The sequence below is a fragment of the Flavobacterium mesophilum genome (assembly GCF_039581405.1).
Lineage (GTDB): Bacteria > Bacteroidota > Bacteroidia > Flavobacteriales > Flavobacteriaceae > Flavobacterium.
The window spans coordinates 1-57,671 of the sequence record NZ_JBCPXZ010000009.1; the positions used below are offsets into that span (position 1 = coordinate 1).

The following is a 57,671-nucleotide window of genomic DNA, read 5'->3' on the forward strand; positions in this document are numbered from 1 at the left end:
GAGCGGTCGAATGCGGCAGTCTTGAAAACTGTTGACTGTAACAGGTCCGGGGGTTCGAATCCCTCTTTCTCCGCTGACTTTAAAACCCTTAACTTTGTTAAGGGTTTTTCTTTTTTACATCGTAAATTTTATTTGTAAATAGTTTCAAAAAAATTTTCACAATCAAAAAAACATTTTAACTTTGCACCCGCAATCAGATAACGAGAGCGACATACTGGAGAAATGGCAGAGCGGTCGAATGCGGCAGTCTTGAAAACTGTTGACTGTAACAGGTCCGGGGGTTCGAATCCCTCTTTCTCCGCTGAGAGCTAAAGATGAGACTTTTCACAGTTTTCAAAAAAGCCTAAACAAGCGCAAAATCCTGCAAATCTAATGATTCGCAGGATTTTTTCTTTTATGCATATTTTCAAAAATATCCAGAAATTTTGTGGCAGAATCATGGCATAGTACATAATAGCCTTGATCCCGTAATTACCATAAAAAAATTAAGGCGAATTTGAAACTCTTTTTTTTTTACACTTTTCACTTGTTTATTATCATTAAGCGCATTGCGAATCTAAATTATTGAATGCCATTCAACCAATACCAGAAATTGGCTTGTTTCTTTTTCTTGGTTTCACAAAAATCTAAACATTTCATAATTTTTCTTTTCTAAAATAGTCTATTTTTGCGACACTTTTAAAAGTTCCAATAAGCAGATATGTATTTGTTTAATACCTTTTTTTATTCTTGTCGCAAAACATTCCTGCCTATTCTGGCATTAATATCCTTTGTGGGTTATGCGCAACAGGATACTTTACAAGACCTTGCTCAGACAAAAGGACCAGAAAAGCTTACCAAGCTTGAAATTTGGTGCAATCAACAATTATATTTCCGCAAGCCCTCTCGAAAGATTGAATTACTCGACAAACTTGAGCAGATAGCGCTTAAAAAAAATGATGAAGTTATCCTTGCCTCTATAACTTTCTATCGTGGTCTCTATGTAATCGCTATGGACGGCCAAGAACACAAAAAAGGCGTTGTTTTAATGCAAAAGGCAATTTCAATGGCGGAGAAAAAAGGACAATCACTTCAAACTGCCTATTTTAGACACTCATTAGGCTATTATTATTTTAACCATGCTAAAGATCCTGTTGAAGCTTTGCAGAATATGCTTCAGGCTCATTATATTTTTGAAGAAGCGGGCTATCAGAATATTTACGACCAGTCAGCCAAGCTTGATCATTTGGCCTATGTTTATTATCATCTCAATAATTTTAACGAATCAATAAAATACCTCAAGATAAGTCTTAAAAACCCTATTGAAAATTCTAGGCGACATATCAGCATCCTCAATACCATTGGTCAAAATTACCGTGAACTAGTCGAGCCTGATAATGCAAGAAAATACTTCGAGCTTTCAAGACAACAAGCAATTATCGCTAAGGATACTGCATGGATAGGTATAACAGCGGGAAACATAGGACATCTCTATCTTAATGAAAAATTATATTCCCAAGCCAAACCATATATGCAGGAATACTACAAATGCGGCTTGGTTGTAAAAGATACTGCATTAGTTATAGAAGCTCTTACCGGTTTGGGAGACATTGCACTTCATTCAGACAAGGCTGATTTGGCATTGCAACAGCTCCAGCAAGCCGAAACCTTATTCAACCAAGCTTTTAAATCACCTGATATGCAGGCGCAAAATTACGTACGCAAGCAATATCTTCTCAATGTATTGGCCAAGGTCTGGGATGCCCGTGGAAATGATTCACGCGCACTGGATTATCTTAAAGAATCGTATAGCATAAAAGACAGTATTGAACGTCGTGTAAAACTATCTAAGAATACGTCCATCATGCAAATGTTTGAAGCAGAACAGAACAATAATCGCTTGCGACTTCTTAATGAGGAAAAACAAACCGCAGAGATGAAACAGAAACTGTATATCTCCTTAGGAATACTGCTCGCAATTATCATTATACTCCTGTATAGCAGACAAGTTCGCGAAAGAAAAATCCAAAGCCAAAAAGAAACTCTTCTAAAACTGGAAAAAGAAAAGACTGAAAACGAATTGAAATCGTCACGAGAGCAACTTAAGGAATATATACATCATTTACAACAGAAGGCTGAACTTATAGAAAAAATGCAATCTGAGATGCATCTTATGACGAAACAGTACGATATTTCAGCAAATGATGAACAGGCAGTTTCAGTATTAAATAAACTCAGTTTTGCTACTATTTTAACTGAAGACGACTGGACGCGATTTAAGGTATTGTTTGAAAAAGTACATTCTGGATTCTTTTTTAAGCTAAAGACAGCTTATCCCGGCCTTACTCCAGCCGAAACTCGTTTATGCACTTTGATCAAACTCGAATTCAGTTCGCACCAGATGGCTGCAATGATGGGGATCAGCACTATGAGCATCAAGAAAAACAGACAAAGACTTCGCAAGAAAATCAATCTTCCTAAAGAACAAAAACTAGAAAATCTATTTCTGGATTTCTAAACTGACCTACAATCTAAAACTTCTTTAGCCCCTCTTCCTCATATCATTTACAAGATTGAAAACCAAATAATTAACAAATTGTACCCCCTTTTGTCTCCCCCTGTTTTTTAGTAAGAATTGGTTGTAATGATACCTTTGGCATGTAAAATTCTTAACATGCATCTATGAAACAAAACTACTTTCTTCTACTTCTTTGCATATTTAGCTCTGGCTGGCTTTCAGCACAGGAATCAGCAGTCACTTCAGGCGGATCAGGCTCAGGGGCTGGTGGTAGCAACACTTATTCTATTGGACAGATAACTTATAGCAAAATTGACGGTCCCGGTGGTTCATCAATTCAAGGTGTACAGCAACCTTACGAGATTTTTTTGCTTGACGTGAAAGATCATCCTACCATCAAACTCGAAGCAATGGTTTATCCTAACCCTACACCAAAGGATATTATTCTGAAAATAACAACTGCTCTAGAACAAAACTTCCATTACAAACTTTTTGACCTCAACGGAAAGCTTCTTCACAATGAAAATATCAAGGAAGTTGAAACCTCCATTTCGATGGAAACCTATGCCGGAGCTATTTATTTATTAAAAGTGTACTCTGACCAATTCGAATTAAAAACCTTCAAAATCATAAAAAAGATTAAATGAAAAGAATAATTACTTTACTAATCGTTTTATTCTCAGCCACTGTTTTTGCTCAAGCTCCAGGAAAAATGAGCTATCAATCGGTGGTGCGCGATTCAAAGGGAGAACTTCTTAAAGATACACCAATTGGTGTACGCATAAGCATTCTTCAAGGCTCTTCGACAGGAACTGTCACTTATGAAGAAACTCACAACAGTGAAACCAATATTAATGGCTTACTAAGCCTTCAAATCGGTACTGGAACAGCAATAATTGGTACATTTAGCGGAATCGATTGGGCTACAGGACCATATTATATCAAATCTGAAATAGACCCAAAAGGAGGAACAAACTATACCATTACAGGAACAAGTGAATTGATGAGCGTTCCTTACGCCCTTTATGCCGCAAATGCAACTGTAGGACCACAGGGGCCTGCAGGTGCAAATGGACTTGATGGTATTGACGGTATTGATGGAGCAATCGGACCGATAGGACCAACAGGACTTACTGGAGCAACGGGACCACAAGGCCCTGCGGGACCAGTAGGACTTACAGGCGCAACGGGAGCTACAGGACCAATAGGACTTACGGGAGTGACGGGAGCACAAGGACCTGCAGGACCTATGGGCGCTATGGGAGCTACTGGAGCAACGGGACCACAAGGACCAATAGGACTTACTGGAGCAATCGGACCGCAAGGCCCCGCGGGACCAGTAGGACTTACAGGCGCAACGGGAGCGCAAGGACCTGCAGGACCTACGGGAGCTACAGGTGCAGCGGGAGCACAAGGACCAATAGGACTTACTGGAGCTACAGGACCACAAGGGCCTGCGGGACCAGCAGGACTTACAGGAGCAACTGGAACACAAGGATCGATAGGACTTACTGGAGCTACAGGTGCAACTGGACCACAAGGACCTGATGGACCAATAGGACTGACAGGCGCAACTGGACCACAAGGACCTGCGGGACCAGCAGGACTTACAGGAGCAACTGGAGCACAAGGACCTGCGGGACCAGTAGGACTTACTGGAGCAACTGGAGCAACAGGAGCAACAGGAGCGCAAGGACCTGCGGGACCTACAGGACTTACTGGAGCTACAGGTGCAACGGGAGCAACAGGAGCACAAGGACCAATTGGGCTTACGGGAGCAACAGGACCACAAGGACCTGCGGGAGCTACAGGAGCAACGGGAGCACAAGGACCAATAGGACTTACTGGAAATACCGGAGCTACGGGAGCACAAGGACCAATTGGGCTTACAGGAGCAACAGGACCACAAGGACCTGCGGGAGCTACAGGAGCAACGGGAGCACAAGGATCAATAGGACTTACTGGAGATACCGGAGCTACGGGACCTCAAGGACCTGAGGGACCATTAGTATCAGGAACTACTGGTAGTATTTTATATCATAATGGAACCTCATGGGTTGCGTTGTCTCCAGGAACAGCCGGTCAAATGCTGCAAAGCAATGGAAATACTGCACCATCTTGGAAGTCACCTATAACCTACTACGCGGATCGTGACGGTGATGGCAACGGGGATAAATATTCTAGGTTTACCTCGTTTGAGACTTCTCCACCTACAGGTTTTGTAACAACAGGAACCGACTGCGATGACACTAATGCTAGCAACGCTTCACCTGTACCTACTGCTTTTGGGGAAACTAACAGGGTTGCTGCCTCTTTTACAGCAAACTGGTCAAGCGTACCAGGCGCTACCTCTTATTTTATAGATGTTGCAACATCAAACAATTTTTCTGGCATGCTTCCGGGATACAATAACTTCAATGCCGGGACTTCGACCTCGTTGAACATTACCGGACTTGATGGTTGCACAAATTATTATTACCGTGTGCGCGCCGTAACAGTTTGTGGTACCAGCGCTAATTCATTGGTAACAAATGTAGGAACCTTTAAATGTTCATTATTTAATTATACCGGCAATGATCAAACTTTTACTGTTCCGGCTGGAGTTACAAGCCTGAATGTACAATTATGGGGCGCCAGAGGCGGAAATTCATTCAGCCTATCAGGTGGTGGTGGCGGTTATGTAGCCGGCACACTTAATGTAACACCGGGTACTACTCTTACTATTATCAGTGGTGGCTCAGGTGGAGATGACAGCAATTGCTTTACTAGCGGCGGCGGCGGTTATGGCGGCGGCGGCGGCTCATGTGACTCTCTAGGCATAGGCGGTCTAGGAGGAGGTGGAGGCCGTTCTGCAATCCAAATCAACAGTGTTGACGTAGTTGTTGCTGGTGGCGGTGGTGGTGCCAGTTGCAATGAATACCAGAATGGTGGCGCTGGTGGTGCTGAAGGTACCGGAACTGGCGGACAAGGAGCACGCCTTGGCTCGTGTGGCTGGAGCGTTGGTGCAGGTGGAACATCGTACACTACCAATGCAGTATTTTCTGTCACAACAAGTACGATAGGTGCCAACAACGGAAACGGAAAAATCCAAATCAGCTGGTAACTATGCTAAATCTAAAAACAAAACTGCTTACCGTTATGACTACAATACTAACGGTAAGCCTTATATCTGCACAAAATAACACTCAGGAAGACGAAAAACGTCGACAGGAGAAGTGGGAAAAAATTGCAAAAATAAAACGCCAAGAAGAAAAAGAAGAGGCCCAAAAGCTGCGTCAAGAGAGCAAATTGAAACCTAAACCGGTGACTCACGAAACTAAGCCGGACAGTCTTGCTTATTGGAACCAACTGGACATACTTTCTTTTAGCAAGTCGGAAAAAGGTTTGCGTGAATGGCTCTCAACTCCTCATCCTGAATACAACATGGCTTCATGGTGCTTTTATGGCAATATCACAACTGATGATGGAGAAGTCGTAGCTATCAGCAGTATGATTCAGCAACAATTAAATATGGGCGGAATGCCTTACTTGGCAGAATTTTCATATTGCGACCGCAACGGTTACAAAGTAGTTCCATTTGAAGTAGAAGCCAATGATGTACAGTTCAAAGCTCCCTTTTCTGTAAAGGTAACATACAAATATATTTGTGACATGTACCTGGAAATTACACTTTTGTCTGGAGAAATGGGACAAGCAGGTGCAAAATACAGGTTAGCAGGCAACGTTATTGATTTAAAGGGTAACAACTTGAAGTATGATCTTATCCTTACAGATACTTACGGTGCAATTCAGATTGGGTATGGCACTACGTCATTTTTGCCACAATGGCTTACACCTTCTCAGCATCAAAACGTGATGGCCAATTACAAAGGTAGCGTCCCAAATTATCTGAACGCACGTAAAGACACAATGTTGGGACAGGGTTCTTATTACTATTCAATGCCTTTACTTAAAGTCGAATCGTTCTTATTGTACCGCAAAGTAGACAATGAATGGAAACAATATGCAAATGGCAAAAAAGGAAATATTTGGGTAGATTATGTCGTTCAAGGTTTTAACTCACAGGAAAAGACGTTATTGAAAAATGCACAATGGCAATTTTTGGCGATTCAGTTTCCTGAAAAAAATGCCAGCTTAATGGTCTCAATTGTAGATGTCCCTCCAATTGAAAACATTTCTTCTAAAGTACTTCCAATGGCTCGTTTATATTATGGTGATAAAAAGGCCACTAACGGAAGCAAGCAGGCTTATTACGAATGGGCAATTGACCAAATAGAATATAAACCCACAAAATATTGGGTTGATCCTAAAACTGGCTTAAAATATCCTATTGAATTTGATTTGAACCTACGTTCTCCTGACGATTCCTACCTAAAACTAAAAGGAAAATCTGTGCGAGATAATCAAGTCGTTGGATATGGCGTAAACAAATATGAAGGTGTTTTTTCAGTAGAAGCTGACATACAAGTTAAAGATCTTAATGCCACAAATCTACAAGGCTTTTCATGGGCAGAAATACACTAGCGAAATTGGAGTTCACACCATAATTTGGACTCAGAACAAAAGATCTTTGGTTTAAAAAAACAAAAAAAATGCAAAATCAAAGACAATGCTACACTGGAGAAAAACAATGAAAACTCACACGGTTTAATCTTGAAACAGAGTATAAAAGCGGAATATGATGATTTGGCTAGAATTCCTCTTTCTTTGCTGAAGGCTTAAAATAAAGAATAGCACAGCCTAAAACAAGCTCAAAACCCTGCAAATCGAATGATTCGCAGGGTTTTTTCTTTTATGACATTTTTAATATTTTCAAAAATACGAAGAAATTTAATTCACATTCATGACACATTTTAAATGGAATTTTCTTCGATTTTGCCGTAAAAAGCTGAGGGTAATGATGGGTAAAGTTTGCTTTTGGTTCAAGACCTGACAGCCTCCATGAGCATCCACTGTAGAAGAGTCAGTGAATTGCCGGAGGAGATCAGCATCAGTTCTGACAGCCACAACATTGGAAGAAACTCCAAATACAGAAGATTTACCTTAAAGCTAACATCCACAGATTTAGACAAAAACGAGGCAGTGAAAATTTGAAAGCAGTATTTCTATTGTTAATTTAACAATTAATTGTGACACGTAAAGCAAGGTCTTTTTTTAATATTGTAGTATTTTTATTTACTTTCGAATTATATTCATATTTAACTATTACACTAACAATCACCAATTAAAATTATTAAAATTCACACCACTAACATTCAAAACCTCACAAAAAAATTATGAATTCCACAAAATCAAATCATCACACTTCAGCAAGTCTCTATCAAAAAGTGCTATTTCAACTTCTATTTTAGCATCTACAAATCTTACTTACTCAAAAAAAACAAATCACATAACAAATGCATTTATTTCTATTTCTCATAAAATGGAATAGAACTATCATGTCTATTTTTTAAAAAACCATAACCAATTAATGAGACAAACAATTCTAGTTTTATGTTGCTTTCTTTTTTTATCAAATATTTTACAAGCACAAACATCAGGCACAATTAAAGGACATGTAACAGATACCATAAATAATTTTACTTTAGCGAAAGCATCAATTTCTTTGTTAAGAGCACAAGATTCCATTTTAATAAAATCTACCCGAGCCCAAGAAAATGGTTATTTTGAGTTGAATAATATTAAAGCCGGTAAATTTATTTTACTGGTCTCTTATCCCAAATATGCTGATTTTGTAGATCAATTTTCTGTTGATTCCACAAAGTTGATCAAAGATTATGGTAAAATTAATTTGGCCGATAAAGGACGAATATTATCTGAAATAATTATAAAAGGCAATAGAGCCGCCATGAAAATCAAAGGAGATACATTAGAATTTGATCCTAAAGCATTTAAAATAGAGCCTAATGCAAAAGTGGAAGATCTGATTAAACAATTCCCAGGAATACAAATTGATAAAGATGGAAAAATTACCGCTCAAGGCGAAACTGTCACCAAAGTTTTGGTTGATGGTGAAGAATTTTTTGGTGATGATCCTACTTTAGTTACAAAAAATCTACGTGCCGACATGGTTGATAAAGTACAATTGTACGACAAAAAAAGTGATCAAGCCGCTTTTACAGGAATTGATGATGGCCAGAAAACCAAAACTCTAAATGTCAAGCTCAAAGAAGACAAAAAAAATGGTCATTTCGGAAAAGTAGAACTCGGTGGAGGAACTGATAACTTTTACAAAGGCCAAGCCATGTTTAACAAATTTTGGGATAAGAAAAAATTAGCAGTTTATGGCATTTTAGGCAACACCGGACAAGTAGGATTAGGATGGGGAGATAAAGATAAATATGGCGTAAGCAGTTATCAAGTAAGTGATGACGGAGGTATTAATTTTTCAAACAGTGGAAATGATGAATTTGAAAGTTGGGATGGGCAATTTAATGGTGAAGGAATTCCAGTCGCTCAAACTGGCGGAATACATTTTGACAATAAATGGAACAACGATAAAGAATCTATCAATGTAAATTATAAAATTGGTGATATCAAACTTTCAGGAAATCGTAATGATATTAACCAGCAAAATTTAAATTCTAGCAGCATTTATAATACTTCAGACAAGGTTTTTGAGAAAAACATGACTAAAAACAAACTTGATCTTTCTTATGAAATCAAAATTGACACTACTTTAACTTTTAAATTAAATGTCGATGGATTATTTAAAAAAAGTAATTCAAGTGAAGCAGAAATGCGAAAAGGTACAGACGAACAAGGTAACCAATTGAATAATTTGAAACAGACAACTACAAATGATGTCGATGATAAAACATTCAATATAAACACTTTACTAACCAAGAGACTTAAAAAAAAGGGGCGAACATTATCTCTTAATTTAAACCAATCAAGTACAGATAGCAAAAGTGATGGTTATTTAAATTCTAGAGCTGAATTTTTTACAACATCCGTCATCACTCCAGATAGCACCAAAGTAGTCGATCAAAATAAAGTCAATAATATTAGCAATACAGCTTTTAAATCAAATTTAATCTATACCGAACCGTTATCCAAAAGTCTATCTGTAATTCTTAATTATGGATTCAACATGAGTAACGGAAAATCTAATCGCAAATCTTTTAATCAAGCTCCTAATGGCGATTATACTGTTCTGGATTCCGTATTTAGTAATAATTATGAATTAGACCAAACGATAAACCAACTTGGAGCGATTTTTAATTACAAAAAAAATAAAACCGTTTTAACTTTTGGCTCTAAATTTAGCGGCGTAAACTTTAAACAATATGATGTTTATACAGACAGTTATTTTAAGCAAAAATTTGTCAACTACATGCCTCAGATAACCTATCAATATAATTTTAAACAAAGAGAATCACTACGTTTTTCGTACAACGGAAACACCGATCAGCCAACATTAGAACAAATACAACCGATACGAAATAATCAAAACCAATTAAATACGATTGTGGGTAATCCAAATTTAGATCCTTCTTTTAGAAATAATATTAGAGGAAGTTATTATTCGTATAAAGTACTTAGTAATCAATATTTTTCGGTCAATGGATCGTACAATTTTACATTAGATCCAATAATAAGTAATGTGATTACAAATGAGAGCGGACAAAGTATTTCTCAATTTGTAAACCTAAAAAACAAAGCTACAACAAGTTATTATTTGAATACTAATTTTGGACAAACCATCAAAGCCATAGACATGACAGCAGGAATTGGTTTAAGCGCAAACAAAAATTTAAACTATAACTACATCAATACAAAACTGAATCAAACTAAAAATTCAACTTATTCCATTAATTTAAACTTTTCAAAGAATAAAGAAAAAAAATATAATTTCAATGCTTACTTCGGGCCTACTTACAACGTTGCTAATGCAAGCATCAACGAAAATAGCAATAGTAATGGTTGGGGTTTTAATGGAAATTTCTGGAGCAGTGTACAATTACCTTTCAAACTAGAAGTTAGCACAGATGGTAATTATCAATATAATGGAAAAACGCAAGTGATTCAGGAATCTTTTGAACGTTTTATTTGGAATGCATCTATCACCAAAAAATTCTTAAAATCAGATAATTTAAGAGTTTCTATAACGGGCCGAGATCTTTTGAACCAAAATGTAGGATTTAATCGTTCTGCATTCAATGGAAATATCAATCAAAGCACCTATACCACGATCCAAAGATACTTTATGTTCTCTGTAAGCTGGGATTTCAGCAAAATGGGTGGAGGAGAAATTAAACAAAACTAAAAATATGAAAACAATAATAAATCGCATCTTAATTTTTATAACAGTATTGATAAGCTGCAATACTTTTGCACAAAATGAACACTTTGTAGAAAATGGCATAATCGAATTTGAAAAAAAATCGAATATGTACGCTTTAATTACAAAAAAATTAAAAGGAGAAACTGATAGTTATTATCAAGCTGCTTTTGAAAGCTATAAAAAAACAAATCCACAATTTAAAACTACTAAAAGCATTCTTGTTTTTTCAAAAAATAAGAGTTTATACAAATGGGATGAAACAAATCAATCAACAAGCAACAGTTGGATTGCTGACGATGCAATGGCTAATTTAAAAAATATTATCGCCACAGATCTCGATACGAAAACCAGTGTCACACAAAAAAATGTTTATGACGATTTATACTTAGTTAAAGACAGTTTACGCAAAATTGATTGGAAAATTACCGATGAAACTAGAGAAATTGCAGGTTATGAATGCCGCAGAGCAAATGCCATAGTTCTTGATTCTGTTTATGTTGTTGCTTATTACACTATTCAAATTCCATTTGCTGGTGGCCCAGAGTCTTTTACAGGATTACCCGGAACAATTTTAGGATTGGCCCTGCCACATGAAAACATGACTTGGTTCGCTACAAAAGTTACAGAAATTCCTGTTACTGATAAAGATTTAGCCCCACCAATTAAAGGTAAACCTACCGACAATAAAGGACTGAATAAAATACTTATGGATGCTTTGAAAGACTGGGGGAAATGGGCAAAAAAAACACTACTAGCCTACTCTTTATAACTAGCTATTAAAACTTATTCCTTACACAAAGATTAATGTAAATGGTTCCTGAGACTTCCAGAATATATCAATGGAACCTGTAATAGCATAAAAGTCACAAATTGCAAACCCTCAGCAAATGCTGAGGGTTTTTCTTTTTTAGTCATACTGACACGTATTTGCACCTTGATTTTCAAGGAAAGAATTATATCGTTTTTAACCTTGCTTAAAATCCTTAAATTATAAAATCATATTATTAACATTTAATTGTTCCACCATCCACTCTAATAGTAGCGCCACTGATATAGTCAGCATAAGAGCTACAAAGATAAGCGACGGCTCCTGCAATTTCTTCAGGTTCTCCAAACCTTCCTGTATCATTTGGAATTAGTTCCTGAACTGCCTTATATTTTATTCCCTCAAGATCAGTTCCCCAATTAAATTTTGGGGCAGCATTTACAAGCCAATCCTCAACCATTGGATTAATAATCGCTCCAGGAGATACCACATTTGAAGTGATTCCTGTTTCTTTTAGAGTTCTTGCTAACGAAATTGAAAGGTTGTGCCTCGCCGCCAGCGTCGCATTATAATGTGGTTGTTCTTTGATAGGCTGTATCGCAAGACCTCCTCCAATATTGATAACTCTACCCCAGCCTAATGTCTTCATTTGAGGCACTAGTCTTTGTATCATTCTTACATACGAAACGACATTATTATTATATATTTCTGACCAATCGTCTGCAGTTGCTTCGCCCCATGATTTATGTGATGTCGCACCTGCGTTATTAATTAAAATATCAATTTGACCGCTTTTAAGTGCGGCAGAAGCAACTTGATCAGCACCAAGGTCTGTGCTAAGATCTCCAATCGCCATTTCTGCAATTCCGCCATTGCTAATAATCTCTTGGCATACGGCTTTGGCACGATCTTCATTTCGCCCATGAATTATTACAGTTGCACCTTCGTCCGCCAGCATTTTTGCAATTGCTTCTCCAAGTCCGGAACTAGAACCCGATATAAATGCTCGCTTTCCTTTTAATTTTAAATCCATTTTATTTATTTTTATTAATTAGTATTTTTCTTGCGGGTGTGGTACCAAACTCTTTTTTATATGCATACGTAAAATGAGAAATATTAGCAAAACCTATCTCTAAATATATTTCGCTTGGCCGTTGCATGCTGTTTTCTAATAAATATTTTGCTTCAGAAAGACGCTGACGAGTAAGCCATCTGCTTGGTGTAATCCCAAACAACCTTGCAAAATCTCTTTTAAATCCAGACAAACTGCGTCCTGTGAGAAAAGCAAATTTTTCTAGCGGAACATTATACCTATAGTGACCATTCATAAATGCCTCTAAATCTAATTTTCCAGGATCACTAAATTCAAACAACATTTGTTTAATTTCAGGATCACTATGGGCAAGTATTAAAATCAGCTCTTTAATTTTAATTCGCAAAACTTCCGCATTTACACTTTTATTCAATGCAAATTCACTTAGTTCTTCCACAGATTTCTCCAGTAACAAATTAGTTTTAACCATCCTTACGCCTTCGCCATAAAACCTTTCCGATTTGAAATCGTGCTCATTTGCAATCTCCATAAGAGTTCGTTGGTCAAAATGCACAGCAATCGATTTAAATCCATCAGATTCAGGATGTTTAATTGATTTTGCTAATTGGTTTCTCCTAAAAAAACGATAATCGCCGGCAGTAAACGAATATTTTTTATGCCCCACCCAAACTTCATGACTGCCTTTAATGATATAACTGAAAATATGATCAGAAACAAAAGCTTCATTTTCAACATTATTTCCAAAATAAACATTTTGCAAAAGTTTCGGCTCTGAAAGAGTTTGATTTTTAATAAGTTGCATTTTCATCATTTTTAAGTAATGCAAATTTACTAACTGTTTTCGTTCAAAAGTTTGTTCAAACGTCCAATATTACTTCAATACTGTTTCCTTATAAAAAACACAAAAAAAAGCCTTCGAAACAACTTCAAAGACTTTAACTTTTTCTTACCAACCAAAAAACTTTTGATCAGCAGCACTTTCTAAACAACAATCTACATCATCGTATTAATACGTATACTCGCTTTTATAAGTGCCAATGCCGATATTTTTGAAATATGGATATCTTTCGGCTGATGATGCGAATTCTGACTTACTAATTTTACATATTCTTGCCCTTGTTCAGACTTCTGAACATATTTCACTGTAATATATTCCTCCCACTCATTCAGCTTAACACTCAGTAGATACATTTCGCCAAAAAAGATATTCTCAAATTCAGTTTCCTTATATAAAATAATATCCCCAGATTTCAATAAAGGATACATACTATCTCCAGTTACAGAAATTGCTCCGTCACATTTTGGGAGATTTGGAATTTTTATGGTGTCCAAGATTCTTTGAGGCTCTCCACTGCTGAAAAGCTCTCTTAAACCTGCAACAGCTTCTAAATCATACAAAGGTATTTCTTGACTCGCATGCAGCGAATCGACTGTTTTTCTATCATTATTCATAATCACTAGGCTTGTATTTTCTTCTTTAATCATTGGCCCATTTCCTGTCAAAAGCCACTCTGAATTTAGGTCTGGGTAATAATGTAATATTTTACACGCCTTATCTGTTCCCATATTACTACTATTGTCTAAAAACTTATTAGAAAATCCCATATCGTTACAGAACTTATACTTAGTAATCCCTTTATAATCAAGATATTCCCGCACTCTTTCCGTTGACCCCATAAAAAGATGTATTATTTTACGTTAAAAATTTGTTTTGATGTATTATTTTACATTATATTTGCAAAGTAAAGAAAAACAAAATTGAAAAACAAGCAACTAGGCCAGAAAATATTGGAACAGAAGCAATTTTATCAATTTCAAAACAAACGCAAAACACTGTATTACAACAAAATAAAAAAATAAAATTCAAAAAATAAAAATACTACCCTAAAAACCAAAAAGAATGTATAATACTACGAATCAAAATGCAATCATTCATAAAAACCTATTAACAACAAATAGTACCAAACCTTAAATGAAATCGAAATGAAAAAAAATCAAATCAAAGACAAAATTCAAGAATTAGAAAATTGGCTGATTGAAAACCCAAACAGCCCTGAAAGAAACTTAATAGAATCGGACATTAAAAAATTAAAAAATCAATTAGAGAAAAATCATGAGTAACACACAAATCGAAGAACGTATTGCAACATTATATCTGGCACTTCAATACTGTTCTGAAAAAAAGAAAACTTTTACTGCCGGAGAAAGAATCTGTATCAACCAAGAACGTTTCCAATGGATGCATATTTTGGATGATCAAACTGCCGCTCCCCGTCCTGTATCGGCAAATATTGAAAACAAATTAAAAGAAGTTTCAAGACTTGCACTTCAGAATAATTTCAAGCCATATTACGGAGACCCATTTAAAGAAGAAATTTTATTAAACGCCTAAAAAAACAATTATTATGAACACTTCAACAGCAAACAATTTCAAAACCATGGACTTATCTCAATTTTCTGCTCAACAATTAAAAGAAGCTTTAAATAAAATTGAAAGCAAAAAATTAGAAGAAAGAGACGCTTATAAAAAACTAGTAGCAGAAACAATTCCGAAAGCACTTTCCAGATTACATGAAACGTCTGAAATGATGAGAAATGCCAAAACAGAAACTTTCCAATTGTTTGAAACTATTTTAGATTTAAAAAATCAAGTTTATGGTTTTAAAGAAAAACAAATGTCGTATACTTTTTCTAATGACAAAGAAGAAATCACAATTGGGTACCGCATCAACGAAGGCTGGGATGATACTGTAACTATTGGTATTGAAAAAGTTCAGAATTACATTTCGTCACTTTCTACCAGTAGAGAAACGGCTTCGCTAGTTAAAATTGTTTTCAATCTTTTAAAAAAAGATGCTAAAGGAAATTTAAAAGGCTCTAGAGTTTTGGAACTTCAAAAGTTGACAAAAGAATTCAATAATGACGAATTTACAGATGGTGTAGAAATTATTGCTTCTTCTTTTAAGCCTGTACGCTCGAGCTGGTTTATTGAAGCAAGCAGAATTGACGAAAACGGCATCCGAACCAACATTCCGCTATCGATGTCTTCTGTTGATTTTTTACACGGTTATGCCTTTAATTTTTTTAATCAGCAAATTGATCATAATCATGCAGCTTGATTACAGTTAAGTTAATCACGACAATTTAAAGAACCCATTTCAGAAAATATAATTACAAAATGTTTTTTAACATTCCGAAATTCTGACAATTAACCCCAAAACATTAAAATTTTCTTCCAACCTCGTAATTTTATCACTTCTTAATACCACACCTAATGCCGATATCCACAAATAGAAGCCTCGGAATTCAAAAGAACAAATTGCTTCGCTACAAATTGATAAAAGAATTATACCAAAAACACAAAACAGATGATATTCCAACAACAGTAGTATGGAGAAAATACGTCTCACCTATTTATCCCATATCACGCACTACTTTGTATGAAATACTCTGCACTCCCATTACCTCAGAATTAAAAAGAATCGAAGAACTGATGGGCAATCAAGAGAAATCTTCCTAAATAGTTACTTAAGAAATAAATCCTAAACAATTAACTTTAATTGTATTTGGTACCGATGTCAATTACTTTTCAAAAAAAAGGGTAAGACATATATTATTGCGACACCGAGAGATCAAAAGTTATCATGACTTCTGTACCAACATCAATTATAGAATTTATTTCAAAATGCCCTTTCAACGAATTAGTTCGCTCTTTAATGTTAGACAGACCAATTCCCTTTTTGATTACATTCACATCAAAACCAACACCATTATCTTTGATTGATAATTTTAAAATCTTATTCTTAATTAATTGGATTTCGATATTCACTTTTGTTGCACTGGAATACTTATGAACATTCAGAAGAGATTCCTGAATTATACGATAAAAATTTACCTTGTAGACATTCTGGATTTTACTCCAATCAAATCCATCTTCAATTATATAATTGAATTCAGCACCATTTATATGACTTTGATTTTTGATCAAATCTGATAATAGAATATTAAAATCGCTACCTTCAAGAAATGAATCACGGCTAAGATCATGAGAGATAGTTCTAATTTCATTTTCAATGTTTTGCAATTCAAAAATATATTCTTTTCTTTTTTCAATTGTTTTCTCATCAGTCTTCGAATTAAAAAAGCCTAAATTCATTCTGACTGCATATACCTTATTCATTACTCCATCATGTAATTCCCTGGCTATTTTATTTTTCTCTTCCTCCTTTGCGCTGTTTATTTTCTCTTTTTGCTCGCTCAAAAGCTGAAATATTTCATCGTTATCGATTTGTTGTTGTTTTAAAAACCTTAACTCTTTGTTCTTATATTTCAAATAAATAATTACGAAAATCCCGGAGAGAATCAAAAAAAGAACAAATGAAAAAATCAATATATAAAAATTCTTTTTTGTCAAAATTTTATTCTCATCTTCCACACTAGCCGTTTCATACTCTATTCGCGCATATTTGTTGCTAGTTCTACTCTGAATACGATTTATGCTATCGCTAACATTTATATATTGATTTGCATAATATATCTTTCTGTTGCGATCAATTTTTGACAACAATTTCAAAATGCTTAAAACCTCATTTGTGTTTCTGATCTCAACAGCACCAGTATAAGCTTCTTTTAAAATTTTTATTGATTTTAAAGTGTCATTTTGAGTTAAATAAAATTCTCCCAAATGGATTTTCTTATATAAAACATCTGAATCATACCCAAGACTATCGACTATTTTTAAAGATTCCAAAAACATTGATTCAACATTGTCATATTCCTTATTTTTCATTTTAGAATAAGCCAAATTCGACAAAACGTTAGCATATATTCGAGGCCATTTATTTTTCAAATCATTTGTCAGGACAGTGTTTAATTCTTTAATAGATTTTGAATATTCACCTTTTAAATCATATAAATTACAAATGTTAATTACAGATGAAACGTTAAAATTATTGACTTGATCACGATCCAAATGATCTTTCTTCATCAACTTTAAATCTTCCAATCCTAATTGATGATATTTTAACGCTTGGTCATACATAAAAAGTTTTTCAAGACAGTTACCCATCAAAGTATTACACATATATTGAAGCTTGGTATTCCCAGTCTTTTTTACATACAATAATGCCTTAGTCACCTCGACTTCACATTCAACAAATCTGCCGTCAAAAAATAAGACATAAGCCTTATTAAAATACATACGCCCTAAATGATCATAATCATGAATCTTCGCATATATTTTTTGGGCCTGCAAATAATAATAGTAGGCACTGTCTTTGTGTGAATTCTCATAACAATCACCTAAATAATAAAGAGACTTAGCCATTCTCGAGCTATCATTTTTCTCTTTTGACAAATTGAATGCGATCAAACTAGACGAAAATGATTTCTTCAAATTATTCAAATAATAATACTCTGCTCCAGCTTTTAAATATAAATCTCGAACAATTGAATCATTTTCTTTGTTTTGTTGCAACAACATTACGATAGAATCAATGTACTTTTCTTTGTTCCGCCCCTCAATTTTATTGAAATACTCCTCATCAAAATCAACATTTTTTTTAGGACTTTCAAATTGCTGTTTTTTAAACAACATAAGGCAGATTAATCCAATTAAGAGAATAACCGCGATACAATATTTTAAGTTTAAGTTTAATTTCAAAACAATCACTTTTATATTCAGATCAAATATACACCAAATAAAAAAGACTATGATGCTCATTGAAAAGCAACCATAGTCTTTGGTAACAACAAATATTAATTCGCTATTTGTCCTTTGGTAGTGACGGATCTCCAGGTTCTGGTGTTTCAAAATCCAAGTCAACCTTCAAAGAATCACTTATCTTTAGATTAGCATTTTCATATGTATCACGTGGTGCAATTTTCATGTTTTTTTTATTTGTTGAATTAACGACTTGACTTTCAAAATCATCATTTGTACAAGAAGAATTTAGTACCAAAACCATCACAATCATCATCAAGGGCAACCTTTTTTTCATAGCATTTTTTTTATGTTTTTGCAAAAAAACATCGAAAAAAATGTTATTTTTTACGGTTTTCCCGTAACATTAATTACTTTTGCATAAATTTTGATGAAAATGCCACTGAATATCCTGATTGTTGATGATCATCCTATGACCGTAGATAGCTACATTAATTTACTGTCTGACGGTTGTTTTGGCGCAATTGAACCTGTTTTTTTAAAAAGCTACAATTGTGAAGATGCTTATAAAAAAATACTATTGTTTGAGAAACAAAATATAAAAATTGATTTTGCCATTCTTGACGTCAACCTTCCTCCTTTTAACGATTTCAACATCACAAGCGGCATTGATTTGGCTTCTATCATTAGAAAAACGCATCCTGAATGTAAAATTTTATTACTAACAATGCACACAGAAGCTTTTATCGTAAATAGAATCATAAAAGGCATTGTACCTGATGGATTCATTTCTAAAAGTGAAGTGAATTTTGAATCATTCCCTTTAATGTGCAAAAAAATCTTCTTAGGGGAAATTATTCACAGTAATGAGATAATTAAATCCCAAAAAACACTTGCCCAAAGAAATTTAGATTGGGATGAATACGATAGCCAAATTTTAATCTTATTATCTCAAGGTGTCAAAACGGTAAATATTCCAAATCATGTACCCCTATCAATTAGTTCGGTAGAGAAAAGAAAAGCCAATATTAAAAGCCACTTGTTACTAGGCAAAGGAGGAGATACAGAATTAATAAATAAAGCCAGACAGCTAGGCCTTCTCTAGCAATTGAAATGTGTCTGAAAATAAAATTATTTCAATTCAAAACTTTTTCAAACAAACCGCACAACAAACGTTCTTTTGCTTCATTTCATCATATAAAGCAAAAAACAGCGCTTTATAATGCTTCATATTCAATACCCAAACTCCTATTTAATTCAATCAATTAAAAAGTTTGATTTTTTAAATTGAGGAGTCTCCTCCATCAAATACCTCTCTAGAATTCTTCTCGCAAAAAAACACTTTGTTTATTCTCTTTACACTTTTGTATAGCTTTAAAACATAATTGTACGAGAGATTTGCACCTATTTTTTCCAGAATAACTTTATACCAATCTTTGTATCCACAAAAGGAAAACAACTGTTGAAATGAAGTTAAGAATCTGAAATTGCAATGTAGATCACAACAGTTGTTCCAATCGACTATAAAAATACTTAATCATACTAAACATTGAATGGAACAATTTATCTACCCAACTCTTACCGCCTTTTTTGCCGCTTTTATTACATGGTTATTCTCTATGAGAAAATCATTAGCGCAAGACAGGGCTGCCGAACTTGATAACGCAGTAAATGCAGTCAAATATTATCGTGATTTACTTGATGACATCACCGCAAGATTAACAGCCGCCACCGAAACTATTAAGACCATGGAAATACAACATCGAGAATTAATGGTTGTTAACCAACAATTAGTAGATGAGCTCCAAAAGTTCAAACAATTAAACGGAAAACAACTATGACACTAGCACAAAAAACGCTCGAAATCGCTATTGCACAAATTGGAGTTGAGGAAATTCCTAAATACAGCAATTCCGGCCCTGAAGTAGAAATTTATCTGAAAAGTGTTGGTCTCACAAAAGGATATTCCTGGTGTATGGCTTTTATTTATTGGTGCACTCAAAATGCCAGTGCGCAAACCAATTTAAAAAACCCTCTAAAAAAAACTGGTGGCGTACTTGATCAATACAATTCAAGTCGTTTTCTGGTACAAAAGTCCCCTATGGTAGGCGATATTTTTATTCTTGATTTAGGAAAAGGACTAGGCCATACTGGCATTATTGAAAAAATAGCAGGAAATATTATTCATACCATAGAAGGAAACACTAATGACAGTGGAAGTCGTGAAGGATACAAAGTTTGCAGAAGAAAAAGAGAAATAAAATCCATGAAAGCCTTTTTGAGATTATAGATCGTGACAGGCATCTGAAAATTCAACTGCGTATGAATAAAAAAATAGAACGAATTGTTTTTTTGTTTTTTTCAGTCTTAGTTCTGGTTTCGTGCAATAGCCCGAAACCGGTTCTAAGCGAACAAAAAGACAAAACCATTACAATCAAAGAAACCGTACATGATACTGTTTTTAAAATTAATAAAGACAGTAGCTCTTTTAAAGCACTATTAGTATGTGAAAACGGAAAAATAATGCTGAAAAATGTTATTCAAGCCGAACCAGGGCGTAGTTTAAAAAGCCCAAAGGTTCGTCTTGATAACAATAAACTAATTGTCGATTGCGAATCAAGGAAAGAAGAATTATTTGCGCTTTGGAAATCTAAACAAATCCATGAAATACAAGTCAAAACCTTGAAAACCACAAAATTCATTAATCATTTAACTTTTTTTCAGAAAGCACAAATTTGGTTGGGAAGAATTTTCATTGTGTTGTTGCTTTACTATGGGACACGATTTACATTTCGATTTAAAAAAATCTACTAGCGACAAAAACTGGCTTACACGATAATTTCAATTGACTTTTACACCTTTCAGGGAATGACTTATTGCAATAGCAAACAGGAACGGAAATCAAACCTCATTCTTTGTTCCTTTACAAAAATCTTCCTGGAACTATATATAAAAGACTTTATATAGAGGTATAGATAATTGTGATTTTTCATCACTGATTCCGTTCCTGTAATCATTGACTAATTCAACATCTGACATATATGTTATTGAATCTTAAATCTTAATTCCGATTTTGTAGAGGAGGTTTAATTTTTTTTATAAAATGACAAATCATTGCCGCGTTTCAAAGGAAAATCATTGGGGAGTTTTACCTAAACAAATGCGGCACAGATGTTCAATACAATACAACTTATTATGGTTTATTTGTTCCTGCAGGTTTTGTAACAATAGTTGCCTCAGGAACAAAAACCAATAAAATGTTATTTACAATTTTCTATTGTTGTCTCACCAAGTTAAAGCTTTCAATACTAATACGGGGGTCAATTATTTTATCTTTTATAAGTAAAAAAGTACAAACATCTGTTTAAAAACAAGAAATAACTTAAAGAAACCCTATTTTTTCATTTTTCAAATGAAAAATAATCAATATTACAGGCGATAAAATAAACATATAATATTAATATTTCTTTTACGGGAAACCTCAACTTTCGGATTATGGCTATTGCGAATTTTGCTTCATAAATCTTAAAACATAAACAATGCCACCTAGAAAATTAGAGTACATCAAATTATTACGTAAATTATTCCTTGAAGGAAAAATTTGTATTGAGTTATTGGAAGCTCTGCTTATTTGTGAAAAAGAGTCACTTAATTAATTTGGTTGATTTTTTTAGCGAAATATTTTCAATTTCATCTATAATGTTTAGCCCGTCCTCAATTTCTTTTGCGTTCAGGGCTTTATTTGCAGAAATCTGAGTACTTAAAAACTCTATTTTATTTTTATAAAAATCGATTTGTTCTTGCTGAAACTTTAATTTTTCTCTTAATAAATCATTCTCTGATTTTAACAGTCTGTAATTCGAAATTTCTGCATTGACTGTTTGTTGTTCTTTATTTGCAACTCCACCATCATATGCTTCTTTTTTCTCAATTAGAAGATCATCGAAACTTATTTCGAAAACATCGTGAAGTTTTACGATAAAATCAAGCTTTGGCAAAGTTCCTTTTCTATAATTACGAATATTTGCTTCACTGGTTCCCATAGCTTTTGCAAATACACTGTTATTTCCATTGTATTCTTTTATTGCTATATCGTCAATTTTTTTATTTATAGTACTCATAAACAGTAAATTACAAAAAAAACTCGAAAAAAGTTTCGATTTTATTTCTTTTATTCGAAATAAGTTTCGATATTTGTTTCGAATTAATAACAAAGTTACTAAAAATTATAACGCTAGAAGTAGCTAAAAATGTATTTCGTACAATTTTCAGAAGATATGAAACAAGGAATAAAAATATTAACAAACACCCCTAATCTATAATAGCAAACTATGACAAATTCTCAAATCAAGGCCAAAATTCTCGAGTTAGAAACTTGGTTAATCGAAAACCCATACAGCACTGAACGCAATTTAATAGAGTCAGATTTGAAAAAATTACGAACCGTATTGCATAGCAACCATGAATGATACACAAATACGCGAGCGAATAGCACTCCTTTATCTATCGCTTCAATTTTGCTCAGAACAAAGTAGAACATTTACTACTGGTGAAAGAATCTGTATCAATCAAGAACGCTTTCAGCTGTTGTACAAACTATCAAATTCTGAAGCAGAACCAAGGCCCGTTTCTGCCATGATAGAGCATAAAATACAAGAAACGCTAAAACTAATTGCTATTTATAACTATACCCCAACCAATCAAGATCCTTTAGATTACGATAAACCAGAAACAGATTTAATACATGGAACCAACTAACAACATTAGCACGATGCTTCTATTAGTTTTTTTACTAATAGCCACAAACCTCAAGCCTATATTTTTATTTCGTGAATGGCTGAACTTTAAAATCAATACAACTTTGAAGCAGTACAAAAATGAGCGTAAGGATAAAACCAATCACAGATCATAAAAGTTACGAGATAAATGGCCAAACCATTTCTAAAACTGAAGAAGGAAGCTGGATCTATAAAGATAACCTATCGCTTAAAGAACTTTGTGCTTTTATCCAATATGAAAATATGGTTATCAAAAATCCTCGATTTACGAAACATACCAAGGCCACTTATGAAGGGTAATTGAAAATACTTGTTTTCGAAGACTTAAAAGATCCTATTTTGTTTGGACTTCAAAATCTATTGTTACGATTTTTTAGTTCAAATTAAAAAACTAGAAACTCCACATCAACATTTTATAACACTTTTTTTAAAGACTTATTTATTCAAAATAGATGAGCCGCTCTTCTATTGCTAATTAACAACATCATCATAGAACCAAATCACATGTCAATATCAACAAACCGAACCCTTGGAACTCAACGAAATAAGTTGTTGCGCTATAAACTGATTAAAGACCTTTACAATAAACATAAAACAGAAGATATTCCAACAACAGTTGTATGGCGAAAATATATTTATCCGGTATATCCTATTTCTCGTACTACTCTGTATGAAATTTTATGTACAGCTGTTACAATTGAATTAAAAAAAGTGGAAGAAGCGATTAGCAAACAAACGAAACTTTAAAGCGTTTTTTTTAAATCCTTATCAGCCTTCTTTACAATATTGTAAAGTTTCAGAACACATACGTTCACGCACTGTCCATCTATTTTTTCAACCGTCTTTTTCTGTCAATCTTTGCTTCAAGAATGGAAAATCGTAATGAAAAATTGACTTATAAAAATCAAACATATTAAATAATGAAAAAAATTAAACACATGTTTTTTTTGTTTTTTTCAGTCTTGGTACTGGTTTCGTGCAAAAGCCCGAAGCCAGTTCTGAGCGAAGAGAAAACCAAAACAATCACAATTAAAGAAACAGTACATGATACTGTCTTTAAAATTGCAAAAGACAGCAGTTCTTATAAAGCCTTATTAGAATGCCAAAACGGAAAAGTAGTTGTTAAAAATGTTACTCAAGCCGAACCAGGGCGTAGATTAAAAAGCCCAAAGGTTCGTCTTGATAACAACAAACTAAGCGTTGACTGCGAACTTAAAGAACAGGAACTTTACGCCCGCTGGAAATCGCAACAGGTAAAAGAAACCGAAGTAAAAACAATCCGCACCACAAAGTTTGTAAATCAGTTGACCTTTTGGCAAAAAGTACAGATTTGGCTGGGGAGAATTTTTCTTTTGGTATTGGCTTATTACTGCATAAGATTTGCAAACAGATTTTATCATTTATTTTAACAAGTGGATAATGATATAAATTGGTCAGGTTTTTGATTATTGTTATTAAATTAGCTTTGATTAGCTTCTATACTAATAGAAAGCTTTTTTAAAACAGAATTCGTCTCAAATCAATTTAACAATACCACACTACTATGAAACAGTTATTTACACTTGTTTTCTCTTTCCTATCATTATGCATCTGCGCGCAGCAAAAAGATGATCACAAAATAAAAATCTACCTTGAAGATGCTGAAACCGGAAAAAATATTGATGATGCAAAAGTAACGCTCGAAGGCTTTGAAATTCCTGCTATCACTGGCCAATACGACAAAAAAGCCAAGTTCTATTATTTTGATAAAATACCTGCTGGGTACAATACTATCATGGCTTATCATAAAAAATATAATGAGAAAGGATTTCAAAATGTTTCGGGTTTGCCTGGAGAGTTGAAGTTGAGGCTCTATGATCCTTTGAATGTTTCATATGATTTTGAATCTGACACATATAAAAATCGAGATCAAAATATTTATGTTGAAGACTCTTATAAAATAGGTGTCTTTTCCACGGACATTGAAGATTACAATATATTTAAAGATTATATCTATACGCAAATCAACAAATTAAATTTACAAATAGAACTTGTAAATCCTTATTTTGAACTAGAAAATGACAAAAATATTCCATTTCTATTTAGAAGTAACTCACTAGACCAAAAAGAAGATTATCCTTATATAAAAGATTTTAACGCTTTTACAAATGACTTTATAATTCCATTAAAAGAAGGCTATAGTAGTACCGAATACAATTTCACTTCTAATCATGTGGGTACAATTAATGCAAAAAAAATAGTATTCTATATTAGAAAAAAAGATGGATCAAAATTTAAACGCTTTAATGATCCTTATATAAAAAAAATTACGAATATAAAAGGAATTCTAATCTCATCTGTCATATACAATAAATTTTATTTTAGAAAAGAAAAAACAAATAAGAGTTACAAAAATTCTTTAACAAAAAAATTAGATAAAAATAATCGTTTTTCAAATATAGACTCTTCAAAAGTTTTCTTCTATTACAATTTTAAAAATGCAGAAATTAGAAAAATACCAGAGTACGACCGATTAGGAATGACTACTAATGCATATTCACCTATACAAAATGAAATTCTTGTATACCATCTTCCCAGCATCTCAAGTTTTCTAATTAAAAATCTACAATTTGAAAATATAGAATCCACAAGCTGTACAAAAGAAGTATTTGATCTTGATAAAAGTATAGGTTTAGGCATTTTAGATCAATATGAGTTGATTAGTCAGTGTCTAAATCAAAAATTTTTAATATCTGATATTAAAAATAATTATTGAAAAAAATAATGAATAAATTAACAACAAAACTATGAGAAATTGGCATACAAAAGTAATAAAACTAGACGATGCAAGAACATATATTAGCCAACATGGACTTAATCAATTAGGAGATTCAAATTTACATGTAGGCGTAATGGAAGGATCTATACAATATGTTCCAGCCGATAATTCATCATCAATAAATGAGAATAACAATTACAACGTTCCCAATAGACACCTAAATAATGGAACAGGAGAGAAAAAAGTAATTTATAGAAAAAAAATAGATAGAAGTTTTTACGACGATAATTTAACCATCGATGTAAATGATAAAATTCCATTGACACATACAACAAGTGTTGCAGGAGTAATTGCCGGAAGAGAGATTATCAATCTAAACGGAAACAATGATAACGTTTTTGGAGTATGCCCAAATGCCAAAATCATAAATACTTCAGGTAATTTTGAAAACTCTTTAATATTATCCGGAATAAATAATTATACAAAAGGTAATTTATCATCTATCTACTATAGCAATGAGGTTATTAAAGATAAAGATGGCGATGATATTAAACTGAAAGATTATTTCAGCATAGAGCAAAGAATAATTCCTGATGGACCACAAGATGGAAACAATATTTACAATCAGAGAAAAAGCTCTATTATTAGCTGTAGTTTTAGTTGGCCTAATGACCCTACTATTCAGCAAACCATGCCTCCTGAAATTACAGATTTTGTAATGAAAGAACTTTTGGCTTACGGAAGAGATGGCAGAGGAGTTTTAACTGTTTTTGCTGCTGGTAACGATTCCAAAAGAAATCCCGAACTCCCTTTTACACTGAGTAATAAACCATTAATTGTCGCTGCATCAAAAGTAATTTTGGATAAGTCAAAGTTAGATTTGTATACATCTCCTAGCAATCCGATTGAATTTAATGAAGACCATGCCGATTATACTAATTATGGAAGTCGAATTGACATTTGCGCACCAAGTTCACCAAAAGGTAAATCAGGTGAAAAAGATATTGAAATTTTTGCCCCTACAATGATCAATTCTGGAGAAGTAGGAGAAACTGATCAACTTTTTGAAACTACAATTTTAAAGAAGAAATCATCTAACAAATTAATTCTGGAAAGTAATCTTAAGGGCATATTTCCAGGGCAATCCATTGAAATTGGCGACCCTACAACTTTTTTCCATGAGATTAGATTTATAACTAAGATCGAAACTGTTCAAGAACCTGTAAATGTTGCCAATCCCAAACAAAACCTTCGCGTTCAAGTTACTTTAGATTCAGATATCTTTTTTACAAATGAGCTAACTACATCAACTGCAAACTTTACCATAGTAGGTGCGCCAGTTAGAATTTGTGTTTTTAAAAAAAACATCCTGTCTCAAAACGGAAACCAATTAAATCTTGATAATATGAACGGAATCGGTGAATTTCAAACTCCTAAGCAGGAAGCTTACATTTATTCCGAAAATGATATTCAAAGTGGTCAGTTAGTTTCAATTAGGAGTTCGGACCATGATCAAAATTTTATAGTTATAGACCAAATTTTAAACTCATCTCTAGTGACAAATCTTAAACTTATTCCTGGTCAGATACATACAATTATTAAAAGAGACGTGGCAACTACACCTTTTTTCAAAGCTGCTACTGGTTCTAGTTTAAAAGGCTTCTTTACAGGTCAACAAGTTTCTGTTCAAGATAATAGTGCGATAAAAAGACATATAAAATTTATAACTAAACCTGGAAACAATCTTCCTCTGCAAATGCAATTTAGTCAATTTAATGTTGTAAGCGATGAAGATGGAAAGTTAGAATACACTATTAAATCTTTAGCTTACGGAAATTTAACCAATTCATTTGGAGGTACTTCATCTGCTACGCCATTAATATCAGGTGTTTCAGCATTACTTCTTTCTGTTAATCCAAAACTAAATGTTCCTGAAATAAAACATATTTTAAAAGAAAAAGCGACTAAAATTACAGGAGAGTCCGAATACGACCTTATTACTGATAATACAAAATATAATTATAATTATACTACAAATAAATATTTCGGCACAGGCAGAGTAAATGCTGAAGCAGCAGTCCGATTGGCTTTAAATTGGCATGCCACAGTACCATCTGAAATCGTCATGAAACCTAAATTGGAAATAGCCGATAAATTAAGCGGGTTAGGTGTTTGGGTAAGTGATTCTACCGTTTTACCTACTGAAACCAAACCTTTAAACACAATCGACACATCAAAGCCACAAAAAATTTACGTAAAAATCAAAAATAGTGGAGAAAGAGAGAGTTTTAAAGAATGTGATTTAAGAGTTTTAATCGCTTTTACTGATCAACCAAATCCAACTTTTAAATTCCCTGATTATTGGTACAATCAAACAGATGTAAAACTTTTATCCGTTAAAGAAATTCCAATAATACCACCTCATGGAGAAACAACAATTGAAATTGAATGGAAAGATATAGCCGCCTTTTGGCAAAAAAACAATCCTTCTCGAAAAAAAGCCTACATTTTAGCTCACATTGCACCATTTGATGGTTTGGATAGTGAAGTAATGCTTGATAATATAAATAATAACAAACAATTATCCTGCAAAAAACTTATTGTAAGTCATAATGAAATTACTAATGGTTCGGCATATATTCTAGGTACAAAATTAAACATTACCGTAGGGCCTGATATTATCGAAAAAAGTTTTGATTTAAAGATGGAAAATACTCTAGCTGTAGAAATAGAAAAATTACAAATTAAAGCTACAAAAAGAAATAGAGAAAATCATCAGTTAACAAAGGAAGTGGTATTTCAAAAAACAGAAACTAATTGGGCATTAACAGGCGATAGCTCCGGCTGGATTGAATTTCAAACACCAACAGAAACAGTGTCTTTAGATGAAGGTTATAAAAATATAATCTTCCCGCATAAATTAACAATAAATGACGATGAAGACGAAATCAAATTAGAAATCATAAACGTAAACGCCTAAACATGTCAACAACAATATACGATTTTACATATACGCTAAATAGCGAAACAGCTCAAAATGAAGTTTTGTATAATGCTGATGCGCCAGCAGATAAAGACGAGTATAAACCTATCTCTTCTTTTTTTGTTGATGAATCCAAACTATCAAGCACGATTGCAACAAACGAAGCTACTGACGCATTTGGTCCCGTAATTGGTAGCACGACTACAAAATACAGAACAACTTCAAAAGTTAGAGCCACTAACGCAGATCCTGTAAAAGTTTTTGCCATTTGTAATGGTCAAGTATTAATTCAACCACAAACAGAAGATGCAACAAAAGTAAATTTGATTTTAAAACCATCAGATACTTATGCTCCACTTAAAATTAAATACTTTGTTTATAGAGGAATTAATAAAGCTGATATCATTGAAAGCAACAAATTAAAACCTGTAACTACCGATGTTAATCAATCTGGATTTTTAAAAAAGTTATGGACTCAGTATCTTGCATATTATTCAACAGTAATCGACCCAATTACCAAATTACCAGTTAATCCACCTACAGAATTTCCTGCATCTTTAATTGGTTACGACGAAATGCAATCTGATAATACACTTATTGAAAATTATTTTACAAAAAATAATATTACTACATCATATCAAATTCCATTATGTACGCCAGGAGAACATTTAGGAAATTTCACTGGAGAAATAGGGCTTGATATTGTAATGGATCATGGTGATTATCAATTAGAAAATCAGGAAGAATTATTTAAATTTGATTTGAAATTTGCCCGTGAAAAAGAACACGTTTTCGATATAACAACAATTCCTGCCTCTCCTCCTTTGGACATAAACAGAAAAAGATATAGAGAGTACATTCATCAATTTTTAGATGCGGCAGCTTTTTGGGGATCTCATATCGAATGTGGAACCATTAATACAATCAATACAACTGGAGGACTAAAAACGAATGATGATATTTTTACCAAAATAGTTAATAAATACCAAACCCAGAATAAAATTTACGTCTACATACAGGGAGAAAATAACAGAAGTTATAACTATTATGACGCTACTCGAAAAGTTTATGGATTTTTACCAGGAGGAGTAGGGCAATTAAATATTAAAGATAATTGGCCAATTATTATTGAACAATTGGTTGTCCCAGTAAGTACAACTCCTATTTATAAACAAAATATATCTTTTAATTTAGAGTATAAAATAGACACAAGGATTCCTGAACCGGAAAGACATGTTAGTATAGATGTTGTTTCTGCTAATAAAAATACAACATCAGCGTATCCGTTAATAGAAAAACCTCTAAATCCTGTAGCACCTGCCACAATTCCTGCATTTTTATGCCCTAAAACTTCTTCTATTACGATAGAATTTCAAGTAAATGGAGCCAGCTCATGCGCTACATTTTTAATGTTTTATGGAAACTTTAAACAAGAATTTCCTTTAAAAAATTACTACAATGATTTATTTCCTGTAAATTTTAATTCTAATTTTTTATTGCCCACTACAGAGATAGAAGATATGAGTTCATGGGCAACTTACGACAAAAGTAGAATGGTAAATCTTGATGATGTTCTAGGTGTTGGAGCTTCTATTCAAAATAAATTAGTTTTTGACAATGGAAAAGGGCCTGTAGTTGGAGGAATCGCAGCAAGAAAGGCTCGCAGACTATATATGGCTATATTAAAACGTAACACTGATCACAGTACTGAGTACAACGGCTTTAATATTCATACCAATACATCTGGTATCAACAAAATTACCACTACCCAAGAGGCATACGCTAATAATTTGTATAATGATGTTGATTTTTCAGTATATAAAGGGACTTTTAGAGACAGTGGCGTTATAAATTCGCTAACATTAATAAACGAAAAAAGCTTAGAAAAAAGAAACAGTTTTTTCCATTTAGGTATTACTGAAGAGGAATATAATAAATTAGTATATGGTCAAACTACCATACCTGCTGTTACCCCTCCGGCAACTATACCACAATATTTACCTATTGATGCTGACAATGTTTTTTTTCATCTTGAAGAAGTTATCGATTTTAATAAGCCAAATGTCCAAAAATTTAAAGTAGGTTTTCGCTTTGAAAATGCACTTGGAGATATTACTACTTTATTTCCAGCAACTGCCAATGAAGTATATGTTTATACTATTGATGGATTTTATTTCTTTTCAAGAGAATATTCAGATTTTCAAGAATTCACAAATACTTTTGCTAAAGCAATGGTAGAGTTTAGAACGGTACCTGTAGCTATCCCAGCAAGCGGCTCAAATCCTGCTATACCAGCCTATAATGGCGAATTTGGTTTTGATTGGTTAAGACAAGGAGACAATGGAGAGCCTAGCTATGAAAGCATAATAGTAGGTGGTTACGAAAGACCAACAGTAGCAGATACCAATACAGAGTATGAATACACAGGTATTTCAAGCTCAAATCATGGTATTAATGATGCTATAAAAGCTTTAAAAAGAGAATATAAATCAATTCCTACTCAAGCAACATCACCTGATGAGCAATATTTTATCCCATATCTGAATTTATTTTCTAAAACATATAGTGATTCTTTGCCTGCTACTGTTTCTCCCAAACCTCCCTACGAAGCTACTCTAAAAGTTTTGGTTCTTATTGATGAAGCAGTTGACAAACTTGAGTTTGATTATGATACAAATCTATTTATTATTGACAAACCAATTTTATCAGACAAATCAGTTACTACATTAGGAAAAGTTCAATCAATAGATAAAACAATAAAAGTTACCTGTATAAATGACTTTAGCGAAGCTAAACAAATTAGAGTACTAGCTTATCCCGTTGGAGTAACTGATAAAAAACAAGCTAAATTAGCCGGACTAATACATTTAGGGAAAAATGACATTAAAACCAACATGAAATTTGTTTTTATTAAGGTGAGAACAAACGTAGACGGAACTGGAAACAAAACTGGAGCTACAATTACAAATGAAAAATTAAACCTGATTAATTCACTAGCACATTTCAATATTACAGCATCAGTAGAAGACTGTCCTAATATTTTAGATCTATCTTCCAATCCTGATTATAAAATAGGAGGTCAATTTATTCATTCTAATAATAAATTATGGGAAGATGCTTCAAATTTTTTCACAAATCTAAAGACCCTTTTCTTTAATGAAACTGACAGTTCAAGAAATTATATTAATAGTAAATATAATACTGGCTATTTCACTGTATTTATATTTGATACTTTGCCATATGATACTGCTGTTGGGCAGGTTGAGAATTTAGGTATTAGAAATTTAATACTTTTACCTGGTAGAAACGATAGAACTATTTCTCATGAAGGCATGCATGGATTGGGATTGTTTCATTCTCACAAAGACAGTTCTATTACCAGCCCGAATCAAAAATATGTATTCCCGGATGGAAATACCAATCCTGTAAATGCAACAGATAATTATATGAGTTATACTGGAGCAGCAAGAAAATCTACATGGAAATGGCAATGGAAAATTATAAACCGTAATTTATGAAAATTAAACTAATTGCTTTGATAATTGTATGTTCATTAAATGCATGCAGATCACAAAATGGAAAAAACAATACTAATAACTCAAATGAAACCATGAAAAATTTTGACATAAATAAATATAAAGGCATTAAACTTGATTCCGAAATTGATACATCTTTTAATGATAAAAACAAAAATATTAGAATCACGAGTGATAAAAAGAATATTCAAGTTGAGGAAGTTGAGAAAGATAATCCATTTAAAACTACTATAGTTTATTTCAAAAACAACAAAAAAATTAATAGTTCAATAAAACGATTTTATACAATACCGACCGGTATTTCAAAAGAATATGATGAAAATGGGAATCTCAAAAAAGAAACTGATTGGGATAAAAATTATGGATTTACGTTGGATAATTTGATTCAAAAAATGAATACGGAATATAAAATTGATATTACTAATGTTGATAAAACTTTTGATATAAACAGGTTTATAGTTAATCAAGTTCCTTATTATGAAGTTTATTCTAAAGATATTGAAAATAGTCAAAAGTTACATTGCTTCATTATTGATGGAAAGAAAGGAAAAACTTTATTTACAACAATTAGATATATTAATGATAAAAATGGTAGTTTATATGATCAATATATTAATTCAATTAAAAAAAAATAAGCTGAATTATAAGTTATTGTATAAATTCTTTAATGAAGTATAACTGTTACGTGATAAAAAATTTCTAAAATTCTATAAAAAACATACTCCATCTATTTCATTGTTTTATTTTTTCAAAAAGTAACTCAAAAGACACCCGCTAAATATTGCCTGTCTTTGTCTTTATATCTCTCTTTTCAAAAAATACTTAGAAAGAATCGCTAAAAACTCAGGCTATTCTATCAATATAATTTTAGCGATTTATTAAAATGAATATCTTAAGCTTCAAGATTTAGAAATACAAGTCACATAAAATTTCCTTCTCTTTACACATCTGTAAAACAAAACCAAATCACAACCTATTTACAATTCTAAAATAATTCTATGTTTGTAGACTGTACAACTCTGTACAGTCTACAAACACATAGGTTCAGCATCCTTGCATTTAATTTCTAAAGCAAAAATTTCAACACATATTTGCCCTGTAAAGTTGAAAAAACAGCAATAATCCATCAAAGTATAGATTTTCAAAAGCCTGAAACTTACAATAATAAGTTTGCTAGCGTATACAATTATCTGTGCTATTCATAATTGCACTCTACAAATCCAAAGTATTAAACTACACAACGAGATATAAACAAAAGGATTGTAGAAAACTACGAAGCTCTGTCAAGCAAGCTACAAAACGGCAGTTCAAAAAAAATACAATAACAACACAAATAGTATTAAAACTATGTCAACAACGCCAACAGAATATAAATACTACCCAGCCCTATCGGACTTAATGAAGCCAGAAGACCTTCCGGATTTCTTAAGTTTTATCAAAGATGGACTTCAGGACGTTTTCCAAAAAATGTATTATAAAGATTATCAAACTTCTAAAAGTACTTCGGGTAGTAGCGCTTTTTACAGTTTAGATGTTATAAGCAGAACAAAATTAGCACTAGAGTTGCCTGGTACTGGTGTTTTCTTTGTCCTAAACCCTGATTATGAAGACACTACCATATCTTCTTTCCCTATTACAGTGTTCTGGGAATGGGAAGTTATGCGTTATATTAGATATTTTAATGCCAATGGCTTTTCATTTTCTGTAGAAGATTTTTATGATCTTGCCTTAACTGTTTTAAAGATTTCTGAAGAACAAATAATTCAGTTAGCTATAAATACATTTGTAATTCAAAGTAGTCCTGCACTTTCAAAATTCGGACAACTTGTTCAGGATATCAATACCTTATATGGTACTACTATAGCAATTGATGAAACTTCTGACAATAGTTTACAAGAACTAATTGTTCAGGTGAATCTTTTAGATAAAAAAGTTGCTCCTGCTATATTCTCTCTATACTTACTATCTACAGATTTATCTGAAACTAAAGCTAAAGTCAAAACCTTTTTCTCTTCATTTATCCCTAATGATATTGAAGAATATATAAAAAAAATTATTACGCCAAAAGCAAGAGTAACTCTTGAATTAGCTGCAGCAATTGAATTTCCAAGAAAAATATTAGTCCCATGGAAAAACAATGGTACTGAACGAGATGAAGATGAAACGCATATCGCTAGATTTCAATTTGCAAAAGCGCTTCTTTATGCCGATACAGAAGCAGGAATGGGCTATAATTTAGAATTAGCGGGAACGTTGTCTCCTCCATTTTGTGAGATTGGGAAATCTGGAATGCTTATTCAGGTAGAAAATTTAAAACTCGATTTAAGCAAAAAAACAAATATTGCAGAAGCTGATGCTGATGGTAGACCAAAAGACTTTGTTGGCGTATATGCTCGTGCCGCATCAGTAACTTTACCTTCAAAATGGTTTCATGATTTTCAAAAAGAAGGCCAAGGGAATACAGCAACAACATTAAGAATTGGTGCATCTGATTTATTGATTGGAACCGGAGGGCTTTCAGGAGATATTTATCTGGAAACAGTTCCTGTTTCTACCGGTGTTTTTAGTTATTTCGGCGATAAATTCGATTTTGATTATCCGCTTACAATGCTTCAAGAAAATGAAGAGACAGAGGTAATCGAAATAAAACAAATTGCAGATTATGATGAATTACTTGTTTACTTACAGGAATTAAATGCTAAAAGCAGTATTGCATATCCATTTAGTTATCCGCTAAAATTAACAACTAAGTCAACGTTAATATCGCAAGAGGTTAATCCGTCTACGGTTTATACTTTTAAAAATGCTAAAGAATATCAAGCCTTTTTATCCAAGCTTGTAGTTGATAATACGCTTTGGAAAACTATTGGATCTCCAAGTAAAGGATTCAATGTGGGTTTCAACAAATTTGACATTTCATTCAAGCAAAACAAGGTTATTTCTTCTAATATTAAAGGAGCGTTAGAAATTAACAAATTCAAATACCCAAAGGGACATCCACTTGAAGGCAAACCAATGCATGTTGATATTGAAGGGCATTTGCATGATGATGGCGATTTTAACCTTACTGCTTCATTTCAAAAAGGAGGTGAACCACAGGCCAATTTATTTGATTTTGTAAATTTTAAATTTAATAGTTTAGAATTAGGAAAAGAAGATAATGACTACTACATTGGAACTGCTTGTGAGGTAAAATTCACGAATGATGTCATGAAGCAATTCATGGGTGATCAAAGCATCATCATTGAAAAACTTCGTATTTATAGCGATGGAAACATCGAACTTGAAGGAGGGACTATTCCTATTCCTTTAAATCTTTCTTTAAATCTTGGTCCAGTACAAATGTCTGTATCAAACATCAATTTTGGATCTACTCAAATTGTCAAAAATGGTGTAACTCGCAAATACAACTTTTGGGGATTTGATGGTGCAATCAGCATTAATCCACTTGGACTAGATGCTCGTGGTGAAGGTGTTAAATACTATTATACAACTGATGATGGAGAAAAAGATTCTTTTTTAAGAATTCAAACCATCGAAGTCGATTTAATGATTCCGGGAACAGCAACTGCTTCATCGGCAATGGCTATTATTCATGGTATGATTTCACTTCCTGAACCAGGGAAATCTCAGGAATTCATGGGAGAAGTTTCGCTAAAACTACCTAAAGCTAAAATTTCGGGTGGCGTTGGAATGCGTTTTATGCCTAAATATCCAGCATTTTTAGTAGATGCTCATATCGAATTGCCTACTCCTATTCCGTTAGGATTTTTATCTATCTCGGCCTTTAGAGGTTTATTAGGATTTAGATATGTAGCAACTAAAGAAGCCGCAGGACTCACTAAAGACAACTCTTGGTATGAATTTTACAAGCATCCAAAACCTGGTATAAATATTAGAAAGTTTAGTGGTCCACCAGCTTCTATGCAATATAAAGCACCATTTTCTATTGGTGCCGGAGCTACATTTGGAACTACTGCTGATGGTGGATATATTTTGTCATTAAGAGCAATGCTATTATTGTCCTTACCTACTTTATTTTATATTGAAGCGGGATTAAATGTTATTGCTGGACGATTGGGCCTTGTTGAAGATGATCCAAGCAATCCTCCATTCTTTGCTATGGTTGCTTTTGGAGATGATTCGCTAGAATTGGCCGCTGGAGCAGATTTTAGTATTCCAAAAGACAGTGGAGCAATCTTCCAATTGCACGCTTTGTTAGAGTCTGGCTTCTTCTTTAAAAATCAAAAACCTTGGTATGTGAATTTAGGTTCAAAAAAAGATCCTATTACAGCAAGGGTATTGAGTTTATTTACTGCTAAATCATTCATCATGATTTCGGCTCAAGGAATTGAAGCTGGAGCAAGACTAGATTTCAAGTTAAAACAAAGTTTCGGGCCAGCAAAAGTAGAACTCTGGGCTTATCTTGAACTTGGTGGAAAAATATCATTCAAGCGTCCTCAAATGGGTGGTTATATAACCGCTGGTGGTGGAATTAGGATTAATATCTGGATCATAAACATCGAAATTGTTTTAGATACTATTTTCTCTGTAGAGTCCTTTAAACCATTTTTGATTTATGCTAAAATAGAATTAAGTGTACGTGTAAAAATTGGCTTTATTAAAGTACGTAAAAATTTCAAAATCGAGTTGCAATGGGATATTAACAGAGTTATTGATCGTAGCGCTTATAGCCCACTTCCTCTAGGAACAGAAGGTGATAAGGGAGCAAATGGTGAGAAAGGTGACAATAGATCAACAGAATCAGTAAAAGGTGTGCACATGCTTACTAATGAGGCCTTTCCACTATATTTCTCACAAAGCATTCCTAACGTAAATGAAATTACACAAACGATTCCGTTGGATACTTATATTGATATTAAATTATCAAAAGGTGTTAAACAAACTGCAGATGTAACTAAAAAAATTGGAGGGTATACTTCTCCACCAAATAATTATACTCTGATGATGCCACCTGACGAAAAAGCAGCAGGTAGGCCAATCCGTCAAGTAAAACATGAATTTTCTATTAAAGAGATTGAATTAAAATCTTGGGTAATTGATCCTGTTAATCCTAATACTGGAAGTTGGAAAACTTATAGCCCTTTTGAAGCTGTTGTAGAAAGCGATGAACGTACTGACGAATTAAAAAATTTACCATGGGCTTATTGGCAAAAAGCAATTGATCAATATGATAGTATTCGAGTTTTAGCAACCAATCCATTCTCTTTTACAAGTGCAGGTGAACCTGGCTGGCATGTTCCAGAACAATACGGAATCACTCCGTCCAAATTGTTCTGTGAATCAGAAAAACTGAAAAAAGAATGCACTGATTTCCTAAATAAAAAAATTGGTCAACGCTATTATATTCCGTCTCAATATGAAGCGGATAAAATTAACGGACTTTACTTTAAACTTATTGGTACAGGTCAGGAGCTTGATTTGACAGAAGAAGAGCCAACGCTTATAAAAGGAGATTTTATGAGTATTACTGGCGAAAATAATCCTTTTGGCATTAATAGATCTTTATCATTTAAAAATGACAATCAGTTAGAAATTATATTTCCTGAAGCAGCTATTGAGCCAACTTTAAAGCTTACTACTCATGCTGCTATTGTAAAAATTAAAGCCTATACCGCTGTATTACTAAATGATAATGATAAATTCCCTACATATATTGAAGTCGATTTAAAGAAAACAGAAAATGGTCCAATAACAAATGAATTAGTTTATTCAAAAGAGGAATTATTAAGCGAGATTACATTATTTGCAGCTGAAACTGATGCCTATGCAAAAACTAAAATTGATAAAATTTTAATTACTCCCGTATCTGCAAATGCGAAACGTATTAGCGAAATACGCGCCGAATTGGCAGCTTTATTGGATGCTATCTTTGAGAATGATGAAATTGAAGATAAAGAAGCGGCAGTTTCAAATTTAATTACTTCAACAGCATATATTGACTTAACGGAGGAATTAGAAAATCTTAAAACACAAGCAGGTAATGATAATGCGACTCCAGTTGGACTTCCGGATCAACTTACTTTCACTCGTTATTATGGATATAAAGGAAAAGCTTCTTACAAATTTGACCAGATTATTAAGTTCAATGATACGTATTTAGTTTCATTCCATCCGCAAGTAAATACAACAGCAATTGTTCAACTTGATTCTAATGGGAAAATAGTACGAGAGCGTTTATTTAACGGTATCCTGACTTCAATGCAAGTTGTTAATGACAATTTAGTCGTTACTCAAGCACTTGATGCCAAACAATGCAAAGGCATTAACGAGGCTATTATCGATGACGACTTTATCGTAGGTTGTGATGGACCTATTGCCTCAACAGCAATTCTTGAACTTGATGCAGACTTGAATAAAACTTTTGGATTACAATATTCAAATACTTTTTCATTAGGCTTTAATAAGTTGTTGGCTTTAACAAATAACGATTTACTTTGGATAAATACACTTGAGAATGAGAATGAAACTCAAATCAATTGGGTAGACGGAAATGACCGTTTGATTGTTAATCGCGTTACAATTGATGAACTGGCTATTAAACTAATTGAGCATTCAACTACAGAATTCGGCTTAGTTACTAAAGATAAAAAAATCATCAACTTTAGTATCAATACAACTGCTAAAACAGTGAGTGTTAATACTACGAAGGTAATTTCTGATGTAAATATTTCTGAAATTACAGATGCTGTTATCGCGAATGGTAAAATTATTCTAACCACTAAAATGGCAAATGGAAAATTTGGTTTAGCTACGATAAATGGCACTTCTGTTAACATTTTTACCAACGATGCTATTTTCGACTCTGCCATCTATCTATCTAACAACACGTTAAGCAATAATTCTATCATAGCATATAACAGCAGATATATGTTCGTATTTAATACTGCTTTAGAACTTACTAGATTGATTGAAAGAGGTACTAGCACAGACGCAGCTTCAATTATTACCATTCATAATGAGCCATCGGCAAATGAGATCTTAATGCTTTCTAATAAACCGAATGAAAAAGGCGTGTACTTCTCTTTATTCAACGATCAATTTGACAACTGTGCGTTACATCCACAAGAAGCAAGTGATATCATTTCTATTACATCAACATTAACTAGCGCGATTACTAATGTTACGCCTCTTGGTAACACCAATACTTTTGAACATAAACTGAAAGTTAAAAACTCTAAATTAATTACCATAAATGATTCTATTTGTTCAAACGGAAGTGATCCTAATGAAGATCCAGAATTAACATACACCACTTTTATTCAAAAAGTTTGCTGGATCAATAGAGAAAACTATCTGTACAATCAAAACATACCACCGTATGCTGCAGTCGTAGAAGATAAAAAAGCTATGGTTGCAGGAATTGAAAAAACAGTTCAACCTATTTGGAGACCAAATACTACATATTATTTACACTTTACATTAGAAGATAATATTTCTGGCAGAGGAGCTGTTACGTTTGAATACTATTACGGATTTAAAACATTAGGACCAGTAGGCCACTTCCCTATTCCAGATCCTAAATTAGGTCCTGGAGAATCTAACCCACCAAAAAATGGTTTATCAGACTTAGCAAAATCACCTTTGGCTTCACTAAGACAATACTTAGATTATAATCGTTCGTATCCTAACGCAGATGGAAGTTTACTGCAAGCTAAACCTGTATATTATGGTAGCAAACAATGTAAGTTATCACTATACTTTACGAATCCATATACATATCATATGCTTAAGGATTGGGCTGAATACGATTCAAGAAACGAAATTAAAGGTGCTTTAAACATTACAATTAAAGATCCTTTAAATGATTTGATCATTGATTATCCATTAGATCCTGAAATTACATATCCATTCCCAACTCCAGATGATAAAGGCGAAGATACAGGATGGGTTAGCGATAATGATCCTAGAATTCCAAATGGTATTAAATTACTAAACAATTTGATTGAAGCCATAAACAACCCCGCAAATAGTAATGAGAATGCTGTTATAAAATGTGAATTACAGCTTGGCGATCCTTTAAAACCAAAATCATATGCTTATGCTGCAGAACTAAGGAATCTAAAACCTTCAAAACTGTATACTTTATTGGTAAATAACTCTTTTGGAAATGAACAAAAACTAGTACATCAATTTGGATTTCAGACTTCAAGATACGAAAACTTCCAAGAACAGGTCTTAAGTTATACTATTGATGAAACGGAATCACGCAAGGCTTTATTTGATGTTACTACCACCTTAGAAGAAGATCAAATTGCTGCCTTATATCATTTAGTTGCGGGAGAATCTGGCCCTAATACATTAACAGATTCGATTGCTACTAAATACCAACATGTATTTGATCGCGCTATTGAAGGAGTTTTAAAATTATCTCCTCTTGACCCTGCTCAAACAACTGAAGTCAATCGTATCATCGATACTAATACGGGTGAAACAATAGCATTGTTAGTTCGTAATCCAGAACCGTTTAACATTCCTAAAATGCCATTAGAAGAGGTATCTAATACTATCAAAGTAATTAATAGCGAAGCAGATGTCATTACTAATCCAGATTTTAATCAAGAATATAAGGTATTACACTCTAAAGATTATGCTCAGGTACTTATTATGCATAGTAGCCGAAAAATCACTGCTTCTGATTTGAATTTGAGATTCGAATTAAGAACATGGAATAATAATGGTGAAAAATTACCTGACAATACGGTTCCATTAACATTACGTAATGACGAAAGTGTAACGATATTAAAATTAGAAAATTTAACATAAAACAATAAAAAATGAGTTCTATAAATCTTCAAGAGAATCAATCCTCGAGTTGTGAAACCTATATCGCCATTGTAGTGGATGAATCTGGTTCAATTGATACTAACGAAGCAGTGCAAATTCGAAGTGGATTATCTTCTTTTATCAATTCTCAGGCCGACAGCAATATTACGCTTTCATTAATAGGAATGTCAAATGCTGATAATTCATTTAGATCAGATAACATTATTCAAAAGAAAATTTCCGGCAATCAACAGGAGTTTTTAAATTGGATTACTGCGTTTGGCAATAGAAATATTAATGGTGAATCTGATTTTTGGGCATCAGGTTTAGAAGTTGTAAATAACTTGCCTGTTACTCCAGATATTATTATTGTAATTACTGATGGATCACAAGTAAACACTACCGATACGCTGAAAGGTTTATACAGTACTTTAAACCAAAAATCTCATCTATTTGTTTATGGAGTAACATCTGAATACTATGCGGTAAATGTAGATACGTTTACAGATATGCAATCAGCCCTTACTTTTTACTTAGGAAAATCGCCTTTGTTAAAAAATAGCAACAACTCTATATTAGTTGCTGATTATAGTGAATCAGCTGATTTTACAACTTTAAATACTGAATTAAATCAACTTACTACAGACTTAGCAGCAGCCAATATTGGCTGCACTGCTAACGTAGAAATTATTGAAAACAATTTATTATATCCAAATTTTAAAGTTGGAAATTCTGTTAGTCAGGAAGCGGGTAATCTAGTGCTTAAAAATAAAAGCCGTATTCCCCTAGTTTTAGAAGCAGGAACCGTAATTCATGACTATGAAGCAAATTTGGGAGGAATGTTTTTTACAGTCAAAAATACTGTAACAATTCCTGCACTGTCTTCATCACAAGTTGTAATTCAAGTAGATGGCACAATTTATTACGGTGGTAACTATTCGCAATTGATATACATCTCAAACATCAACAACCCTAGTCAATTCAGAATCAGCTATGAAGTAGAAAAAGTACTTTCAGGTTGTGAAACTCATGTGGCAATTGTTGTTGATGAATCAGCTTCTATATCTCAATTAGAAGTTCAGCAAATACAGAATGCACTATCTTCATTTGTTTCTAGTCAACAAGAAACTAATACAATCCTTTCATTAATTGGAATGTCCCACAGCGACAATGATTTGAGGGTCGATCATATTATTCAGAAAAAGATTGCGAATAATACGGATGAGTTTTATGATTGGATTTATGCATTTGGATCAAGAGAAGTCGATGCCCAATCTGATTATTGGGCATCAGGATTAAATCGTGTAAAAAATTTATCTCTGATTCCAGATCTTGTCGTTATCATTGCAGATGGTATGCAGGTAAATGATACTAGCGTACTTCAAAATCTATACAATACCTTAAATCAAAAATCACATATTTTTGTTTATGGAGTTACAGGTAATAGTAATTATGAAACCATACAAAATGAATTATTAAAACCTCTAAATTTTTATTTAGGAAGAAATCCAATTTTAAGATCCGAAGATAACAATTTCTTAGATGCTGATTTCACAAAACACCTAGATTTTAGCGACTTATACTTGGAGTTAAATGAACTTAGTGCTTATTTAGATCAAGAACATGTTGGTTGTTCAGCCAATGTTGAAATTATTGAGAATAATTTAGCTTTTACGAATTATGTACTTGGAATCCGTGTCAATAAAGATGCAGGTACTATGGTGCTTAAAAATAAAAGTCGTCTAGATCTGACACTATATACAGGAACTAGAATTCATAAGTTCAGCACTATAAACGGACTAATTTTTACCGTAAAAGATACAGTTACAATACCAGCATACTCTGAATTGGAAGTTGATGTTCGAGTAACTGGCAAACCAAAACTTCTGGGATATTACGAAGAATTAATAACTTTAAATAATGTAAATAATCCACTTCAATTCAAAATCCCTTTTAATGTTATAAGAGAGAAATACACAATTGATATTACTTCAGAAAAAACAGCGCTACAATCATCAAATTTGCAAATTATCGCTGCTGGTTCAAAAGGAAATGATAGTACAAAAGGTATCCACTTACGCTGGATGCTGGCAGGTGAATTAGGAGAAAAACATCTTCCTAAAGGAAATTTATATACTGGTCCCGTTTCTAATTTCAATAAACCTGATGATTTTGTAAAGGTATACAAAGCCCCTTATTATCAATCAACCACAAGATTAGATTTAACAGAAGTTCCTAATAGTGTCGATCGTTTAAATGCACGTTGGATCTATTCAATAGAGACATATAATGGTGAGAAAAAAGTATTTTATGTTTATTTCAAAAATAAAGCAAAATATCTTTTAACAAGCCTTAGTCATAATCCTAAGGAAGATCCCACAGCATTTATTGAAGCTTACGGCAACAACTTGATCGAAATTGAGAATAAAAAAGACTTGTATTTTGCTGCGAATTTGTATTTTGACTCAGTGTCTGATAACAGTGTTTGCAGATTAGAAACTTTATCTGTTACTGATAATACGGCGTCAGCAGTAAAAAAAGTTACAACTCGAAAAACGTTCACTTTGGGTGATGAAGAGAGAAACATTAACGTTGTTGCAGAAAATGGTCGCAGCATTCGTTTTAAAGCTAGTAACTGCGTATTGAGTTATATTTATTTTGAATTTTATTCTGACTTCATCAAACAAGCCAATTATTATGAAACATGGGAATTAAAAGGAAAATATGGATTAAGTCTGGACGACAATAAAGTATTTACGCAATTAGAACCAAAGTTAAATTCTGTTCACGGAAAATGGCTTAAATATAATGATGGAGAATATGTAAACATTGCCAATTATAAACATAAATGGCAACGTGAGACAGAATTAGGTGATAAAAATATAAAAGAAGTAATTAATAGCTACATACAGTTAAGTTCAACTTCAGACAATCCTACTGCTTTAGAAAACGTTAAATTAGGAGAAAGTGCCATTAATGATCCTTTAGAAGGCGAAGAACAACAATACGTTGATAATACAACTCAGTTATCTCACCTTGACTTATTAAATATCGCAGCAAATGATTATCATATTGCGCGTATGTTGGGCTTAGGTTTTATAGATATTGATGACACTGATTATTCAAGCCAGTTTGTTTATCTTACTGAATACACCACTTTTGGCGATTTAAATGATGGTTTAGGGGCTAGAGAAGTACAACATATTTCTATGAGTATCCCAACTTCAGCGTATGATGAGCGTTTACCTCTTCCTATACAAATTAGTAATATTGCACCTGGTCTAAATGTTGATGATGAAGGAAATGAACCAGCAAAAATTACTGATAAGGACGGTTACAGCTTTGATGGAAAGAAAAGATATGTGAGTTTATTCATGGAAGATATCATGGATTATAGTTCCAGCAATACATTCTTTGATTCTTCGATAGAATATGACGGAAGCAAATTTACTTTTCCTATTTATGTAGGAGTTGATTACAAAGTTGGTAATGAGTCTGCTTGGAGAAAACCTGAATTAGCAAGTGATTCTAATTATAAAAATGTCAATAAAGATTTAGTAGTATCTAACGATGAACCAAATCCTATTGTCATTCCTGAATCACACAAAGCATTCTTAAATGTCCGTCAGGAAGATATTGGTCTCAATAAAGAATTCAAGTATCAAGCTTATGGTATAAATATCTTTTCAAGAGCATCATCGGGTGTACAAAAAAGTATTATTTCTAATATTCAACCTAAGAATACTTTGATGCCTCCTGCAAATATCAATTCATTGTTGGTAACTAAGGAAAGTCCGTTAATGTTTACATCTGCCAATGAACAAATACGTTACGATAACATTGCTGGAGCTGATAAAACATTTATTCGTGTTCTTTTTGATTATTATACTGTTCAAGAGTTAGTAAATTATACAGTCCCTGAAAATCTGAATATTGAAGGCCCTGACAATATAAATAGTGTTTATAATAAAAATACCATTTATAAGGATGATGAGGAATTATTTGCAGATTATTTTAATCTTTATTTTAGAGATAGTTTACCTGAAATAGCAAGTGCTAAAATTAAAAGTATTGAAACCACAAGTGATCGTGTAATATCAACTGTTACTATTGAAGGATATACGATTTATAGTACTGGTGAAGAAATTCCTTTGAATATTACATTAGCTAACAAAGATCGTTTTGTTGGAGGAGTTTTAACCATTGGCGATCAAAACTTTATTGTTACGGCTGTGAGTATTATTGATGATGTTGTTAAGGTAGACATAATGAACAAGGAAGTTGCTACAAGCATTGTTTCTGAAGGTACTGCAACTATCGATTCTGAACAAATAAAACCTATTACGATTCCAGATAACAGATTATGTGCCTTGGTTGAAAATATGTTGACGCCTTCTAACTGGAATGCACCAAGCCCCTTAACTATAAAAGTTGATGTTCCTGATAATTTTAAAACAATTAACAGAGAGCTGATTCAACCAAAAGACAATCAGGGTAAAGCTGAATTACAAGTAGAAAAAACCAGAGGGATTTGGGAAAATGTTCGAATTGAAAGAGTTAGAGAAATTGCATATAAAAGAAAAGAAACTGGAGAATATGAAATAGACCCATTAACTGAAGATGTTATTGTACTAGGCAAAAGGCATTTAGGATTATATAAACTTATTTTCAAAGATTTTCACTTACCTCAACATAGCCAATATGATCCTGATAGCACAGAAAAATCAGTAGAATGGTTTAATGGTATTGTACGATTATTTACGAAAAGTTCAAGCGAAGTAGGGAGCTCAATTCCAGTAAAACCAAGAAAAGAGTTCAAAGTAGTTCGAACTAAAAACATTGGAAAAACTAAGGCTTTAGTACTCTATATCAATGATACTGATTTCAAAATAGATGATTTTACAACACAAATGATGGATCCAAATTATGATGAAATTATTGGCGCGATCGATCAGACTGAATATGAGGAACTTAATGAAAATAACGACGAGGTTGAGATTGAATATGATGATTATGTATCTCAAAAAGCTAATTTTTATCCAAGTTACAAAGTAAATCTTTTCGCAAATCCAGCAAATGGTATCACATCAGATAAAATTCTTCCAAGAGAAGATGAAGACATCCATTATTCAATAATTGGTATTAGTACGCACGGTAATTCTAATACGGTAAATTATAACTATAATTCATCGATCAGTACACCAAGCCCAATGTATGCAGTAAAAGTTGTAGAACCTATGCGACCAGAACAGCCTATTGGTGGTTTATATGCTACACGACCAGATTACTTTAAGCGCTCAACTTACACTTTTACTACTCAATACAAGCAAAAACCTTATGGCGCTTTACATTATAGAGCCAGTGATGAAGGATTGCTAAGTGTCTTGTACAAAAGAAGTACTATCAATCTAATCCGTGAAAAATTAAGTCAACTTGGAGGCAACAACGAAGCATTTTTTGGTAACAGATGGGAGAATTTTTTAAATTTTGATGCATTAATTCAACTTAATAAAGAATTAAATCCTAGTGACTTGCTACCTCATGACCAGTTGCCAATTCCAGCTCCGGTAAGAATTCCAGTCGAATATCAAGAATATCCTACTGATGGTGATGAATTACTTAAATTTCGCTTGCCTGTTCCTGACAATGAACAATTAATCGATTCAATTAATGAATTTATCAAATGGCACAATGAAACACAACTAAAAGATGTGCCTACTATTGAAAAACTAAATGCTCTTAACGATATTATAATTTCTAATAAAGACGGAATTCAAGACAATCTATTAGCCATCCATTTTATTGAACAGGCCATTCATACTGCTTTTGTACCTCTTACTGAAGTACCGGTTATTTACGATTTTATTAAAGATAATAGTTATGTGCCTATCAATAAAAAACAAACAATCAAAGACAAAGACGGAAATCTTTTAAAACCTGAAGAATGTGATATTGCCCCAATGATGAAAATCGTAGATCCTGTAAATCATATAACACAGTTTACTGATTTCAACTTAGATGGAACATCACAGAACGTTTATTTTTATGGCGTTCGTGAAATGGATATTAAAATGAATTTTAGTGAATTTGGTTTGTTTTTAGGACCAGTAAAACTAGTACAGGCTAATGCACCACAAACTCCAGAAATAAAAAGAATCATGCCTGTTTTGGAAAATCCTGTTTTAGGAATTAAACCTGCGATTCAAATCGAACTAAATCCGTATCGCCCAGAACATAATATTAAAAAAATAAATATTTATCGTGCAACGTCAATGCTTGATGCACAATCGATAAGAACGATGACTCTTGTTAAAGAAGTTTTAGTGAGCGAAGATACTCTGTCTACTGAATTTGATAATATCTGGAGTGTTTATGATGAATTTGAAGATCTAGAATTTGTTCCTTATGGAGATGGTCTTTTTTACAGAATCACTGTTTCGAGAGAAATTGAATATGCTGATCCAACTTATAGCGATGATAGTGTTATTAATATCGATTACTCACCATCACAACCATCAAAAATCACTGCCACAGTTATTGTTGATGCCGTTTCGCCTGAGTCTCCTGATTTACAAGCGTCTGGAGAGATTTCCGAAATAAATGCCTCGGTATTGAAACCAGTAATTTTTAACTGGGAAAAAACAGTTCATAATGGTAAATATCTTTTATACAAAATGAATCGCCAAGGGAACTGGGATAAAATTCATGAGATTGCTTCTAACAATTATACAGTTAGTCTTCCTCTTAATGATATTAACTCTTACAGTGACGAACTAATCATTAAAACAGATGATGGCGAGAGAATTTACCATCATTTTAAAATGATTGCTGTAAACTCTTCAGGAATGTTCAGTAGTGAAGAAAAAATTCTAACTCTTTAAATCTAATCGAATCCCAATGAAATTATTTATTGGGATTCAAAAAGTAATCAAATAAATATTATAACACGACAATAAAATAAAACATCATGATAACAGACAGAGCTAACATTGGTCATAAATTTGAAAACGGCGATATTCCTTCCCAAAGTGATTTTCAGGATATTTTTGATAGTTTCGTTCATAAAGAACAAGATAAGGCAGACTTTCAAATGGTTCAGGCTGGAACTGATACAGAGCATTATGTAACACCAGAGTTGTTACGTTCCGGTTTACAAAACTTAGGAATCATTACAGGTAACTGCTATATGCCTTACAAAGAAAACTTTGACGCTAATTTAGATCAGATTATTACTTTACCATTAACATATGCACCAATTGAATACAGTGTTAGAGTTTACAAGAATGGGCAACTTTTATTAGAAGGAGACGAAGAAGAAGGAGACTTAAATGATTATAGCATCAATTATGACACTGGCGTTATTACCTTCTCTGAACCTTTAAGTGATAGAAACATTGAAGTAGATTATTGGTACAAAAATTTTAGTCAAACTCCAGCCGATACAGATATCACAGATCTTGTCGCTTCTCCATTCAAAAAAATTGAGGAAGGCAATGGAGATGGAATTGTTTTAAAAGACAGAAACCCTTTAAATTATGGCCCAATTGGTTTTGCTGCTATTGATTTTAGTAAATCTTACTATGCCAGCGATGAATATGGTGCTAAAGCATGGTATTCTACCATCCTTAACGGTGAAAATCAATCTATTAATCAATATTCTGAGGGAGCAATTATTGGTGGAGGATATGGGAATACTATTCAAAGTAAATATTCAGGGATTTTTTCAGGAACATCAAATAGTATCTCAGAACGTTCTGATGGAAGATCTTCTTTTATTGGTGGCGGTGCCGGAAATCAAATTATTGGATCTCTAACCGTTATTGGCGGTAGTAACATCATAGTTGGAGGTAATGGAAATATTAATAAAGGATATTATTCCTCTATTCTTGGTGGAGATACTAACACTATCGAGAACAATTCAGAAGCAAGTGTAATTACGGGTGGAAGTTTTAATAAAGTTACTTCTAATGGTTCTTTTATTGGTTCTGGAGGAGATAATACAGCGTCAGGATTTAGATCTAGTGTTATCACAGGAACCTCTAACGAGGCCATAGGTAATTTTAGTACCGTATTAAATGGTGTATATAATCAGGCTCTTTCATTTGGTGAGATTTCAGGAGGGATTTATTCTACAATTTACACTCCTGGATCTACTTCAGATGTAGTATTAACAGATAAAATATTTAACATTGGTATCGGAACATCAGATACAGCCAGAAAAGATGGCATTACTGTATTCAAAAATGGATTGGCTACTTTACCAAGTGTAACAAATACTTTGATTGCCGGCGCATCAGGAAAAGCTATTGTAACAAAGGAATATTTGCAAAGTGTTTTGTCTACCCCTGCAAGCAATAACATTCAAAAAACATTAACATACCCAACCAATTTTACTTCTAGCAATTATACGTTGACAAGTGCCGATTTAGATGCTACAATTTTTGTAAATAATGGAGCAAATGATGTTACAATTACAATTCCGGCAGGATTAGGTCAAGCTTTTCAATGTGGTTTTGTACAAACAGGTACAGGAGTGGTAACATTTGTAGCTTCTGGAACAACTATCAATACACCTGTGGGGTATAAAATCAAAGGACAAAATTATAACGCTTATATCGAACAACTGGGAACATCAGGAACATATTATTTGTTAGGAAACTTAAAAGTATAAATATGAGAAATTTTAAAAAAAATATCTTTAAAAGTACAATGGAAGTTAATTCTGGCAACTGTGTTCATTTAAACTCTTTTGACTATAAAGGATTGGGCGACGTAACCTTTACTTTTACTCGTTGTGATGGTGCTCCGGGAATATATACATATGGAAATTTACCTAATACTGGAGGGAATTTTTCAACTTGGGATACAAGTACTTCTATTGTAGCAATGCCTTGTTATTTAGAAAATACTTTAACAGTAACTAATGGCAACGCAAATAATTTTGTAACATCACCATGCACCCCAGCCCCTGTACAGTCATTCCCTTTTTATGTCAGTGTAAACTCGTCAGCTGTAATGACTGATGTATGCGGATATGTCGATCAAATTACCCTATACACAGACAGTATATATTTACTGAAAAATTCATACCTCTATACAGATGCAAATTTATCAATCCCTTTTGTTGGCGATAGCTTGTACAGAGATGTCGAATCGTCTGACATAAATGGAACAGCTATTAAAATCGATGCAACAGGAAAAATCTTAGAAGTAAGTACAAATTCATGTTATGTTGCACCACCAGATTTACCTACATTACATTTTTCTGCGAGCAACCTTAACTCGGTAAACACATGTGCTTACAATACTTTTCCTATTGTGTACTATGGATATCTTGGTTTAGGTAACATAATATACTCAGAACCATCAGGACTTATACCTATTGTAGGTTTAGACCAATATATGAAATCACAAGAAGATGGTAAAATATATCGAGTAAACAATAATGGAGTTATTACAGATGTGAGAATTTGTTCGGGTCCTTTTTCAATGACATCCAGTATTCCTATTAATGGACAAGGTACATTAGATATTTTCTTCGGACAACCAAACGAAATTATATCATTAAGTTTTTCTGTAAACCATTTTGGCAACGATGGAACATTTAGTTTCGATTCTCCGGTGAGTGTTCAAATTCTAGATACAATTCATACATCAAGAACAGGTACTATTACTTTAAACAGTTCCGGTAATGCTACAGCAAATTATGAACTTTCTCCTGCAGGTTCAGATTCTACTTGCCTTATAACTATAACAGATAGAAGTAGCGGGTTAACTACAGGTGTGGGACAAAGTACAACTATTGCCAATTAAAGAATAGAAAAAAATTAGCTACAAATCTCTATTTGGCCATAGGACCAAAATAAGATAGTACTGAAGTAAAAGAATATAATTACTTATTAAAAGAAAAGTATGGAAGAAAATACATTATATAAACCATTTGCCTACCTGGAGCAATATACTCCTCCTGAAGGAACAACAGTTTACTACAATACAGAAAAAACCTTATCAGCCACAAAAAATGATTGTTATAATGAAGGTGGAGGGACTTCTGTTACGCTTACTGCTGATGCAAATAAGTTTATATCAACAACAAGTATTGCAGATGCAAACGAACAAGCAGAATCATGGTTGTCAGCAAATGCACAGGCTTACGCCAATAACTTAGGAACCTGTGGTTTTAGAGAAACTGCGTGGCGAGGAGCAAATCCATCCTGTGTTATTGAACCGACAACAACATTATCGCCTTTTAATTACATGGTAGTCAGATACAAATGGGCGCTTGGAGCTGGTCGAGATTTTGATACTTACACTGGATTTATAAATACCGGAATCGAAATCTTAGACAATAAATGGATGGGATGGGGTCATGGATTTAATAATCAAATACCTTATAACTCTGATGCCGGAACATCTTATATTATGTGGGGAGGCGATAATACACAAACAAATGGAGTCGAAAGTTGCCTTGTTAATTTCAGCAAAGTTATTGAAGACTACTCTAGCCTAAACACAATCCAAATGCGAATGGCTGGTTCTTGGTACGGTGAGCTTGGTTCAGGAAATATTGATGTTGAAATTACCACATATCTAGGAGGAACAATGAGTCAATCGGGATATGATATTATTAATACCGGAGGGACTCAAATTCAGCAATTGACTTTTTCTAAAAAAGTTCCAAAACAAGGACAAGGCTTGTCTAACAATATAGAAGCTGTTACCAATATTGGATACATAACATACACAAAAGAATCCTTAACTGGAAAAATTGTAATAACTTATTAAAAAATAATTATGGGAAATACAGGATATAAATCTTTTGCATCTCTTGAAGAGTACTACATTGATGATAATAGTCCTACGGGAAATTCAAAACCAAATGTAGTTTCAGATCCGGATTATATTGCTCCACTTTTAGATACGATACAATGCGCCCCAAGCCCTCGATATTATAACGAGGAAATAACAAGGAGTGCTATAAAAAATGATTGTAACAGTGGTTATATGGGAACTAGTGTTTCACTAACTGCTTTACCTAATCAATTTGTATCTGATTCAAGTGTGGCTGAAGCAAATGCTCAAGCTATTGCTTGGCTAGATAATAACGTACAAATTCATGCTAATAATTCTGGAGCATGTGTTCTTAATGATACAACGCCACCTTCATCTCCAACTTTAACAGGCACATATGATTACGGCTTTAGAACTCTTACTTTATCTTGGACAGCAGTATCAGATCCATCAAGTCCAGTTACTTATAATGTCTATTCAAGTAATGTTTTCCAAGAATCGGTGACAGGAACTAACCGAACCTACAACAACTCTTGGGTGAATTCTGGAAATAATTCTTGGACCGTAAGAGCAGTAGATGCCGCTGGTAATATCTCTGGAGATAGTAATGTCTTTACATTCGTGGCACTGTAAAATAAACAATTTAAATTTTGATACTATTTATTGGACTTACCCAATGATTATTTTGAAAATTTTATCCTTAATAAATAAACGTATTAATTACTTCAACCTTAATCAGGCATTACAACTTTTGGGTTCGATAATTCAACAATGATTAGAATTAGTACTAATTCTTTAAATACTAACAAACTTAAATACAATTAAAAACAATTAAAAATGGAAACAGTAGAAATTAAAAAAGAAGAAACACAAAAAATCAATGCAGATCAATTAAAACAATTACAAGATTTCAATGTCTTTATGGACAAAGCTAGATTATCGTTAGGAGAATTATCTATTCAATATGAATTTCAAAAAGCTGAAATTCTTTCTCAAATTTCTATGCAACAACAAGAAATTGCTGAATTAGAAAAAGAAATTAAAGAAGAATACGGAGACATTCGCGTTAACATTGAATCTGGAGAAATTGTAAAACAATAAAGCTTCAAAAGCTCATAAACACTATAAGGGATCGCAAATTATTAATCTATTCGATTCCTTATAGTTTTATTAAGTGTTCACACTTTTAACTGCAAAAAATCCTTCTTTTATTATTCTTTTTCTCTTATAATACAAAAACTAGCAGTTAATCCCCCTTATTATTTCAAATTCAAATTAGATTAAAAAAACTTAATCTATCTAAAAGCTTTTACATTTTAATCTAATGCAGATTTTGGACACAATCAATTTAAATAAGCATATCTATCTTAAAAGATAATTTTAAAAATAAAAAAATGGGTATAGATCATAACAGAATAAAAGTATCTGATTTAGAGACAAATCAGGCAAATAAAATCCTTACCACAAACGAAAAGGGAGAAATACAGTTTAGTGATCTTGATAATATAAAAATAGACAGCTACAATGGACTTGATTACAACATTTCAGGTAAAGCTCTAGATGCTAGGCAAGGTAAAGTTTTAAATGACTTAATTTCTGATACGAGTTCAGCTATTTTATCTAATACAACAGCTTTAGCTAGTAAAGAAAATAGTTCTAATAAATCAAATGATATAGGCGATCTTGATAGCACAACAAAATTTCCAGTTTTTAAGGTAATTACTGATTGGGTTTCATCAATTTTTAAAAAAAAATATGTTTTTGTAGTAGATAATAACGCTACTACCTATACTTTAAAACTTTCTGACGGAACTAATAATACATTAATCAGACATAATAATACCGCTGCAATTACAGAAATAATTCCAACTAATGCAACAGTAGCATTTCCAATTGGAACAGAAATTAAAAGTATTTCAACAGGTGTTGGTTTACGTACGGTTGTGCCCGCATCAGGAGTGACAATTATAAATAACGTCTCATTAATCTCTGCTCAAAATCAAATGATGCGATTTCTTAAAACGGATGTTAACACCTGGATAGTAACTGGCGATGTTGGTTTTGAAAAAGATATAAAATTGACGAGTTACTTGAATACCCGAAATGATGGACAATTATCAACGAATAAAGTACTAAGCACAGATGCAAACGGTAATTTAAAAATGTATTTTATTTCAACATCTCCTGCTCCATTTTTGCAGGAATTGCAACCAGATGCATATTTACCAAGCACAACAGTCAATATTATTTTGAAAGGTGCTTTTTTTACACCTACAATGACGGTGGCAATCACTGGCCAAACAGTTAATTATATAACATTTATTAGTGATAATGAGGTACATGTAAATGTTAGTATTGGAAATACAGAAGGTAGTTTTCCTATCACTTTAAATAATGGATTGAGTGCAACATTTAACAATAAAATCCTAGTCATTTTAGGTGATCCTTACGTCCCAATTCAAACTGACTATATTGGTTTGACAACTGACATCAATGGAACACAATCAGGTAATTTATATACTTTAAATTATTTGAAAAATACAGCTGTGGCTATTGAGCTTGATCGAAATAATCCCAAATTATCAATACCATACAATCAAAATTTTTCAATTAGATTTAATGTAACTTGTCCGCAAGAAAACGGCACAAAAAGTATAGATTATCAACCAAAAACTGTGGTAGGAGTTTATAGAAAAACGGACAATAGTCAATTAATTGCAATTGCTCCTCACGCAACTTCGTATGATGAGTATAATTTCTTTTTTAATGATTCTCAAGTCGCTTGGCAAGCAGCAGGATCAACTGGCGTTGTAGACAACACATTATCTTCTTACAAATATAGATGGGGGCACACTTATGAAATAAGACGTGTCGGTACTGTCGTAGAATATCGCATTGACAATGTAGTCAAACATACCATCAATACAACTATAGCAGAAGATATGTACGTAAAAATAACAATGATGCCCTTCCATGTTACTAATATTAAAGTTATAAAATTAAATACTTAGTTATTACAAAAATAATACTACAACCTTCCTTTGATAAATATCTAACAAAGGCTAAAACACTTACTACTATTACTTTTGATTGTTTACCCATTTTGGTTTTCTGAGAACCTATTTATATTCAAAAGGGCAAAAAATCTTAATTATACTTGGATAAAACAGGTCGAAGCAATTAGAATATCTAATAATCAAATTTTAAAAACTACTATTACTATCTCTCAGATAAAAATATTCTTTTAGAAATCAACATTCATAAAATAGCTGTTTTATCTATTGTAAAACAAGCTTCAAAAATGAAAATGTACTTCAACTTAAAATCCGCAAGACATCTCTCTTCGTTTTGTAAACAATCGATTTGTCATTCTCAAAATATCGAATAAGAACTCATACCGAGTTATTTATGTATTTCTATTTGACAAAATGATAGGAATAATCATTCAATACGTTTACCAAAACTATCAATAAACTCAATTTTTAAATCATAATTAAAAAATATAAATGAACAAGTATCACAACAGAATAAAAGTTGCCGATTTAGAAACAAATGAGCCAAACAAAATTCTAGCCACTAACGGCAATGGCGAATTAGAGTTTAGCGACATCACCTATGTAACATCAGACGCCTACAATGGCCTTGACTACAACATTGCAGGAAAATCGTTGGATGCCAGACAAGGAAAAGTATTAAAAAACTTAATTGATAATATCAACTCAATACTTGTTTCTGATAATCCCAATTTAAACACGCTTCAAGAATTAGTAAATGCTCTTCAAGTAGTTCAAAATTCATTAAACACTATTTTAGTAAATAATTTAACCACTGGCGGAACCTCAAAAGCGTTGACTGCCGAAATGGGAAAAACGTTACAAAATAATAAAGTTGATAAAGTTAGTGGGAAAAGTCTGTTGTCAGACAATGAAATTAGTCGTCTTGCAACATTATCTAATTATACACACCCTGCTAATCACCCACCAGAAATCATTCTTCAGGATCCAAACAATAGATTTGTAAGCGATGCTGAAAAAGCAATCTGGAATGCTAAACAAACAAATATTGCGGTGGGAACGACAGCCCAATATTATAGAGGAGACAAAACTTGGCAAACTCTTGATAAAACGGCAACAGGTTTACCAAACGTTGACAACACTGCGGATGCTAATAAAAGTGTACTATCCGCATCAAAACTTACGACTCCTAGAACCATCAACAATGTAGCTTTTGACGGTTCGGCTAACATAACAATCAATGCCGTAGACGCTACTGCTAGAATTCCAGTTTCTGAAAAAGGTGCTGCAAATGGTGTAGCAACTCTTGATGCCAGCGGAATTATTTTGACTACACAACTACCAAGTTATGTCGATGATGTTTTGGAATTTACAAATATGGCAGGTTTTCCTTCAACTGGAGAAGCAGGAAAAATTTATGTCGCCAAAGACACCAACAAAACATACCGCTGGGGAGGTTCAGCTTATGTCTATATCACAAGCGGAGCAGTCGATAGTGTGTCTGGAAAAACAGGGATTGTAACATTGGTTAAGGGCGATGTTGGTCTTGGAAATGTTGACAATACTGCCGATACAACTAAAAATGTATTATCTGCATCTAAACTGACAACCCCAAGAACAATCAACGGTACGGCTTTCGACGGTTCGGCAAATATTACGATAACGGATTCAACAAAAGAAAACAGCATCGCCTCGGGTTCTCAAACGCAATATTTCAGAGGAGATAAGACTTGGCAGACGCTTGACAAAGCAGCAACAGGTTTATCAAATGTTGACAATACTGCCGATGCAACTAAAAACGTATTATCTGCATCTAAGCTCACAACTCCTCGAACAATCAACGGTACGGCTTTCGACGGTTCTGCCAATATCACAATCAATGCCGTAGACGCAACCGCTAGAATCCCTGCTTCTGAAAAAGGCGTGGCAAACGGGGTCGCAACCCTTGATGCAAGCGGACTCATTCCAACGACACAGCTACCAAGCTATGTCGATGATGTTCTGGAATTTACAAACTTGGCTGGTTTTCCTGCAACTGGAGAGGCAGGAAAAATTTATGTCGCCAAAGACACCAACAAAACATACCGCTGGGGAGGTTCGGCTTATGTCTATATCACAAGCGGAGCAGTCGATAGCGTTTCTGGAAAAACAGGAATTGTAACATTGGTTAAGGGAGATGTCGGCCTTGGAAGCGTTGACAATACTGCCGATGCAACTAAAAACGTATTATCTGCATCTAAACTGACAACTCCTAGAACAATCAACGGCACGGCTTTCGACGGTTCTGCAAATATTACGATAACGGATTCAACAAAAGAAAACAGCATTGCTGCGGGATCTCAAACACAATATTTCAGAGGAGACAAGACTTGGCAAGATCTTTCTACAGCTGTTAGAACTTCAAATTTAACAGGTTTTACGTCAAGTTCTGGTTCAGTATCAGCTAGCGACACAGTTTTATCTGCTATTCAAAAGGTAGATGGCAATACTAATTTGAAATTGCCATTAACTGGAGGGACAATAACAGGAAATCTAAATCTGACAGGAAATTTAGATGGAACTTCTAGTAGTTTAATAACTGATTTCATTTTAGATACTCATCCTGAATCAAGTTCAGTCATAGTGCCATTTATGAATAATGATATTTCATATTTGACACTTAGAGGAGGAACGGCATCAGCAACTGATAATATTGGAACGGTAAATCCTAACATTTTTGATGGAACTCCATCTTATACAACTTTTAATCCAACGACTT

37 protein-coding genes and 1 tRNA gene (1 of these 38 running past the window's edge) are annotated in these 57,671 nt (G+C 33.3%); 32 read left to right on the forward strand and 6 right to left on the reverse strand.

From position 1 onward, the window contains the following. Window positions 1-216: 216 nt before the first annotated feature. From AAYQ19_RS21415 to AAYQ19_RS21445, 7 genes are all read left to right on the forward strand, one after another. A tRNA-Ser gene (locus AAYQ19_RS21415) sits at window positions 217-301 on the forward strand. Window positions 302-700: 399 nt separating this feature from the next. Then, a complete protein-coding gene (locus tag AAYQ19_RS21420) occupies window positions 701-2,497 on the forward strand; it encodes a tetratricopeptide repeat protein (protein ID WP_343539199.1) in 1,797 nt (598 codons plus the stop codon). Between the two features lie 164 nt (window positions 2,498-2,661). Beyond that, entirely contained in the window at window positions 2,662-3,144 is a 483-nt protein-coding gene (locus AAYQ19_RS21425; protein WP_343539201.1) for a T9SS type A sorting domain-containing protein, read from the forward strand. Beyond that, window positions 3,141-5,600, forward strand: coding sequence for a DUF8740 domain-containing protein (locus AAYQ19_RS21430; protein ID WP_343539203.1), 2,460 nt, complete (start codon window positions 3,141-3,143; stop codon window positions 5,598-5,600). The genes AAYQ19_RS21425 and AAYQ19_RS21430 overlap by 4 nt, the downstream gene beginning before the upstream one ends. Before the next feature lie 35 nt (window positions 5,601-5,635). Beyond that, entirely contained in the window at window positions 5,636-7,021 is a 1,386-nt protein-coding gene (locus AAYQ19_RS21435) for a hypothetical protein (protein ID WP_343539204.1), read from the forward strand. 946 nt (window positions 7,022-7,967) lie between these two features. Then, window positions 7,968-10,766, forward strand: coding sequence for an outer membrane beta-barrel family protein (locus AAYQ19_RS21440; RefSeq protein ID WP_343539205.1), 2,799 nt, complete (start codon window positions 7,968-7,970; stop codon window positions 10,764-10,766). Between the two features lie 4 nt (window positions 10,767-10,770). Further along, window positions 10,771-11,553 carry a GLPGLI family protein gene (locus tag AAYQ19_RS21445; RefSeq protein WP_343539207.1) on the forward strand — a complete coding sequence of 261 codons (783 nt, stop codon included), beginning with the start codon at window positions 10,771-10,773 and terminating at the stop codon, window positions 11,551-11,553. Between the two features lie 235 nt (window positions 11,554-11,788). Here AAYQ19_RS21445 and AAYQ19_RS21450 read toward each other — a convergent pair whose 3' ends face one another. The 3 genes from AAYQ19_RS21450 to AAYQ19_RS21460 form a co-directional block, all read right to left on the reverse strand. Then, a complete protein-coding gene (locus AAYQ19_RS21450; protein ID WP_343539209.1) occupies window positions 11,789-12,583 on the reverse strand; it encodes an SDR family NAD(P)-dependent oxidoreductase in 795 nt (264 codons plus the stop codon). 1 nt (window position 12,584) lies between these two features. After that, a complete protein-coding gene (locus AAYQ19_RS21455; protein ID WP_343539210.1) occupies window positions 12,585-13,406 on the reverse strand; it encodes an AraC family transcriptional regulator in 822 nt (273 codons plus the stop codon). Window positions 13,407-13,597: 191 nt separating this feature from the next. Next, on the reverse strand, window positions 13,598-14,281 hold the full coding sequence (locus tag AAYQ19_RS21460) for a S24 family peptidase (RefSeq protein WP_343539211.1): 684 nt from the start codon (window positions 14,279-14,281) through the stop codon (window positions 13,598-13,600). 306 nt (window positions 14,282-14,587) lie between these two features. Here AAYQ19_RS21460 and AAYQ19_RS21465 point away from each other — a divergent pair, with 306 nt between their 5' ends. The 4 genes from AAYQ19_RS21465 (at window position 14,588) to AAYQ19_RS21480 (ending at window position 16,124) form a co-directional block, all read left to right on the forward strand. Then, window positions 14,588-14,725 (forward strand): hypothetical protein, encoded by a 138-nt coding sequence (locus AAYQ19_RS21465; protein ID WP_343539212.1) that lies wholly within the window; start codon window positions 14,588-14,590, stop codon window positions 14,723-14,725. Beyond that, window positions 14,718-14,996: a hypothetical protein gene (locus AAYQ19_RS21470; RefSeq protein WP_343539214.1), complete on the forward strand. Its 279-nt coding sequence runs from the start codon at window positions 14,718-14,720 to the stop codon at window positions 14,994-14,996. The genes AAYQ19_RS21465 and AAYQ19_RS21470 overlap by 8 nt, the downstream gene beginning before the upstream one ends. A 13-nt stretch (window positions 14,997-15,009) precedes the next feature. After that, window positions 15,010-15,723 carry a DUF3164 family protein gene (locus tag AAYQ19_RS21475; protein ID WP_343539216.1) on the forward strand — a complete coding sequence of 238 codons (714 nt, stop codon included), beginning with the start codon at window positions 15,010-15,012 and terminating at the stop codon, window positions 15,721-15,723. A gap of 155 nt (window positions 15,724-15,878) precedes the next feature. Then, window positions 15,879-16,124: a hypothetical protein gene (locus AAYQ19_RS21480; RefSeq protein ID WP_343539218.1), complete on the forward strand. Its 246-nt coding sequence runs from the start codon at window positions 15,879-15,881 to the stop codon at window positions 16,122-16,124. 93 nt (window positions 16,125-16,217) lie between these two features. Here the strand turns inward: AAYQ19_RS21480 and AAYQ19_RS21485 are convergent, their stop codons facing one another. Next, window positions 16,218-18,428 carry a tetratricopeptide repeat-containing sensor histidine kinase gene (locus tag AAYQ19_RS21485; protein WP_343539220.1) on the reverse strand — a complete coding sequence of 737 codons (2,211 nt, stop codon included), beginning with the start codon at window positions 18,426-18,428 and terminating at the stop codon, window positions 16,218-16,220. Continuing rightward, the gene (locus AAYQ19_RS21490; RefSeq protein WP_343539221.1) at window positions 18,370-18,603 is read right to left on the reverse strand and encodes a hypothetical protein; all 234 of its coding nucleotides are present in this window, start codon (window positions 18,601-18,603) and stop codon (window positions 18,370-18,372) included. Before AAYQ19_RS21490 ends, AAYQ19_RS21485 begins: the two co-directional genes overlap by 59 nt. A 99-nt stretch (window positions 18,604-18,702) precedes the next feature. On the opposite strand from AAYQ19_RS21490, the gene AAYQ19_RS21495 reads away from it, so the two are divergent. The 4 genes from AAYQ19_RS21495 to AAYQ19_RS21510 all read left to right on the forward strand — a co-directional run bounded on the left by AAYQ19_RS21495 (window position 18,703) and on the right by AAYQ19_RS21510 (window position 21,080). Next, on the forward strand, window positions 18,703-19,371 hold the full coding sequence (locus AAYQ19_RS21495) for a response regulator (protein ID WP_343539223.1): 669 nt from the start codon (window positions 18,703-18,705) through the stop codon (window positions 19,369-19,371). A 448-nt stretch (window positions 19,372-19,819) separates the two neighbouring features. Then, a complete protein-coding gene (locus AAYQ19_RS21500; protein WP_343539225.1) occupies window positions 19,820-20,107 on the forward strand; it encodes a hypothetical protein in 288 nt (95 codons plus the stop codon). Further along, window positions 20,104-20,556 (forward strand): CHAP domain-containing protein, encoded by a 453-nt coding sequence (locus AAYQ19_RS21505; RefSeq protein ID WP_343539227.1) that lies wholly within the window; start codon window positions 20,104-20,106, stop codon window positions 20,554-20,556. Before AAYQ19_RS21500 ends, AAYQ19_RS21505 begins: the two co-directional genes overlap by 4 nt. 32 nt (window positions 20,557-20,588) lie before the next feature. Further along, window positions 20,589-21,080, forward strand: a complete 492-nt coding sequence (locus AAYQ19_RS21510) for a hypothetical protein (protein ID WP_343539229.1) — start codon at window positions 20,589-20,591, stop codon at window positions 21,078-21,080. Between the two features lie 830 nt (window positions 21,081-21,910). On the opposite strand, the gene AAYQ19_RS21515 is transcribed toward AAYQ19_RS21510, so the two are convergent. After that, window positions 21,911-22,387 carry a hypothetical protein gene (locus AAYQ19_RS21515; RefSeq protein ID WP_343539230.1) on the reverse strand — a complete coding sequence of 159 codons (477 nt, stop codon included), beginning with the start codon at window positions 22,385-22,387 and terminating at the stop codon, window positions 21,911-21,913. Between the two features lie 340 nt (window positions 22,388-22,727). On the opposite strand from AAYQ19_RS21515, the gene AAYQ19_RS21520 reads away from it, so the two are divergent. The 17 genes from AAYQ19_RS21520 to AAYQ19_RS21600 all read left to right on the forward strand — a co-directional run. Then, window positions 22,728-23,024: a hypothetical protein gene (locus AAYQ19_RS21520; RefSeq protein WP_343539232.1), complete on the forward strand. Its 297-nt coding sequence runs from the start codon at window positions 22,728-22,730 to the stop codon at window positions 23,022-23,024. Between the two features lie 119 nt (window positions 23,025-23,143). Beyond that, on the forward strand, window positions 23,144-23,344 hold the full coding sequence (locus AAYQ19_RS21525) for a hypothetical protein (protein ID WP_343539234.1): 201 nt from the start codon (window positions 23,144-23,146) through the stop codon (window positions 23,342-23,344). A gap of 204 nt (window positions 23,345-23,548) precedes the next feature. Next, on the forward strand, window positions 23,549-23,791 hold the full coding sequence (locus AAYQ19_RS21530; protein WP_343539236.1) for a hypothetical protein: 243 nt from the start codon (window positions 23,549-23,551) through the stop codon (window positions 23,789-23,791). A gap of 173 nt (window positions 23,792-23,964) precedes the next feature. Further along, window positions 23,965-24,453: a hypothetical protein gene (locus AAYQ19_RS21535; protein WP_343539238.1), complete on the forward strand. Its 489-nt coding sequence runs from the start codon at window positions 23,965-23,967 to the stop codon at window positions 24,451-24,453. 134 nt (window positions 24,454-24,587) lie between these two features. Beyond that, window positions 24,588-25,799 carry a hypothetical protein gene (locus tag AAYQ19_RS21540; protein WP_343539240.1) on the forward strand — a complete coding sequence of 404 codons (1,212 nt, stop codon included), beginning with the start codon at window positions 24,588-24,590 and terminating at the stop codon, window positions 25,797-25,799. A gap of 31 nt (window positions 25,800-25,830) precedes the next feature. Next, complete coding sequence (locus AAYQ19_RS21545) at window positions 25,831-28,782, forward strand: S8 family serine peptidase (RefSeq protein WP_343539242.1); 2,952 nt, start codon at window positions 25,831-25,833, stop codon at window positions 28,780-28,782. 2 nt (window positions 28,783-28,784) lie between these two features. Beyond that, complete coding sequence (locus AAYQ19_RS21550) at window positions 28,785-32,303, forward strand: hypothetical protein (RefSeq protein WP_343539244.1); 3,519 nt, start codon at window positions 28,785-28,787, stop codon at window positions 32,301-32,303. Further along, the gene (locus AAYQ19_RS21555; RefSeq protein WP_343539246.1) at window positions 32,300-32,956 is read left to right on the forward strand and encodes a hypothetical protein; all 657 of its coding nucleotides are present in this window, start codon (window positions 32,300-32,302) and stop codon (window positions 32,954-32,956) included. Before AAYQ19_RS21550 ends, AAYQ19_RS21555 begins: the two co-directional genes overlap by 4 nt. Before the next feature lie 712 nt (window positions 32,957-33,668). Next, entirely contained in the window at window positions 33,669-41,108 is a 7,440-nt protein-coding gene (locus AAYQ19_RS21560) for a hypothetical protein (RefSeq protein WP_343539248.1), read from the forward strand. Window positions 41,109-41,119: 11 nt separating this feature from the next. After that, the gene (locus tag AAYQ19_RS21565; protein ID WP_343539250.1) at window positions 41,120-47,989 is read left to right on the forward strand and encodes a hypothetical protein; all 6,870 of its coding nucleotides are present in this window, start codon (window positions 41,120-41,122) and stop codon (window positions 47,987-47,989) included. Window positions 47,990-48,075: 86 nt separating this feature from the next. Further along, window positions 48,076-49,779 carry a hypothetical protein gene (locus AAYQ19_RS21570; RefSeq protein ID WP_343539252.1) on the forward strand — a complete coding sequence of 568 codons (1,704 nt, stop codon included), beginning with the start codon at window positions 48,076-48,078 and terminating at the stop codon, window positions 49,777-49,779. Window positions 49,780-49,871: 92 nt separating this feature from the next. Next, a complete protein-coding gene (locus tag AAYQ19_RS21575; RefSeq protein ID WP_343539254.1) occupies window positions 49,872-50,921 on the forward strand; it encodes a hypothetical protein in 1,050 nt (349 codons plus the stop codon). A 99-nt stretch (window positions 50,922-51,020) separates the two neighbouring features. Continuing rightward, a complete protein-coding gene (locus AAYQ19_RS21580; RefSeq protein ID WP_343539256.1) occupies window positions 51,021-51,893 on the forward strand; it encodes a DUF5977 domain-containing protein in 873 nt (290 codons plus the stop codon). Between the two features lie 9 nt (window positions 51,894-51,902). Then, window positions 51,903-52,532 (forward strand): DUF5977 domain-containing protein, encoded by a 630-nt coding sequence (locus AAYQ19_RS21585; RefSeq protein ID WP_343539258.1) that lies wholly within the window; start codon window positions 51,903-51,905, stop codon window positions 52,530-52,532. A gap of 204 nt (window positions 52,533-52,736) precedes the next feature. Then, on the forward strand, window positions 52,737-53,000 hold the full coding sequence (locus tag AAYQ19_RS21590; RefSeq protein WP_343539260.1) for a hypothetical protein: 264 nt from the start codon (window positions 52,737-52,739) through the stop codon (window positions 52,998-53,000). 293 nt (window positions 53,001-53,293) lie between these two features. After that, window positions 53,294-54,910: a hypothetical protein gene (locus AAYQ19_RS21595; protein ID WP_343539262.1), complete on the forward strand. Its 1,617-nt coding sequence runs from the start codon at window positions 53,294-53,296 to the stop codon at window positions 54,908-54,910. A gap of 495 nt (window positions 54,911-55,405) precedes the next feature. Then, window positions 55,406-57,671, forward strand: partial view of a tail fiber domain-containing protein gene (locus AAYQ19_RS21600; protein ID WP_343539263.1) — the 5' portion only. It continues 3,017 nt past the right edge of the window; only the first 2,266 of its 5,283 coding nucleotides appear in the window; its start codon is at window positions 55,406-55,408; its stop codon lies off the right edge, out of view.

Coding starts and splice junctions, on each gene's coding strand:
- AAYQ19_RS21505 (WP_343539227.1), top strand. CDS start 20,104: ATGACACTAGCACAAAAAACGCTCGAAATCGCTATTGCACAAATTGGA.
- AAYQ19_RS21525 (WP_343539234.1), top strand. CDS start 23,144: ATGAGCGTAAGGATAAAACCAATCACAGATCATAAAAGTTACGAGATA.
- AAYQ19_RS21490 (WP_343539221.1), bottom strand. CDS start 18,603: ATGAAAAAAAGGTTGCCCTTGATGATGATTGTGATGGTTTTGGTACTA.
- AAYQ19_RS21460 (WP_343539211.1), bottom strand. CDS start 14,281: ATGGGGTCAACGGAAAGAGTGCGGGAATATCTTGATTATAAAGGGATT.
- AAYQ19_RS21445 (WP_343539207.1), top strand. CDS start 10,771: ATGAAAACAATAATAAATCGCATCTTAATTTTTATAACAGTATTGATA.
- AAYQ19_RS21590 (WP_343539260.1), top strand. CDS start 52,737: ATGGAAACAGTAGAAATTAAAAAAGAAGAAACACAAAAAATCAATGCA.
- AAYQ19_RS21565 (WP_343539250.1), top strand. CDS start 41,120: ATGAGTTCTATAAATCTTCAAGAGAATCAATCCTCGAGTTGTGAAACC.
- AAYQ19_RS21500 (WP_343539225.1), top strand. CDS start 19,820: ATGGAACAATTTATCTACCCAACTCTTACCGCCTTTTTTGCCGCTTTT.
- AAYQ19_RS21530 (WP_343539236.1), top strand. CDS start 23,549: ATGTCAATATCAACAAACCGAACCCTTGGAACTCAACGAAATAAGTTG.
- AAYQ19_RS21535 (WP_343539238.1), top strand. CDS start 23,965: ATGAAAAAAATTAAACACATGTTTTTTTTGTTTTTTTCAGTCTTGGTA.
- AAYQ19_RS21470 (WP_343539214.1), top strand. CDS start 14,718: ATGAGTAACACACAAATCGAAGAACGTATTGCAACATTATATCTGGCA.
- AAYQ19_RS21440 (WP_343539205.1), top strand. CDS start 7,968: ATGAGACAAACAATTCTAGTTTTATGTTGCTTTCTTTTTTTATCAAAT.
- AAYQ19_RS21450 (WP_343539209.1), bottom strand. CDS start 12,583: ATGGATTTAAAATTAAAAGGAAAGCGAGCATTTATATCGGGTTCTAGT.
- AAYQ19_RS21510 (WP_343539229.1), top strand. CDS start 20,589: ATGAATAAAAAAATAGAACGAATTGTTTTTTTGTTTTTTTCAGTCTTA.
- AAYQ19_RS21550 (WP_343539244.1), top strand. CDS start 28,785: ATGTCAACAACAATATACGATTTTACATATACGCTAAATAGCGAAACA.
- AAYQ19_RS21420 (WP_343539199.1), top strand. CDS start 701: ATGTATTTGTTTAATACCTTTTTTTATTCTTGTCGCAAAACATTCCTG.
- AAYQ19_RS21515 (WP_343539230.1), bottom strand. CDS start 22,387: ATGAGTACTATAAATAAAAAAATTGACGATATAGCAATAAAAGAATAC.
- AAYQ19_RS21455 (WP_343539210.1), bottom strand. CDS start 13,406: ATGCAACTTATTAAAAATCAAACTCTTTCAGAGCCGAAACTTTTGCAA.
- AAYQ19_RS21545 (WP_343539242.1), top strand. CDS start 25,831: ATGAGAAATTGGCATACAAAAGTAATAAAACTAGACGATGCAAGAACA.
- AAYQ19_RS21475 (WP_343539216.1), top strand. CDS start 15,010: ATGAACACTTCAACAGCAAACAATTTCAAAACCATGGACTTATCTCAA.
- AAYQ19_RS21495 (WP_343539223.1), top strand. CDS start 18,703: ATGCCACTGAATATCCTGATTGTTGATGATCATCCTATGACCGTAGAT.
- AAYQ19_RS21520 (WP_343539232.1), top strand. CDS start 22,728: ATGAATGATACACAAATACGCGAGCGAATAGCACTCCTTTATCTATCG.
- AAYQ19_RS21540 (WP_343539240.1), top strand. CDS start 24,588: ATGAAACAGTTATTTACACTTGTTTTCTCTTTCCTATCATTATGCATC.
- AAYQ19_RS21430 (WP_343539203.1), top strand. CDS start 3,141: ATGAAAAGAATAATTACTTTACTAATCGTTTTATTCTCAGCCACTGTT.
- AAYQ19_RS21480 (WP_343539218.1), top strand. CDS start 15,879: ATGCCGATATCCACAAATAGAAGCCTCGGAATTCAAAAGAACAAATTG.
- AAYQ19_RS21560 (WP_343539248.1), top strand. CDS start 33,669: ATGTCAACAACGCCAACAGAATATAAATACTACCCAGCCCTATCGGAC.
- AAYQ19_RS21585 (WP_343539258.1), top strand. CDS start 51,903: ATGGGAAATACAGGATATAAATCTTTTGCATCTCTTGAAGAGTACTAC.
- AAYQ19_RS21555 (WP_343539246.1), top strand. CDS start 32,300: ATGAAAATTAAACTAATTGCTTTGATAATTGTATGTTCATTAAATGCA.
- AAYQ19_RS21435 (WP_343539204.1), top strand. CDS start 5,636: ATGACTACAATACTAACGGTAAGCCTTATATCTGCACAAAATAACACT.
- AAYQ19_RS21465 (WP_343539212.1), top strand. CDS start 14,588: ATGAAAAAAAATCAAATCAAAGACAAAATTCAAGAATTAGAAAATTGG.
- AAYQ19_RS21595 (WP_343539262.1), top strand. CDS start 53,294: ATGGGTATAGATCATAACAGAATAAAAGTATCTGATTTAGAGACAAAT.
- AAYQ19_RS21580 (WP_343539256.1), top strand. CDS start 51,021: ATGGAAGAAAATACATTATATAAACCATTTGCCTACCTGGAGCAATAT.
- AAYQ19_RS21425 (WP_343539201.1), top strand. CDS start 2,662: ATGAAACAAAACTACTTTCTTCTACTTCTTTGCATATTTAGCTCTGGC.
- AAYQ19_RS21570 (WP_343539252.1), top strand. CDS start 48,076: ATGATAACAGACAGAGCTAACATTGGTCATAAATTTGAAAACGGCGAT.